The sequence below is a fragment of the Streptomyces sp. NPDC054883 genome, from assembly GCF_053610645.1.
In genome coordinates this window covers 55174-95558 of the sequence record NZ_JBSGYT010000029.1, presented here as the reverse complement: position 1 = coordinate 95558, position 40385 = coordinate 55174, and the positions used below count along the sequence as shown (strand labels likewise).

At 72.0% G+C, this 40385-nt stretch carries 39 protein-coding genes and 1 pseudogene (1 of these 40 running past the window's edge); 23 read left to right on the top strand and 17 right to left on the bottom strand.

The genetic code is table 11. The features are described from left to right. Positions 1-41: 41 nt before the first annotated feature. Genes opcA through tkt form a run of 4 tightly spaced genes read right to left on the bottom strand, consistent with a single transcriptional unit; the run spans position 42 to position 5869 of the window. A complete protein-coding gene (gene opcA / locus ACWGH1_RS21930) occupies positions 42-1100 on the bottom strand; it encodes a glucose-6-phosphate dehydrogenase assembly protein OpcA (RefSeq protein WP_453356743.1) in 1059 nt (352 codons plus the stop codon). Continuing rightward, positions 1097-2626: a glucose-6-phosphate dehydrogenase gene (gene zwf, locus ACWGH1_RS21925; protein ID WP_453356744.1), complete on the bottom strand. Its 1530-nt coding sequence runs from the start codon at positions 2624-2626 to the stop codon at positions 1097-1099. Before zwf ends, opcA begins: the two co-directional genes overlap by 4 nt. A 2-nt stretch (positions 2627-2628) precedes the next feature. Then, positions 2629-3747 (bottom strand): transaldolase, encoded by a 1119-nt coding sequence (gene tal, locus ACWGH1_RS21920; RefSeq protein WP_453408924.1) that lies wholly within the window; start codon positions 3745-3747, stop codon positions 2629-2631. 34 nt (positions 3748-3781) lie between these two features. Continuing rightward, the gene (gene tkt / locus ACWGH1_RS21915) at positions 3782-5869 is read right to left on the bottom strand and encodes a transketolase (RefSeq protein WP_453356111.1); all 2088 of its coding nucleotides are present in this window, start codon (positions 5867-5869) and stop codon (positions 3782-3784) included. Between the two features lie 272 nt (positions 5870-6141). Between tkt and ACWGH1_RS21910 the strand changes: the two genes are divergently transcribed. The 3 genes from ACWGH1_RS21910 (at position 6142) to ACWGH1_RS21900 (ending at position 8728) form a co-directional block, all read left to right on the top strand. Beyond that, positions 6142-7089: a heme o synthase gene (locus ACWGH1_RS21910; RefSeq protein ID WP_453356110.1), complete on the top strand. Its 948-nt coding sequence runs from the start codon at positions 6142-6144 to the stop codon at positions 7087-7089. Positions 7090-7128: 39 nt separating this feature from the next. Then, complete coding sequence (locus ACWGH1_RS21905) at positions 7129-7443, top strand: hypothetical protein (RefSeq protein ID WP_453356109.1); 315 nt, start codon at positions 7129-7131, stop codon at positions 7441-7443. Positions 7444-7606: 163 nt separating this feature from the next. Next, positions 7607-8728 carry an amidohydrolase family protein gene (locus tag ACWGH1_RS21900; RefSeq protein ID WP_453408923.1) on the top strand — a complete coding sequence of 374 codons (1122 nt, stop codon included), beginning with the start codon at positions 7607-7609 and terminating at the stop codon, positions 8726-8728. Between the two features lie 15 nt (positions 8729-8743). Here ACWGH1_RS21900 and ACWGH1_RS21895 read toward each other — a convergent pair whose 3' ends face one another. The 4 genes from ACWGH1_RS21895 to ACWGH1_RS21880 form a co-directional block, all read right to left on the bottom strand. Beyond that, positions 8744-9733 carry a COX15/CtaA family protein gene (locus ACWGH1_RS21895; protein ID WP_453352823.1) on the bottom strand — a complete coding sequence of 330 codons (990 nt, stop codon included), beginning with the start codon at positions 9731-9733 and terminating at the stop codon, positions 8744-8746. 4 nt (positions 9734-9737) lie between these two features. Continuing rightward, the gene (locus tag ACWGH1_RS21890; RefSeq protein WP_453352822.1) at positions 9738-10886 is read right to left on the bottom strand and encodes a hypothetical protein; all 1149 of its coding nucleotides are present in this window, start codon (positions 10884-10886) and stop codon (positions 9738-9740) included. An 84-nt stretch (positions 10887-10970) separates the two neighbouring features. Beyond that, positions 10971-11753, bottom strand: a complete 783-nt coding sequence (locus ACWGH1_RS21885; RefSeq protein WP_453352821.1) for an ABC transporter permease — start codon at positions 11751-11753, stop codon at positions 10971-10973. Continuing rightward, positions 11750-12676 (bottom strand): ABC transporter ATP-binding protein, encoded by a 927-nt coding sequence (locus ACWGH1_RS21880; RefSeq protein WP_453352820.1) that lies wholly within the window; start codon positions 12674-12676, stop codon positions 11750-11752. The genes ACWGH1_RS21885 and ACWGH1_RS21880 overlap by 4 nt, the downstream gene beginning before the upstream one ends. Positions 12677-12880: 204 nt before the next feature. On the opposite strand from ACWGH1_RS21880, the gene ACWGH1_RS21875 reads away from it, so the two are divergent. From ACWGH1_RS21875 to ACWGH1_RS21825, 11 genes are all read left to right on the top strand, one after another. After that, entirely contained in the window at positions 12881-13639 is a 759-nt protein-coding gene (locus ACWGH1_RS21875) for a helix-turn-helix transcriptional regulator (RefSeq protein ID WP_453352819.1), read from the top strand. After that, positions 13636-15051, top strand: a complete 1416-nt coding sequence (sufB, locus tag ACWGH1_RS21870) for a Fe-S cluster assembly protein SufB (RefSeq protein WP_453352818.1) — start codon at positions 13636-13638, stop codon at positions 15049-15051. Before ACWGH1_RS21875 ends, sufB begins: the two co-directional genes overlap by 4 nt. 74 nt (positions 15052-15125) lie before the next feature. After that, positions 15126-16304: a Fe-S cluster assembly protein SufD gene (sufD, locus tag ACWGH1_RS21865; protein WP_453352817.1), complete on the top strand. Its 1179-nt coding sequence runs from the start codon at positions 15126-15128 to the stop codon at positions 16302-16304. Further along, positions 16304-16621, top strand: a complete 318-nt coding sequence (locus ACWGH1_RS21860; protein ID WP_361137937.1) for a bifunctional 3-phenylpropionate/cinnamic acid dioxygenase ferredoxin subunit — start codon at positions 16304-16306, stop codon at positions 16619-16621. Before sufD ends, ACWGH1_RS21860 begins: the two co-directional genes overlap by 1 nt. 7 nt (positions 16622-16628) lie before the next feature. After that, positions 16629-17396, top strand: coding sequence for a Fe-S cluster assembly ATPase SufC (gene sufC, locus ACWGH1_RS21855; RefSeq protein WP_266630406.1), 768 nt, complete (start codon positions 16629-16631; stop codon positions 17394-17396). Next, positions 17393-18664 (top strand): cysteine desulfurase, encoded by a 1272-nt coding sequence (locus ACWGH1_RS21850; RefSeq protein ID WP_453352816.1) that lies wholly within the window; start codon positions 17393-17395, stop codon positions 18662-18664. Before sufC ends, ACWGH1_RS21850 begins: the two co-directional genes overlap by 4 nt. A gap of 23 nt (positions 18665-18687) precedes the next feature. Then, complete coding sequence (sufU, locus tag ACWGH1_RS21845) at positions 18688-19149, top strand: Fe-S cluster assembly sulfur transfer protein SufU (protein ID WP_030027090.1); 462 nt, start codon at positions 18688-18690, stop codon at positions 19147-19149. Continuing rightward, positions 19146-19490: a metal-sulfur cluster assembly factor gene (locus ACWGH1_RS21840; RefSeq protein ID WP_030388904.1), complete on the top strand. Its 345-nt coding sequence runs from the start codon at positions 19146-19148 to the stop codon at positions 19488-19490. The genes sufU and ACWGH1_RS21840 overlap by 4 nt, the downstream gene beginning before the upstream one ends. Positions 19491-19647: 157 nt before the next feature. After that, positions 19648-21012, top strand: coding sequence for a DUF3616 domain-containing protein (locus tag ACWGH1_RS21835; protein ID WP_453352815.1), 1365 nt, complete (start codon positions 19648-19650; stop codon positions 21010-21012). A 50-nt stretch (positions 21013-21062) separates the two neighbouring features. Then, entirely contained in the window at positions 21063-21386 is a 324-nt protein-coding gene (locus ACWGH1_RS21830; protein WP_453352814.1) for a DMT family transporter, read from the top strand. Beyond that, positions 21386-21943, top strand: a complete 558-nt coding sequence (locus ACWGH1_RS21825; protein ID WP_453352813.1) for a TetR/AcrR family transcriptional regulator — start codon at positions 21386-21388, stop codon at positions 21941-21943. The genes ACWGH1_RS21830 and ACWGH1_RS21825 overlap by 1 nt, the downstream gene beginning before the upstream one ends. A 35-nt stretch (positions 21944-21978) precedes the next feature. Here the strand turns inward: ACWGH1_RS21825 and ACWGH1_RS21820 are convergent, their stop codons facing one another. Then, positions 21979-22857: a winged helix-turn-helix transcriptional regulator gene (locus ACWGH1_RS21820; RefSeq protein ID WP_453352812.1), complete on the bottom strand. Its 879-nt coding sequence runs from the start codon at positions 22855-22857 to the stop codon at positions 21979-21981. A 77-nt stretch (positions 22858-22934) separates the two neighbouring features. On the opposite strand from ACWGH1_RS21820, the gene ACWGH1_RS21815 reads away from it, so the two are divergent. Both ACWGH1_RS21815 and dapD read left to right on the top strand, forming a co-directional pair. Then, positions 22935-24209 carry an MFS transporter gene (locus ACWGH1_RS21815; protein ID WP_453408922.1) on the top strand — a complete coding sequence of 425 codons (1275 nt, stop codon included), beginning with the start codon at positions 22935-22937 and terminating at the stop codon, positions 24207-24209. A gap of 9 nt (positions 24210-24218) precedes the next feature. Further along, entirely contained in the window at positions 24219-25199 is a 981-nt protein-coding gene (gene dapD / locus ACWGH1_RS21810) for a 2,3,4,5-tetrahydropyridine-2,6-dicarboxylate N-succinyltransferase (RefSeq protein ID WP_453356927.1), read from the top strand. 79 nt (positions 25200-25278) lie between these two features. On the opposite strand, the gene ACWGH1_RS21805 is transcribed toward dapD, so the two are convergent. From ACWGH1_RS21805 to ACWGH1_RS21790, 4 genes and pseudogenes are all read right to left on the bottom strand, one after another. Then, positions 25279-25533, bottom strand: a complete 255-nt coding sequence (locus ACWGH1_RS21805; protein WP_453356926.1) for a hypothetical protein — start codon at positions 25531-25533, stop codon at positions 25279-25281. A gap of 146 nt (positions 25534-25679) precedes the next feature. Then, positions 25680-25910: pseudogene (locus ACWGH1_RS21800) on the bottom strand (GNAT family N-acetyltransferase); the annotation flags it as partial. Further along, positions 25829-26101: a hypothetical protein gene (locus ACWGH1_RS21795; RefSeq protein ID WP_453356929.1), complete on the bottom strand. Its 273-nt coding sequence runs from the start codon at positions 26099-26101 to the stop codon at positions 25829-25831. The pseudogene ACWGH1_RS21800 and the gene ACWGH1_RS21795, both read right to left, overlap by 82 nt. Positions 26102-26160: 59 nt before the next feature. After that, entirely contained in the window at positions 26161-28002 is a 1842-nt protein-coding gene (locus tag ACWGH1_RS21790; RefSeq protein WP_453408921.1) for an endonuclease/exonuclease/phosphatase family protein, read from the bottom strand. Positions 28003-28275: 273 nt separating this feature from the next. On the opposite strand from ACWGH1_RS21790, the gene ACWGH1_RS21785 reads away from it, so the two are divergent. Together ACWGH1_RS21785 and ACWGH1_RS21780 are read left to right on the top strand one after the other, a co-directional pair. Next, positions 28276-29745, top strand: coding sequence for a hypothetical protein (locus tag ACWGH1_RS21785; RefSeq protein WP_453352609.1), 1470 nt, complete (start codon positions 28276-28278; stop codon positions 29743-29745). A 210-nt stretch (positions 29746-29955) separates the two neighbouring features. Then, entirely contained in the window at positions 29956-31395 is a 1440-nt protein-coding gene (locus tag ACWGH1_RS21780; protein WP_453352610.1) for an alkaline phosphatase PhoX, read from the top strand. A 64-nt stretch (positions 31396-31459) separates the two neighbouring features. On the opposite strand, the gene ACWGH1_RS21775 is transcribed toward ACWGH1_RS21780, so the two are convergent. The 4 genes from ACWGH1_RS21775 to ACWGH1_RS21760 all read right to left on the bottom strand — a co-directional run bounded on the left by ACWGH1_RS21775 (position 31460) and on the right by ACWGH1_RS21760 (position 34863). Continuing rightward, positions 31460-31636, bottom strand: coding sequence for a hypothetical protein (locus ACWGH1_RS21775; protein ID WP_361313450.1), 177 nt, complete (start codon positions 31634-31636; stop codon positions 31460-31462). A 103-nt stretch (positions 31637-31739) separates the two neighbouring features. Further along, entirely contained in the window at positions 31740-32921 is a 1182-nt protein-coding gene (locus ACWGH1_RS21770; RefSeq protein WP_453352620.1) for a TerD family protein, read from the bottom strand. Positions 32922-32983: 62 nt separating this feature from the next. Then, on the bottom strand, positions 32984-33202 hold the full coding sequence (locus ACWGH1_RS21765; RefSeq protein ID WP_453352611.1) for a hypothetical protein: 219 nt from the start codon (positions 33200-33202) through the stop codon (positions 32984-32986). A gap of 134 nt (positions 33203-33336) precedes the next feature. Continuing rightward, positions 33337-34863 (bottom strand): aldehyde dehydrogenase (NADP(+)), encoded by a 1527-nt coding sequence (locus ACWGH1_RS21760; protein ID WP_453352612.1) that lies wholly within the window; start codon positions 34861-34863, stop codon positions 33337-33339. Positions 34864-35017: 154 nt separating this feature from the next. Here ACWGH1_RS21760 and ACWGH1_RS21755 point away from each other — a divergent pair, with 154 nt between their 5' ends. The 5 genes from ACWGH1_RS21755 to ACWGH1_RS21735 all read left to right on the top strand — a co-directional run. After that, positions 35018-35830, top strand: a complete 813-nt coding sequence (locus tag ACWGH1_RS21755) for an IclR family transcriptional regulator (protein WP_453352613.1) — start codon at positions 35018-35020, stop codon at positions 35828-35830. 204 nt (positions 35831-36034) lie between these two features. Next, on the top strand, positions 36035-37051 hold the full coding sequence (locus ACWGH1_RS21750) for a hypothetical protein (protein ID WP_453352614.1): 1017 nt from the start codon (positions 36035-36037) through the stop codon (positions 37049-37051). 96 nt (positions 37052-37147) lie between these two features. Beyond that, entirely contained in the window at positions 37148-38452 is a 1305-nt protein-coding gene (locus ACWGH1_RS21745; protein WP_453352615.1) for a sensor histidine kinase, read from the top strand. Continuing rightward, positions 38449-39114, top strand: coding sequence for a response regulator (locus tag ACWGH1_RS21740; RefSeq protein ID WP_453408920.1), 666 nt, complete (start codon positions 38449-38451; stop codon positions 39112-39114). The genes ACWGH1_RS21745 and ACWGH1_RS21740 overlap by 4 nt, the downstream gene beginning before the upstream one ends. A 62-nt stretch (positions 39115-39176) precedes the next feature. Then, positions 39177-40385: the 5' portion of a peptidoglycan D,D-transpeptidase FtsI family protein gene (locus tag ACWGH1_RS21735; RefSeq protein WP_453352617.1), read on the top strand. It continues 240 nt past the right edge of the window; 1209 of the gene's 1449 nt are visible here — the first part of the coding sequence; its start codon is at positions 39177-39179; the stop codon falls past the right edge of the window.

Sequence of the window (40385 nt, the reverse complement as noted above, 5' to 3'; positions counted from 1 at the left end):
GCCGGACCCCGCACGGGGGTCCGGCCGGCGGCCGTGGAACGTCACTGCTTGGCCGTGGCCTTCTTCGCCGCGGACTTGGCGGCCGGCTTCGCCGCCGGGGCGGGGGCCGCCACGGCGGGGGCCTCCTCGTCGGCCGTCGGAGCCTCGGCCGCCGGGGTCGCGGCCGCCGGGGCGGCAGCCTCCAGCCGGCCCACGCCGAACTTCAGCGAGGACTCGTACGTGTTGTCCGGGTCCAGCCGACGCAGCTCCTCCGCCAGCAGCTCGGCCGTCTCGCGGCGCTTGAGCGCCACGGACCGGTCGGGCTGACCCGGCATGCACAGCGTCGCCAGGGCGCCGTCCGCGCGGTCCAGGACGATCTGGCCGTCCTTGGTCTCCAGCCGGACGGCGGTCAGACCCGGGCCCTGGGACAGCGTGCGCGCCACCGGCACGTCCAGCCGGTCCGCGAGCCACATGGCGAGCAGCTCGCAGCTCGGGTTCTCGTCCTCGCCCTCCACCGTGGCGGAGACGACCGACACCGTCTGCTGGTCCAGCGCGGCGGCCAGCATCGAGCGCCAGGGCGTGATCCGGGTCCAGGACAGGTCCGTGTCACCCGGTGCGTACGCCTCCGCCCGGGCGCCGAGGGCGCCGATGGGATCCTCGGAGGAGTAGGTGTCCGCGATCCGACGCTGAGCGAGCGCACCGAGCGGGTCGCCCGCCAGGTCCGTCGGAGCCCCCTCCGGCCACCAGACGACCACGGGGGCGTCGGGCAGGAGGAGCGGGAGAACCACCGACTGGGCGTGGTGGACCAGTTCACCGTGCAGGCGCAGCACCACCGTTTCGCCGGTGCCCGAGTCCGCCCCGACGCGGAGCTCCGCGTCGAGCCGGGCGTCGCGACGGCTGCGGGGGGAGCGGCTGACCCGCCTGACCACGACGATGATCCGCGAAGGGTGTTCGTGGGACGCGTCGTTCGCCGATTTGAGCGCGTCGTACGCGTTCTCCTCGTCGGTCACGATCACCAGCGTGAGGACCATGCCGATGGCCGGCGTGCCGATGTCCCGGCGCGCCTGCACCAACGCGGCGTTGATCTTGCTGGAGGTGGTCTCCGTTAGGTCGATCTTCATGGCCGGCGCCAGCTCCGTCCGTCTCGTGCGAGCATCTCGTCCGCCTCGACCGGCCCCCAGGTACCCGCCGGGTACTGGGCGGGCTTCCCGTGCTTGTCCCAGTACTCCTCGATCGGGTCGAGGATGTTCCAGGACAGCTCGACCTCCTGGTGGCGCGGGAAGAGGTTCGCGTCACCCAGCAGGACATCGAGGATCAGCCGCTCGTACGCCTCGGGGCTGGACTCGGTGAAGGACTCGCCGTACGCGAAGTCCATCGTCACGTCGCGGACCTCCATGGAGGTGCCCGGAACCTTCGAGCCGAAACGCACGGTCACGCCCTCGTCCGGCTGGACCCGGATGACCAGGGCGTTCTGCCCCAGCTCCTCGGTCGCGCCCGACTCGAACGGCAGGTACGGGGCCCGCTTGAAGACGACCGCGATCTCGGTCACCCGGCGGCCCAGGCGCTTGCCGGTGCGCAGGTAGAACGGGACGCCCGCCCAGCGGCGGTTGTTGATCTCCAGCCGGATCGCCGCGTAGGTGTCGGTCTTCGAGTTGGGGTCGATGCCGTCCTCTTCGAGGTACCCGACGACCTTCTCGCCGCCCTGCCACGCCGCCGAGTACTGGCCGCGCACGGTGTGCTTGCCCAGGTCCTCCGGCAGCTCCACGGCGGTCAGCACCTTGAGCTTCTCGGCCACCAGCGCCTTGGGGTGGAAGGAGCCGGGCTCCTCCATCGCCGTGAGCGCCAGCAGCTGGAGCAGGTGGTTCTGGATGACGTCGCGGGCCGCGCCGATGCCGTCGTAGTAACCGGCCCGGCCGCCGATGCCGATGTCCTCGGCCATCGTGATCTGCACGTGGTCGACGTACGACCGGTTCCAGATCGGCTCGAACATGGTGTTGGCGAAGCGGAGCGCCAGGATGTTCTGGACGGTCTCCTTGCCGAGGTAGTGGTCGATCCGGAAGACCTCGTCACGGGGGAAGACCTCGTGGACGACCTTGTTGAGTTCCTCGGCGCTCTTGAGGTCGTGGCCGAAGGGCTTCTCGATGACGGCGCGCCGCCAGGAACCCTCCTTCTGCGCCAGACCGTGGTCCTTGAGCTGCTGGACCACCTTGGGGAAGAACTTGGGCGGGACCGACAGGTAGAAGGCGAAGTTGCCGCCCGTGCCCTGCGCCTTGTCGAGTTCCTCGATCGTGGCCTTGAGGGTCTCGAAGGCCGCGTCGTCGTCGAACTCGCCCTGGACGAAGCGGCAGCCCTGGACCAGCTGCTGCCAGACCTCTTCGCGGAAGGGCGTGCGCGAGTGCTGCTTGACGGCCTCGTACACCTCGTGGGCGAAGTCCTCGTCCTGCCACTCGCGACGGGCGAACCCGATCAGCGAGAAACCCGGGGGCAGCAGGCCGCGGTTCGCGAGGTCGTAGACGGCGGGCATGAGCTTCTTGCGCGACAGGTCGCCCGTAACGCCGAAAATGACCAGGCCGGACGGCCCCGCGATGCGCGGGAGCCGCCGGTCCTGTGCGTCACGAAGCGGGTTCGCTCCGTTCACCGACAAAATACTCAGTCCTCCGCGGGGGCGAGGCGCTCGAGCTCCGCCTGGGTCGACTTCAGCAGGTCGTTCCACGACGCCTCGAACTTCTCGACGCCTTCCTCCTCGAGCAGCTGCACCACCTCGTCGTAGGAGATGCCCAGCTTCGCGACCGCGTCGAGCTCGGCGCGGGCCTGCTCGTAGGTGCCGCGGATGGTGTCGCCGGTGACCTCACCGTGGTCGGCGGTCGCCTCCAGGGTGGCTTCCGGCATGGTGTTGACGGTGCCGGGAGCGACCAGGTCCACCACGTACATGGTGTCCTTGTACGCCGGGTCCTTCACGCCGGTCGAGGCCCACAGCGGACGCTGCTTGTTGGCGTGCGCCCTGTCCAGGGCGGCCCAGCGCTCGGAGGAGAAGACCTCCTCGTACGCCTGGTAGGCCAGCCGGGCGTTGGCGAGCGCCGCCTTGCCCTTGAGGGCCTTCGCCTCGGCGGTGCCGATGCCGTCCAGCCGCTTGTCGATCTCGGTGTCCACGCGGGACACGAAGAAGGAGGCCACCGAGTGGATCTTGGACAGGTCAAGGCCCGCGGCCTTGGCCTTCTCCAGGCCCGCCAGGTAGGCGTCCATGACCTGGCGGTAGCGCTCCAGCGAGAAGATCAGGGTCACGTTGACGCTGATGCCCCGGCCGATGACCTCGGTGATCGCGGGCAGGCCGCCCATGGTCGCCGGGATCTTGATCAGGGTGTTCGGGCGGTCCACCAGCCAGGCCAGCTGCTTGGCCTCGGCGACGGTCGCCTTCGTGTTGTGGGCGAGCCGCGGGTCGACCTCGATCGAGACCCGGCCGTCCTGGCCCTCGGTCGCGTCGAAGACCGGCCGCAGGATGTCGGCGGCGTCGCGGACGTCCGCCGTGGTGATCATGCGGATGGCTTCCTCGACGGTCACCTTGCGGGCGGCGAGGTCGGAGAGCTGCTGGTCGTAGCCGTCGCCCTGGCTGATCGCCTTCTGGAAGATCGACGGGTTGGTGGTGACACCGACCACGTGCTGCTGGTCGATCAGCTCGGCGAGGTTGCCGGACGTAATGCGCTTGCGGGACAGGTCGTCCAGCCAGATCGCCACGCCCTCGTCGGAGAGGCGCTTGAGTGCGTCTGTCATGGGAATTGCATCTCCTACTGGTCGGATACGGGCGTCAGCGCGCGGCGGCTGCGATGGATTCCCGGGCGGCGGCGGCCACGGCCTCGGGGGTGAAGCCGAACTCACGGAACAGCACCTTCGCGTCGGCCGAGGCACCGAAGTGCTCCAGCGACACGATGCGGCCCGCGTCACCCACGTAGCGGTGCCAGGTCAGGCCGATGCCCGCCTCGACCGCGACACGGGCCCGCACGGACGGCGGCAGGACGCCGTCCTTGTACGCCTGGTCCTGCTCCTCGAACCACTCGACGGACGGCATCGAGACCACGCGGGTCGGGATGCCCTCGGCCTGCAGCGCCTCGCGGGCGCCCACGGCGAGCTGCACCTCGGAGCCGGTGCCGATGAGGACGACCTCGGGCGCACCGCCCTCCGCCTCGAACAGCACGTACCCGCCCTTGGCGGCGTCGTCGTTGAGCTCGTACGTCGGCACGCCCTGCCGGGTCAGCGCCAGGCCGTGCGGGGCGCCCTTGCCGAACACCTTGGTGTGGCGGCGCAGGATCTCGCGCCAGGCGACGACGGTCTCGTTCGCGTCGGCCGGACGGACCACGTTCAGGCCCGGGATGGCGCGCAGCGAGGCGAGGTGCTCGACCGGCTGGTGGGTCGGGCCGTCCTCGCCGAGGCCGATGGAGTCGTGCGTCCACACGTAGGTGACCGGCACGTGCATCAGCGCCGACAGCCGTACGGCGTTGCGCATGTAGTCGGAGAACACCAGGAAGGTGCCGCCGTAGATGCGGGTGTGGCCGTGCAGCGCGATGCCGTTCATGGACGCGGCCATGGCGTGCTCGCGGATGCCGAAGTGGATGGTGCGGCCGTACGGGTCGGCCTCCGGCAGCGGGTTGCCCTCCGGCAGGAACGAGGAGTTCTTGTCGATGGTGGTGTTGTTGGAGCCGGCCAGGTCGGCCGAGCCGCCCCACAGCTCCGGGATGACCGGGCCGAGCGCCTGGAGCACCTTGCCGGAGGCCGCGCGGGTGGCGACGCCCTTGCCGGACTCGAAGACGGGGAGCTTGTCCTCCCAGCCCGCGGGCAGCTCGTTGGCCTCGATGCGGTCGAACTCGGCGGCGCGCTCGGGGTTGGCGGTGCGCCAGGCGGAGAAGTCCTTCTCCCAGGCGGCCTTGGCCTCGCGGCCGCGGTCCAGCGCCTTGCGGGTGTGCGCGATGACCTCGTCGGAGACCTCGAAGGCCTTCTCCGGGTCGAAGCCGAGGACGCGCTTGGTGGCGGCGACCTCGTCGTCACCGAGGGCCGAGCCGTGCGCGGCCTCGGTGCCCTGGGCGTGCGGGGCCGGCCAGGCGATGATCGAGCGCATGGCGATGAAGGACGGACGCAGGGTCTCGGCCTTCGCCGCCTTGAGGGCCTCGAACAGCGCCTTCGGGTCGAGGTCGCCGTTCTCCTTGGGGGCAACGCGCTGGACGTGCCAGCCGTACGCCTCGTAGCGCTTCAGGGTGTCCTCGGAGACGGCCGTCTCCGTGTCGCCCTCGATGGAGATGTGGTTGTCGTCCCACAGCAGCACCAGGTTGCCGAGCTTCTGGTGGCCGGCCAGCGAGGACGCCTCGGCGGAGATGCCCTCCTGGAGGCAGCCGTCACCGGCGATCGCGTAGACCATGTGGTCGAACGGGGAGGTGCCCGGGGCGGCCTCCGGGTCGAAGAGACCGCGCTCGTAGCGGGCGGCCATGGCCATGCCCACCGCGTTGGCGACGCCCTGGCCGAGCGGGCCGGTCGTGGTCTCGACGCCGGGCGTGTGGCCGTACTCCGGGTGACCGGGGGTCTTGGAACCCCAGGTGCGGAACGCCTTGAGGTCGTCCAGCTCCAGGCCGAAGCCGCCGAAGTAGAGCTGGGTGTAAAGGGTGAGGGACGAGTGGCCCGCGGAGAGCACGAAACGGTCGCGGCCGACCCACTGGGGGTCCGCCGGGTCGTGCCGCATGACCTTCTGGAACAAGGTGTACGCGGCGGGGGCCAGGCTCATCGCCGTTCCGGGGTGGCCGTTCCCGACCTTCTGGACCGCGTCCGCGGCCAGGATGCGGGCGGTGTCGACGGCCCGCTGGTCCAGTTCGGTCCACTCGAGCTCTGTGGTGGTCGGCTTGGTGCTCACCGTGAGTCAGGGCTCCTCTCCACATGTTGTTTCCCGGTGACGAACGGTGCACCGGCGCGATTCCGAGCCTACCCCCGAGACGGCGTGCCACTATTCGAGTGCCGGTAGTGCGTCGCCGGGTCGCCGACTGGTGTTCACCTGCGCTCGGGCCGATCGGCCCAACACGAGGCGACCCCGGGGCCGGGCCGGGTGAGGGCAACGTCTAGAGTGGCGTGGTACGTGCGAGCCTTGCCGGGCCCCTTGTCCGCGGCTCGCTGAATTCTCTGTCAGGGGTGTGCGTGACGGCCGTCGAATCCCGTCCAGCGGGGGTGCTCGGGACCCCTCCCGGTCACCGGCCGTTCGGGGCCAGGGTCATGGCTTTCGTGGCTTTGACCAAGCCGCGGATCATCGAACTTCTGCTGATCACCACAGTGCCGGTGATGTTCCTCGCCGAACAGGGCGTGCCGTCCTTGTGGCTGGTCCTCGCGACCTGCTTCGGCGGCTACCTGTCGGCCGGCGGTGCCAACGCGCTGAACATGTACATCGACCGCGACATCGACGCGCTGATGGACCGTACGTCGCAGCGCCCGTTGGTGACCGGCATGGTGAGCCCGCGCGAGTGCCTGGTCTTCGGCATCACCCTCGGCGTCCTGTCGACGCTGTTCTTCGGGCTGCTGATCAACTGGCTGTCGGCCGCGCTCTCGCTCGGCGCCCTCCTCTTCTACGTCGTCGTCTACACGATGCTGCTGAAGCGGCGCACCGCCCAGAACATCGTCTGGGGCGGCATCGCGGGCTGCATGCCGGTGCTCATCGGCTGGTCGGCGGTGAAGAACGAGGTCTCCTGGGCCGCGGTCATCCTCTTCCTCGTCATCTTCTTCTGGACGCCGCCGCACTACTGGCCGCTGTCGATGAAGGTCAAGGACGACTACGCGCGGGTCGGCGTGCCGATGCTGCCGGTCGTCGCGGGCAACCAGGTCGTCGCCCGTCAGATCGTCCTCTACAGCTGGGTGATGGTCGCCGTCTCGCTGCTGCTGACGCCGCTGGGCTACACGGGCTGGTTCTACACCTCGGTCGCGCTGCTGGCGGGCGGCTGGTGGCTGTGGGAGGCGCACGCGCTGAACGCGCGGGCCAAGGCCGGGGTGACGGGCGCGAAGCTCAAGGAGATGCGGCTGTTCCACTGGTCGATCACCTACGTGTCGCTGCTCTTCGTCGCCGTGGCCGTGGATCCCTTCCTCCGCTGACACTTCCTCCCTCCATTACCCGCCGGTAGCATGCCGTCCATGGCAGACACCACCGCAGACACCAAGAAGCAGGACCGCAAGGCCGCGAAGCTGGCCAAGCAGATCGGCGCCTTCGCCGGGCGGCACGGCGGCGCCGAGGGACAGCTCTCGCACATCGGCCAGGCCGGCACCCGGATCGTGCTCGTCGGCGCGGACGGCGGCTGGGGCGACCTGGTGGCCCCGACCTACGCGGTGGCCGAGCAGGCTGCCGAGAAGGCGGGCCTGACCCTCCACGAGGAGTTCGACGGCGAGTTCGCCGCCCGGGTGAAGACCGGCCCGTACGAATGGTCGCGGATGGCCGGGATCCAGCTCTGATCGGGGCTCGGTTCGGCTCCGCCGGCTTCGGTCGGGCAAGGGGCTGCCCCCCGCGGACCGCGAGGGGGGCGGCTCGGTCAAGCGCGCGAGCAACACCTGGTGCGCCGCTCACCCGTTAGGACGTGTGGAAGCCGCTTCCTCACGTCCGCAACGGGATGCCCGGATGATCGAAACGCCGCCCCTGGTGGACCAGTACTGCCAGGGAGTGCTCCGCACGGAGCTCGGCCTCGGCACCTTCGAGGCCCAGCTGGTCCGCTCGGCCGGCCCGCCCGCCGCGGGCACCACCTTCTTCGACACGCAGACCGGCTTCGCCGTGCGCCGCTGGTGCCCGCCGCTGTTGGGGCTCGAACCGCACTGCACGCCCGCCCGCTACCTCGCCCGGCGGCGCGAGCTCGGCGTCGCCGAGGCCGGGCGGCGGCTGCTGCGGGGCGCGGGGGTCGGCGCCTACCTCGTCGACACGGGAGCGGCCGGCGACCTCACCGCCCCCAAGGAGCTGGCCCGCGCCGGTGACGCCGAGGCCTTCGAGGTCGTCCGGCTGGAGCCGCTGGCCGAGCAGGTCGCCGATACCTCCGGGACCGTCGCCGCCTTCCTCGCCAACCTCGCCGGAGCCGTCCACCACGCGGCCGCCGGGGCCGTCGCCTTCAGCTGCGGGGACGACGCCCGCTACCCCGCCGTGCTGGCCCAAGCACCCGGGCCGCCCGGCCCGGACGAGGTGCGCGGGGCCGCCGGGCGATGGCTGGCCGGCCGCGCCAAGGGCGGGAGCGTACGCGACCCCGTCCTCCTGCGGCACCTGCTGTGGAGCGCCGTGGCGACCGGGCTGCCGATCCAGCTGCACACCGGCGCGGGGGAGCCGGGGCAGCGGCCCGAGCACGCCGACCCCGCGCTGCTGACCGGCTTCGTACGGGCCACCTCGGGCCTCGGCGCCCCGCTGGTGCTGCTCGGCGGCTACCCGCACCACCGCGGCGCCGCCCGGCTGGCCGAGGCGTTCCCGCACGTACACGCCGATCTGGGGCCGCTGCTGGCGCGGACCGGCGCGGGGGCGGCCTCCGTACTGGCCGAGCTGCTGGAGCTCGCACCGTTCGGGAAGCTGCTGTACTCCAGCGGCGGCCGGCGGCTGCCCGAGCTGCACGCGGTGGGCGCCCTGGTGTTCCGCGAGGCGCTGGGCCGGGTGCTGCTCGGCTGGGTCGGCGACGGCGCCTGGTCCTGGCGGGACGCGAACCGGGTCGCGGCGATGATCGCGGCGGGCAACGCCCGCCGCGTCTACCGGCTGGACGAGCGGGCCTGACCCCGCTCGCGCGGCTCAGACGGCGGAGAGCTGGCTGTCGCCCTGGGCGGGGATGCCCGCCCGCTCCACCGGCCGCTCGCGCAGGCTCAGCACCACGCGCAGGACCGCGATCCACACCAGGCAGGAGCCGAGCATGTGCACGGCGACCAGCACCTCGGGCACATGGGTGAAGAACTGGACGTAGCCGACGGCGCCCTGGGCGAGCAGTACGACCAGCAGGTCCCGGGCGCGCGCCCGGGTGTCGAGCGGGGCGTCCGCCACCCGCAGCACCAGCCACACCGCGAGCGCGAGCGCGCACACCACCCAGGCGGCGACGGCGTGGACGTGCGCGGTGGCCGCCCAGTCGAACGGCATCCGCTTGATCTCGCTGCTGTCACCCGCGTGCGGGCCGGAACCGGTGACCACCGTGCCCGCGGCGATCAGCACCAGGGTCGCCGCGACCAGCGCCCAGGCGAGCCTGCGCACCGGAACGGGTACCCGGGGCCGGGGGGCGCGGTCGCCCTCGCCGGTGCGCTGCCAGGTGACGGTGGTGACCGTGAGCAGCGAGGTGGCGAGCAGGAAGTGCCCGGCCACGCTGTACGGGTTCAGCCCGGTCAGCACGGTGATGCCGCCGAGGACCGCGTTGCCCATCACGAGGGCGAACTGCAGCCAGCCGAGCCTGGTCAGCGAACGGCGCCACGGCGTGGCGGAGCGGGCGGCCAGGATGCACCAGCCGACCGCCGCGCAGAGCACGTACGTCAGCATGCGGTTGCCGAACTCGACCGCCCCGTGGAATCCCTGTTCCTGGGTGACGATCAGGCTGTCGCCGGTGCACTTGGGCCAGGTGTCGCAGCCGAGACCGGATCCGGTCAGCCGCACCGCGCCGCCGGTGACGACGATGGCCACGCTCATGAGGAGCGCGGCGAACGCGGCCCGCCGGACGGTCCGGGGTGACGGAGTCCAGCGGCTGGCGAGGAAGGCGAGGGGGTTCAACACGGCCCCTATCGTAGGCCGCGCCTTGTGCAAAGTTTCACGAGGGGGTGCCCATGGGTGCGTCGGGGCCGATGACCAGGCGGTACTTTGCCGCCGCCGGGTCGCCCTCCTCGTGCCACCACACCCGGACGCGCCAGAAGCCCTCGTCGCCCGGGTACTGCGGCGATGCCAGGAAGCCGCGGATCAGCTCGGCAGCCACCTCCTCCGCCGTCCGGTCGCGGACCTCGGACGCGCCGTGCCAGGGGCGGTCCGGTACGGTCCACAGCCCGTCGGGCCCGCGCACCTCGATGCGCCACACCGCGAGCCAGGGGGTGACCTCCAGCATCGTGGCCACCTGCTCGGGCTCCAGCCCCAGCCGGGCCGCGATCCCGGGTTCCGGGGCGCCCTGGATCCGGGCGGCCACCACGGCCTGGGGCAGCAGGCGCTCGGGCAGCAGGCCGCCGGCGCGCAGACCGGCCAGGGAGTCGAAGGACAGGTGGCGCAGCCGCAGCTCCAGCTGGCGGCCGATGTGGTCGAGGGCGGCCTCGGCCTCCTCCGCCGCCTCCTGCGCCTCCTCCGAGCCCGGCGCGGAGAGCAGGATCCGGCGGAACCCGGCCTCCGCGTCCACCGCCCAGGCCACCGCGTCCTCGGCGGAGCCCAGCTCGGCGAGGCGGTCCCCGAGGAAAACCTTGGCCTGCGCCAGACCGCGCCGGTTGACGGGCTCGCGCTGGTCGAGGCCCGCCCAGACCTCCACGGCGGCCCGGGTCACGTCACGGGCGCGCTCACCGGCCGCTCGTTCCATGGGACTCGGGCCGTTCTCCGCGGCCGCGCCGAGCGGGTAGCGGGGCAGCCGGTCCCCGTCGCTCAGCGGCCAGGCCAGCCAGACGCCCTGATTGATCAGCGCCCGGGCGTACCAGCGGGCGTACTCGGGGTCGTGCCCGGCCGCGTCCCGCGCGTGCCGCAGCGCTTCCTCGACGGCGGACAGGGCCCCCGCCCGGTCCCCGGCGGCGAACCGGCGGGCCGCCAGGTCACCCAGGCGCAGGCCCAGCCGCGCGGCGCATTCGGCATCGGTCCGGGCGGGCTCGCGCAGCGCGCCGATCAGCTCGGCGAGCAGCCGGTCGCTCTCGCCGGGCCCGGCCTGCGCGGCCCCCGAGCGGATCCTGGCCCACTGCCGGTCCAGCCGCAGAACGGCTTCGCGCTGTCCCATGCCCCGCTCCCGATGTCCTGGTGTGCGTCGCCGATGTGCGGCGGCGCCCATCCTCCCGCCGGGACAACGAACGGGAGCGGGTATTCACTCCCAGCGGAAGAAGCGGGCCGCGGCGCCCAGGCCCAGTACCGCCCAGCAGGCCAGCACGGCCGCGTCGCCCCACGGCATCGCCGCCCCGTGCTGGAGCACCTCGCGCAACCCGTCGGACAGCGCCGAGATGGGCAGCAGTTCCAGTACGGAGCGCACCGCGCCCGGGAACTTGTCCAGCGGCACGATCACCCCGCCGCCGACCAGCAGCAGCAGGAACACCAGGTTCGCGGCGGCCAGGGTCGCCTCGGCCTTGAGCGTGCCCGCCATCAGCAGCCCGAGCCCGGAGAAGGCGGCGGTGCCCAGCAGCAGCAGCGCGGCGACCGCGAGCGGGTTGCCGTGCGGCGACCAGCCCAGTGCCAGGGCGATCGCCGTGAGCAGGGCCACCTGGAGCACCTCGGTGACCAGCACCGACAGGGTCTTGGCGGCCATCAGCGCGCGGCGCGGCAGCGGGGAGGCGCCGAGCCGCTTGAGCACCCCGTAGCGCCGGTCGAAGCCGGTGGCGATGGCCTGGCCGGTGAAGGCGGTGGACAGCACGGCGAGTGCGAGGACACCGGGCGCGAGGAAGTCGACGGACTTGCCGGTTCCCCCCTCGGAAACCGGCACGTCGACGATGTCCACGGCCGAGAACAGCACCAGCAGCAGCGCCGGGATGATCACTGTCAGCAGCAGCTGCTCGCCGTTGCGCAGCAGCATCCGCGTCTCCAGCGCGGTCTGCGACCGGATCATCCGGGAGAGTGGCGCGGCCCCCGGCCGGGGGGTGAACGTACCGGCGCTCATGCGCGCAGCTCCTTGCCCGTGAGTTCCAAGAAGACGTCTTCGAGGGTGTGCCGCTCCACGGTGAGGCTGTCCGGCAGCACCCCGTTCTGCGCGCACCAGGAGGCGACGGTCGCCAGCAGCTGCGGGTCGACCTCGCCGGTGACCCGGTAGACGCCCGGGCCGAGCTCGGCGGCCTGGGTGCCGTCGGGCAGTGCTTTCAGCAGCGAGGCCAGGTCGAGGGCGGGGCGGCCGGTGAAGCGCAGGGTGTTCTCGGCGCCGCCGCGGCACAGCAGCTCGGGGCTGCCGTGGGCGATGACCTTGCCCGCGTCGACGATGGCGACCTCGTCGGCCAGCTGTTCGGCCTCGTCCATGTGGTGGGTGGTGAGTACGACGCTGACGCCGTCGGCGCGCAGTTCCCGCACGAGGTCCCAGGTGGCGCGGCGGGCCTGCGGGTCGAGGCCGGCGGTGGGCTCGTCCAGGAAGACCAGCTCGGGGCGGCCCACGACGGCCATGGCCAGGGCCAGCCGCTGCTGCTGGCCGCCGGAGAGCCGGCGGTAGGGGGTGCGCCCGCAGCCGCCGAGGCCGAGGCGTTCCACCAGGGTGGCGACGTCGAGCGGATCGGCGTAGAGCCCGGCCATGTGGCGCAGCATCTCCACGGCGCGGGCGCCGGAGTAGACGCCGCCGGACTGGAGCATCACACCTATCCGCGGGCGCAGGGCCGGGGCCTGCGCGACCGGGTCGAGGCCGAGGACGCGTACGGTGCCGGCATCGGGACGGAGGTAGCCCTCGCAGGTCTCCACGGTGGTGGTCTTCCCCGCGCCGTTGGGGCCGAGGACGGCGGTGACCGAGGCCCTGCGGACGGTGAGGTCGAGGCCGTCCACCGCGGTCTTCGGGCCGTACCGCTTCACCAGTCCGCGGATCTCCACGGCGGGGTCGTTACTCATGCGGGTGAGTCTACGGAGGGCCGGACGGCCCCCCGGGCCGTGGGGTGTAGGGGGCCGGAACTCGCTCTCACGTGCGGCTTTCGGTGATCTTTTAAGTAAATAAGGTAACCCTTAGTGATGGAGGACACCAGGAGTGGCGTCCGTCACGGCTTGTCTGGTCTCGGCTAATTACGCAACAATGGCGTTGTGAAATACGGCGAACGGATGATCGAGACCCCTCAGGGGGAGCTCGCAACCGGGGAGCGGTCAACCCGCGACCGGGTCGCGCGCTCCATCCTGGACCACGGTCCGTCCACCGTCGCCGACCTCGCACAGCGCCTCGGCCTCACCCAGGCCGCCGTGCGCCGTCACCTCGACGCACTCGTCGCGGACGACGTGGTCGCACCCCGCGCGCAGCGCGTCTACGGGGCGCGCACCCGGGGCCGGCCCGCCAAGGTCTTCGCGCTCACCGACTGCGGCCGCGACGCCTTCGACCAGTCCTACGACTCGCTCGCGGTGGACGCCATGCGCTGGATCGCGCAGGCCGCCGGCGGGGGCGAGCAGGGAGAGGCGGCCGTCGCCGCCTTCGCGAGGGCGCGCATGGCCGCACAGGCGGAGACCTACCGGGAGTCCCTCGACGCGGCGGCCCCCGAGGACCGCGCCGGGGCCCTGGCCAAGGCGTTGACCGCGGACGGGTACGCTGCTACGGCGAAGAGCGCTCCCGGTCCGCACAGCGGTGAACAGCTCTGCCAGCACCACTGCCCGGTGGCCCACGTAGCCGAGCAGTTCCCGCAGCTCTGCGAGGCGGAGACCGAGGTCTTCTCCCGCCTGCTCGGGACACATGTGCAGCGACTCGCCACCATCGCCCACGGCGACGGGGTGTGCACGACGTTCATTCCGCGAAGCGGAAGCGCCGGCGCCACGGGCGCCGCACAGACCGACACATCAGTATCTGCAAGCACGGCCGGGAGGAACCCCGCATGACCACGGAGACTGCTCACCCTGAGCTCGATGGCCTGGGCACCTACGAATACGGCTGGGCCGACTCCGACGCGGCCGGTGCGGCTGCCAAGCGGGGTCTGTCCGAAGAAGTCGTCCGCGACATCTCCGCCAAGAAGTCCGAGCCGGAGTGGATGCTGAACCTCCGCCTCAAGGGCCTCAAGCTGTTCGGCAAGAAGCCCATGCCGAACTGGGGCTCCGACCTCTCCGGCATCGACTTCGACAACATCAAGTACTTCGTGCGCTCCACCGAGAAGCAGGCCGCTTCCTGGGAGGACCTGCCGCAGGACATCAAGAACACGTACGACAAGCTCGGCATCCCCGAGGCGGAGAAGCAGCGCCTCGTCGCCGGTGTCGCGGCCCAGTACGAGTCCGAGGTCGTCTACCACCAGATCCGCGAGGACCTGGAGGAGCAGGGCGTCATCTTCCTCGACACGGACACCGCGCTCAAGGAGCACCCGGAGCTCTTCCAGGAGTACTTCGGCACGGTCATCCCGGTCGGCGACAACAAGTTCGCGTCCCTGAACACCGCCGTGTGGTCGGGCGGCTCGTTCATCTACGTCCCCAAGGGCGTCAAGGTCGACATCCCGCTCCAGGCCTACTTCCGCATCAACACGGAGAACATGGGCCAGTTCGAGCGGACGCTGATCATCGTGGACGAGGACGCGTACGTCCACTACGTCGAGGGCTGCACCGCCCCGATCTACTCCTCGGACTCGCTGCACAGCGCCGTGGTCGAGATCATCGTCAAGAAGGGCGGCCGCTGCCGCTACACGACCATCCAGAACTGGTCGAACAACGTCTACAACCTGGTCACCAAGCGCGCCGTGGCGTACGAGGGCGCGACCATGGAGTGGGTCGACGGCAACATCGGCTCCAAGGTCACCATGAAGTACCCGGCCGTCTACCTGATGGGCGAGCACGCCAAGGGCGAGACCCTGTCCATCGCCTTCGCGGGCGAGGGCCAGCACCAGGACGCCGGCTCCAAGATGGTCCACATGGCGCCGCACACCTCCTCCAACATCGTCTCCAAGTCGGTGGCGCGAGGCGGCGGCCGCACCTCCTACCGCGGCCTGGTCGAGATCGGCGAGGGCGCGTACGGCTCCAAGTCCAACGTGCTGTGCGACGCGCTGCTGGTCGACACGATCTCCCGCTCGGACACGTACCCCTACGTGGACGTGCGCGAGGACGACGTCTCCATGGGCCACGAGGCCACCGTCTCCAAGGTCTCCGACGACCAGCTCTTCTACCTGATGAGCCGCGGTCTGACGGAGTTCGAGGCCATGGCCATGATCGTGCGCGGCTTCGTCGAGCCCATCGCGCGTGAGCTGCCCATGGAGTACGCGCTGGAGCTGAACCGGCTGATCGAGCTGCAGATGGAGGGTTCGGTCGGCTGATCCCGGCCACCCGGATCCGTAGCAATTCTTCGACGCAGGCAGCGCTTTAAAAGAGAGTGAGCAACACGACAGCCATGGCTGAGGCTCAGAACATCCCGGCGGGCTCGACCACCGCCGGCGCGATCGCGGTGGCCGCAGAGTCCACCGTCGCCACCCGGATGAGTGCACCCCCGTCCTTCGACGTGGCGGACTTCCCCGTCCCCCACGGCCGCGAGGAGGAGTGGCGCTTCACCCCGCTGGCGCGCCTGCGTGGTCTCCACGACGGCACCGCGGTCGCCAACGGCACCATGAAGGCCCAGATCGACGCGCCCGACGTCGTCACGATCGAGTCGGTCGGGCGCGATGACGCCCGCATCGGCAAGGCCGGCGCCCCCGTCGACCGCGTCGCCGCCCAGGCGTTCTCCTCCTTCACCAAGGCCACGGTCGTCACCGTGCCCAAGGAGGCCGTCCTGGACGAGCCCGTGCGCGTCTCGCTGCACGGCGAGGGCGGCACCACCTTCGGTCACACCGTCTTCGACGTGCAGGCCTTCGCCGAGGCCGTCATCGTCATCGACCACACCGGTGACGGCGTCCGCGCCGCCAACGTCGAGTTCCTCGTCGGCGACGGCGCGAAGCTCACCGTCGTGTCGGTGCAGGACTGGGACGACACCGCCGTGCACTGCTCCCAGCACAACGCGCTGGTCGGCCGGGACGCGAGCTACAAGTCGATCGTCGTCACCTTCGGCGGCGACGTCGTACGCCTGCACCCGCGCATCAGCTACGCGGGCCCCGGCGGCGAGGCCGAGCTGTTCGGCCTGTACTTCACGGACGCCGGCCAGCACCAGGAGCACCGCCTCCTGGTCACGCACGACGCCCCGCACTGCAAGTCCCACGTGGTCTACAAGGGTGCGCTGCAGGGCCAGGACGCCCACGCCGTCTGGATCGGTGACGTGCTCATCCAGAAGAGCGCCGAGGGCACCGACACCTACGAGATGAACCGCAACCTCGTCCTCACGGACGGCGCGCGGGTCGACTCGGTGCCGAACCTGGAGATCGAGACCGGCGAGATCGTCGGCGCCGGCCACGCCTCCGCCACCGGCCGGTTCGACGACGAGCAGCTCTTCTACCTCCAGGCCCGGGGCATCCCGGCCGACGAGGCGCGGCGCCTGGTCGTGCGCGGCTTCTTCGCCGAGCTCGTCCAGCAGATCGGTGTCCCCGACATCGAGGAGCGCCTGCTCGCCAAGATCGAGGCCGAGCTCCAGGGTTCCGTCTGATGAATTACGTCAAGGCCTGCGCACTGAGCGAGCTGGAGGACAACACCCCGAAGCGGGTGGAGCTCGACGGCACGCCGGTGTCCATCGTCCGCGCCGAGGGCGAGGTGTTCGCGATCAACGACATCTGCTCGCACGCGAACGTCTCCCTCTCGGAGGGCGAGGTCGAGGACTGCATGATCGAGTGCTGGCTGCACGGATCGTCCTTCGACCTGCGCACCGGAAAGCCGTCCGGCCTGCCCGCGACGCGCCCCGTCCCCGTATACCCCGTAAAGATCGAAGGGGACGACGTGCTCGTCTCCCTCACCCAGGAGTCCTGAGGTATCCATGGCAACGCTTGAAATCCACGACCTGCACGTCTCCGTCGAGGCCGAGAATGGCGCCCGCGAGATCCTCAAGGGCGTCGACCTCACCGTCAAGCAGGGTGAGACGCACGCCATCATGGGTCCCAACGGCTCCGGCAAGTCCACGCTGGCGTACTCGCTGGCCGGTCACCCGAAGTACACCATTACCGGTGGCACCGTGACCCTCGACGGCGAAGACGTCCTGGAGATGTCCGTCGACGAGCGCGCCCGCGCCGGCGTCTTCCTCGCCATGCAGTACCCGGTCGAGGTCCCCGGCGTCTCGGTCTCCAACTTCCTGCGCACCTCGGCCACCGCCATCCGCGGCGAGGCGCCGAAGCTGCGCACCTGGGTGAAGGAGGTCAAGTCCGCCATGGAGCAGCTCCAGATGGACCCGGCCTTCGCCGAGCGCAACGTCAACGAGGGCTTCTCCGGCGGTGAGAAGAAGCGCCACGAGATCCTCCAGCTGGAGCTCCTCAAGCCGAAGATCGCGATCCTCGACGAGACCGACTCGGGCCTCGACGTCGACGCGCTGCGCCAGGTCTCCGAGGGCGTCAACCGCGTCCGCGCGACGGGCGAGGTCGGCACGCTGCTGATCACGCACTACACGCGGATCCTCCGCTACATCAAGCCCGACTTCGTCCACGTCTTCTCGGAAGGCCGCATCGTCGAGTCCGGTGGTGCCGAGCTCGCCGACAAGCTGGAGGCGGAAGGCTACGAGGCGTACAGCACGAAGGGTGGCGCGACCGCGTGACACAGCTGCCTGGCCTCCTCACTGGCTCTCATCTGCTTGACGAGGCGATCCGCAAGGACTTCCCCCTGCTGGATCGTGTGGTCCACGACGGGAAGAAGATCGTCTACCTGGACAACGCGGCGACCTCGCAGAAGCCGCGCCAGGTCCTCGACGCGCTGAACGAGTACTACGAGCAGCACAACGCCAACGTCCACCGCGGCGTGCACGTGCTCGCGGAGGAGGCCACGGCGCTGTACGAGGGCGCCCGCGACAAGGTCGCCGCCTTCATCAACGCGCCGAGCCGCGACGAGGTGATCTTCACCAAGAACGCCTCGGAGTCGCTCAACCTGGTCGCGAACATGCTCGGCTGGGCGGACGAGCCCTACCGGGTCGACCGCGAGACCGAGATCGCCATCACGGAGATGGAGCACCACTCCAACATCGTGCCGTGGCAGCTGCTCTCGCAGCGCACGGGCGCGAAGCTGAAGTGGTTCGGCCTGACCGATGACGGCCGGCTCGACCTGTCCAACATCGAAGAGGTCATCACGGAGAAGACGAAGATCGTCTCCTTCACGCTGGTCTCCAACATCATGGGCACGGTCAACCCGGTCGACGCGATCGTCCGGCGTGCGCAGGAGGTCGGCGCGCTCGTGCTGATCGATGCCTCGCAGGCCGCTCCGCACATGCCGCTGGACGTACAGGCGCTCGGCGCCGACTTCGTGGCCTTCACCGGCCACAAGATGTGCGGCCCGACCGGCATCGGCGTCCTCTGGGGCCGCCAGGAGCTCCTGGAGGACCTGCCCCCGTTCCTCGGCGGTGGCGAGATGATCGAGACCGTGTCGATGCACGCCTCGACGTACGCCCCGGCGCCCCACAAGTTCGAGGCGGGTACGCCCCCGATCGCCCAGGCCGTCGGCCTCGGCGCGGCCGTGGACTACCTGACCGCGATCGGCATGGACAAGATCGCCGCGCACGAGCACGCGATCACCGAATACGCGGTCAAGCGCCTCCTGGAGGTTCCCGACCTGCGGATCATCGGCCCCACCACTGCCGAGGACCGCGGCGCCGCGATCTCCTTCGTCCTCGGAGACATCCACCCGCACGATGTCGGGCAGGTGCTGGACGAGCAGGGCATCGCCGTCCGCGTCGGACACCACTGCGCGCGCCCGGTCTGCCTGCGCTACGGAATTCCCGCGACGACGCGAGCGTCTTTCTACCTGTACTCCACTCCCGCCGACGTCGACGCGCTGATCGACGGGCTGGAGCACGTACGGAACTTCTTCGGCTGACGAGGGCGACGAGGACAGACGCTGTGAAGCTGGATTCGATGTACCAGGAACTGATCCTGGACCACTACAAGCACCCGCACGGGCGAGGCCTGCGCGACGGCGACGCCGAGGTGCACCACGTCAACCCCACCTGTGGCGACGAGATCACGCTGCGTGTGAAGTACGACGGCGAGACGCTCACCGACGTCTCGTACGAGGGCCAGGGCTGTTCGATCAGCCAGGCCAGCGCGTCCGTACTGAACGAGCTGCTCGTCGGCAAGGAGCTGGCCGAGGCGCAGAAGATCCAGGCCGTGTTCCTGGAGATGATGCAGTCCAAGGGCAAGATCGAGCCCGACGAGGCCATGGAGGAGGTGCTGGAGGACGCGGTCGCGTTCGTCGGCGTCTCCAAGTATCCGGCGCGGGTGAAGTGTGCTCTGCTGAGTTGGATGGCGTGGAAGGACGCGACCGCCCAGGCACTGGGCGACGCCGAGAGGAAGACGGCATGACCGAGAACGCGACGCCCGAGGCGTCGATCAAGCCCGCCACCGAGGAAGAGGTCCGCGAGGCCCTCTACGACGTGGTCGACCCCGAGCTGGGCATCGACGTCGTCAACCTGGGCCTGATCTACGGCATCCACATCGACGACGCGAACATCGCCACCCTCGACATGACGCTGACGTCGGCGGCCTGCCCGCTGACCGACGTCATCGAGGACCAGGCGAAGTCGGCGACGGACGGCATCGTCAACGAGCTCCGCATCAACTGGGTCTGGATGCCGCCGTGGGGCCCGGACAAGATCACGGACGACGGCCGCGAGCAGCTGCGCGCGCTCGGCTTCAACGTCTGACCGCTCCACGCGCGTGAGGGCCCCCGGCACGGTCGTGCCGGGGGCCCTGCGTGTTCTTGCGGTGGTCGGTCCGCGTGCACCGGAAGTTGGCCCGGGTGGCCGAATCTTCTCGACGGCCGTCACGAGGTGGCGGACACAGAACGAGAGGACCCTCCGGATGAAGAAGCAGCTGGGCATCGCAGCCGTCGCGGCGCTGGTCGTCGCCGGCGCGGCCCTGCCGGCGCACGCGGTGACGTACGGTACGCCGACCATCACCCTGTCCTCGTCCTACCTGTCCGGCGCCGTCGGCGGTGTCGGCGACCAGACGGTCGCGGTGACCGTCGGGCAGAGCGGCGCCGACGTGTCCGCGCTGACCGTCAGCGCCTCCGCCTCCAGCAAGGCCTCGGTCGCCGGGACCGGCGACGTCACGGTCACCGGGGCCGGCGCGGTACGGCAGCTGGCCGTCACCGCACGGGGTCGCGGCTACACCGGCCTGACCGTCAAGGTGACCGGGCTCGGCGGCAAGACGGCCAGCAAGACCCTGTCCTACGCGGCCTCCGCGGCGGTGCGGAACCCGGCTGACGCCCGCTACTTCGGCGGCGCCTCCGACTCCTCGGCCGCCGTGGACGTCGGCGGCGGCTACACCGTCGTCGCCGACGACGAGAACAACGTGCTGCGCCTGTACGACCGCGCGCGTTCCGACGCTCCCCTCAGGACCTGGGACTTCAGCTCCCAGCTCGGTGTCACCAAGGAGGTGGACATCGAGGGGGCGACCCGGATCGGCAACACCGTCTACTGGACCGGTTCGCTCGGCAACAACAAGGACGGCGAGTACAAGGCGCCCCGGAACACGGTGTTCACCACCACCGTCAGCGGCTCCGGCCCGGGCACGCAGCTCACGTACGGGCGTTCGTACAAGCAGCTCCGCGACGACCTGGTGGCCTGGGACGAGGCGAACGGCAACCGGTACGGCTTCGCCGCCGGGACCGCGGCCGGCGAGGCGCCCAAGCAGATCGACGGGTTCAACGTCGAGGGGCTGGAGTTCGCCCCCGGCTCCACGACCACCGCCTACCTGGGCTTCCGGGCCCCGCTGGCGCCCGCCGTACCGGGCGGCAAGGCGTTGCTCGTGCCGGTGACCAACTTCGACAAGGTGCTCTCGAGCGGTTCGAAGGCCGTGTTCGGGGCGGGCATCGAGCTCGACCTGGGCGGCCTCGCCGTCCGTGACATCCGCAAGAACGCGGCGGACCAGTACCTGATCCTCGCCGGCTCGTGGGCCGCCGACGACAACTCCGACCCGTACGCCCTCTACCAGTGGGACGGGATCGCCGGCCACGCCCCGGTCAAGCGGGCCGACCTGCCGACGACCGACCCCGGCGGCTGGGAGGCGATCGTGGAGGTGCCGGACCTGACGGCCGCGGGCCCGCGGGTGCAGCTGATCACCGACAGCGGGTCGGCGGACCTGTACGGCGACGGCGTCGAGGCCAAGGACCTCACCCACCCGGAGTGGAAGAAGGCGCGCGCGGCCTGGTTCACGCTGAACTGACCGGCCCGTTCGCGTACGGCCGTACGCAAGGCGTGTGTACCGTTGTACACATGCCTTACGTGTTGCTCGCGGCGGCCATCGCCTCCGAGGTGGCAGGGACGACCGCCATGAAGTACAGCGACGGCTTCACCCGGCTCTGGCCGTCGCTGGGCACGCTGTTGGGGTACCTGATCGCCTTCACCCTGCTCGCGCAGACGCTGAAGTCGATGTCGGTGGGGACGGCCTACGCGATATGGGCCGGGGTCGGCACGGCCGCCATCGCCGCCATCGGGATGGTGTTCATGGGGGAGGCGGCCACCGCGGCGAAGATCGCCGGGATCGCCCTGATCATCGGCGGCGTGGTCCTGCTGAACCTCGGCGGGGCGGCGCACTGATGGGCCGCCGGTACGACCCCGACCGCAGGCAGCGGATCATCGACGCGGCGACCCGGGTGGTGGCCGCCGGGGGCATCGCGGGGCTGAGCCACCGGAGCGTGGCGGCGGAGGCGGGCGTACCGCTGGGCTCGACGACGTACCACTTCGCGACGCTCGACGAGCTGCTGGTGGCGGCGCTGCGACAGGCGAACGAGGGCTTCGCGGTGGCACTGGCCGAGCTCGGTGACGGCGAAGGTGACGGCGAAGGTGATGGCTACGGCGACCTGGCGGCGGCACTGGCCCGCCGGCTGGGGGAGTTCCTGACGGCGGACCGGGCGAGCGCGGAACTGGAGTACGAGCTGTACCTGTCCGCCCTGCGCAAGCCGGCGCTGCGGCCGGTGGCGGCCGAGTGGTGCGAGGCGGTGGTGGTGGCGCTGGCCGAGCGGGTGGATCCGGCGACGGCCCGGGCGGTGTCGGCGGTGATGGACGGCATCAGCCTCCAGGTCCTGCTGACCGAGGCCGAGTACGACGAGCGGTCCGCGCGCGAGCTGCTGTCGCGGGTGCTGGGGCGGCCGTAGGGGTCCGACGGGTCATGGCCGGGCCGGCCCGCGGCTCAGGGGCCGGCCGCGCGGACCGCGGCGAGGGCGGCCCGGACGCTCGCCTCGATGTCCCCGATCGGGTAGAACACCTCGCGCACGGTCCGCTCCCGGTCCACCACCAGCGTCAGTCGCTTGATCCTGGTCACTCCCGCCGCCCGCAAGGTCGGCAGCCGCAGGGCCGCCACCAGTTCGAGGCCCGCGTCCGAGAGCAGCGGGAAGCGCAGCTGCTGCGCCTCCGCGAACTCCCGCTGTTCGTCGGGGCGTTGGGTGGAGACCCCGTGCACCGTCGCGCCCGCCGCCGTGAACTGCGCCAGCTGGTCCCGGTAGGTGCACGACTCCAGCGTGCAGCCCTTCGCCCCCGGGATCCCGGCCCAGCCGGGCGGGTAGGACTCGGCCCGGGCGTACGCGCCCGGGAAGCAGTACAGGACGGTGAACGGGGTGTCGGCCACCGGGTCGCGCAGCTCGCCGAACCGGTCCGGCAGCAGCAGTTCCGGCAGGCGGGTGCCGCGCAGCGCGTGCACGCGTACCGCCTCGCACGAGGATTCCGCGGTCGTCGCCGTCATCTCTCCCTCTCCGAGGATCCAGGTGTCGCCCCAGTCCTGGAGGGCGACCAGTACCGGCAGCAGGGCCCGCCCGCGCGGGGTCAGCCGGTATTCGTGCCGCACCGGGCGTTCCTGGTACGGCACGCGCATCAGCACCCCGGCTTCGACGAGCAGTTTCAGCCGCTCGGCGAGGACCTTTCGGGACATGCCCAGCTCGCGCTGGAACTCGTCGAAGCGGTGCACGCCGCGCGCGGCGTCGCGCACGATCAGCAGCGTCCACCAGTCCCCGACGACGTCGAGGGCCTGGGCGATGGAGCAGTCCGCGTCACCGAGGGTGGTGCGCTGGGCCATGGGAACTCCTCTGTCCGTTGACCCGAGGCTGCCATGTTGACATAGTCCGTTCCCAAAGGGAACTAACTCGGGGGTGGGTGGCCGTGCCGCAGGTGTTCAAGGACGTGCCGAGGGTCGTGTGGCTGCTGGCCGCGGGTGTGTTCGTCAACGCCGTCGTCAGCTTCACGTTCGTTTTCGTCTTCCTCTACCTTTCCGGCCCGCGCGGTCTGGGCGCCGCCCAGGCGGGCGTCGCCGTCGGCGTCGGAGGCATCGGCATGGTCGCCGGGAACTTCACCGGCGGCTGGTACGGCGACCGCTTCGGCCACCGCCGGGTCCTCCTCGTCGCCGCCTGTCTCGGTGGACTCACCCTGGTGAGCCTTCCGCTGCTGGCCACGCCGCTGCTGTACGCCGCCCTGCCGGTGGCCCAGTACGCCTCCGGGGTGATCCGCGCCGCGAATTCCGCACTGGTCGCCGTCACCGTGCCGGAAGGGGCCCGCCGGCAGGCCTTCGCCGTGGTGCGCTGCGTCTCCAACGGCGGCTTCACCCTCGGGCCGCCCCTCGGGGCCCTCGTCGCGACCGCCGCCTCCTACGACTGGCTCTTCGTCGCCGACGGCCTCGGCACGCTGCTCTTCGCCGGCTGGACCGCCCGCGTCGTCCCGGCCCGGGGCGCCTCCAGGAAGCCCGCCGCGGCCCCGGACGGGGGCGGCGGCATATGGGGCGAGCTGCGGGCCAGGCCGGCCGTACTCGTCCTGCTCGGCGCCATCCTCGTCACCGACCTCGTCTACCGCCAGCAGTACGGCACCTTCCCGGTCTTCCTCGCCGACCACGGCCTGGACGTCAGCGCCTTCGGACTGGTCATCGCCCTCAACGGGGGCGTGATCCTGTTGCTGGAGCTGCCCGCCGCCGTCGCCCTGCGGGGCCGGCCCCCGCTGCCCGTCATCGCCACCGGGCTCGTGCTCGTCGGTGCCGGGTACGCGGCGCTGGTCGGCGGGGCGGGCGCGGTGAGCGCCGTCGCCATGATGGTGCTGCTGAGCCTCGGGGAGATCCTCTACAAGACCACCGCCACCGCCTACGTGGCCGACCAGGCGCCGGACCACGCGGCCGGGCGGTTCCAGAGCCTGTACGCCGGGGTGTCGGTCAGCGGGGTCGTGCTCGGCGCGCCGCTGGGCGGAGCGCTGTACGCCGCCGCGCCCGGGCTGCTCTGGCCACTGTGCGCGGCGCTCGCGGCGGCCGCCGGCGGGGCGGTGTTCTGGGCGTCGGCGCGGCAGGCCCGGCGGGAGGAAGCCCGAGGGGAGGATGCCCGCCCGGACGGGGACGGGGCAGCGCGCCCGGCACATGAGACCGGTTCGCAACCGCAGGCCCTGGCCGGTTAGGTTTCGGATATGACTGCTACGCGTACCACCGGCGCCGTCGCCGCCGGACTTGCCACCCTCGCCGCCGACGGCACCGTCCTCGACACCTGGTTCCCCGCCCCCGAGCTGCTCGCCGAGCCCGGCCCGGCCGGCACCGAGCGCCTCACCGCGGAGCGGGCCGTGGAGCTCCTGGGCGAGGCCGCGCCCAAGGCCCTCGGGCCGGACGCGCGGCGCGGCGTCGAGGTCGTAGCCGTCCGCACCGTGATCGCCTCGCTCGACGACAAGCCGCTGGACGCGCACGACGCGTACCTGCGCCTGCACCTGCTCAGCCACCGCCTGGTCAAGCCGCACGGCCAGAACCTGGACGGCCTCTTCGGCCTGCTGGCCAACGTCGCCTGGACCTCGCTCGGCCCGGTCGCCGTCGACCAGGTGGAGACCGTACGGCTGACCGCCCGCGCCGAGGGGCTGCACCTCCAGGTCACCTCGATCGACAAGTTCCCCCGGATGACGGACTACGTCGCCCCCAAGGGCGTCCGCATCGCCGACGCCGACCGGGTCCGCCTCGGCGCGCACCTGGCCGAGGGCACCACCGTCATGCACGAGGGCTTCGTCAACTTCAACGCCGGCACCCTCGGCACCTCCATGGTCGAGGGCCGCATCTCGGCCGGCGTCGTGGTCGGCGACGGCTCCGACATCGGCGGCGGCGCCTCCACCATGGGCACCCTCTCGGGCGGCGGCAAGCAGATCATCTCGATCGGCGAGCGCTGCCTGGTCGGCGCCGAGGCGGGCGTCGGCATCGCGCTGGGCGACGAGTGCATCGTCGAGGCCGGCCTCTACGTGACCGCGGGCACCCGCGTCACCCTGCCGGACGGCCAGATCGTCAAGGCCCTGGAGCTCTCGGGTGCCAGCAACATCCTCTTCCGCCGCAACTCGGTCACCGGCGCCGTCGAGGCCCGCCCGAACAACGCGGTCTGGGGCGGCCTGAACGAGGTCCTGCACAGCCACAACTGAACCGGCCCGCCCGATTCCGCGCGAACGCCCTCCCACACCCCCGAGCGGGGTGGGAGGGCGTTCGCGCGGAACGTGGTGGTCAGTGCGGGGCGATGGTGCGGATCAGGCCCGCGAAGGCCCGTTCCTCCTCCTCGGTCAGCTCGACCGTCTCCATCGGGTGGCCGGCCGGGCCGCGCTGGGCCGGGATGGCCGCGAGGCCCTCGCGGGCGCCCGGCTCCGGGTGGTGGAACCGGCTGTCCCACAGCATGTGGCCGAGACCGATGACCCAGGTCAGCGCCGCCAAGAGCAGCACGGCCAGCCCGATTTCCCGGGCGAGGGAGACGGAGGGGAACACGCGGTCCTCCAGGAGTGCGGGGGGACGGATCGGGCGTGGGCCTGGCGTGGGGATACTCAACACCACAACCCGGGTTGAACGGGTACGGATGTGGCCAGCGTCACGCCAGGGGCGAAAGTCCCCATCTCGCCCCCGCCGGTGCCCGTTCAGTCCGTCAGCAGCAGCTTGAAGCCGTCGTGGCTGCGCGCGAAACCCAGCCGTTCGCAGAAGCGGTGCGCCTGCACCCGCCGCTTGCTGCTGGTCAGCTGCACCAGACCGCAGCCCCGCTCGCGGGCCCGCGCCACCGCCCGCCCCATCAGCTCGGTGCCCAGTCCGTCGCCCCGCCGGTCCGGGCGCACGCGTACCGCCTCGACCAGCGCCCGTTCCCGGCCCCCTGGCCGAGGCCGGGAACGTACGTCAGCTGGAGGCACCCCAGCACCTGGTCCCCGTCCGCCAGGACGAGCACCTCGTTGCGCGGGTCCGCCTCGATGGCGGCGAAAGCCCGCTCGTGCGCCTCGGTGACCGCGGCGTCGCCGTCGCCGGCCAGGAGGACGGGCAGATCGGCACGGGTCGCGGCGCGGAAGATCATGCCGGCAGTGTGGCAGGCGGCCCGGGCGGGAGGGCGCCCGGGCCGGCCGCGGTCCGCGGTTACGGGCGGAAGCGCAGCACCTGCGGGTCGTGGTCGCTGTTCTGGGCGGCGAACTCCGCGTTGATGTGCACGCTGTCGTAGGAGAAGTTCTTGACGGCCGGGCTCGTCAGGATCTGGTCCAGTACCTGGGCGTTGCCCTGGTAGACATAGGAGTAACGTTCCGCCTTCGGCAGCGACTTGATCGCCGAGTACAGCACGCCGCCGTCCTCCAGCGCCTGCGCCGTCCCCGAGAACTCGAAGTCGTTGATGTCGCCGACCGCGAGGACGTCGGCGTTCTTCTCCGTCGCCAGGATCTCCTTGACGAAGCCGTTCACGGCCTGCGCCTGGAGCCGCCGCTTGGCCTCCGAGGAACGAACCGGCGGCTGGTGCGCGGAGGCCAGGCCCTCGTCGCCGCCCTTCGAGGTGAAGTGGTTGGCGATCACGAAGACCGTCCGGCCGCGGAAGACGAACTCGCCCGCCAGCGGCTTGCGGCTGTCGGCCCAGGCCGGGTTCGCCGGGTCGATCCGGCCGGGGGAGTGGGTCAGGGCCGCGTGGCCCTTCTCCGTCGTCACACCGGTCGCGGTCGTGGAATCGCCCGCCGCCCGGTCGGTGAAGGAGACCCGGGCGGGGTTGAACAGGAACACCTGGCGGATGTTGCCGCCGGGCTCGCCGCCGTCCTTGTTGTTCTCCGGGTTGATGGTCCGCCACTGGTAGGCCGGGCCGCCCGCCGCCGCGATGGCGGCGGTGAACTTGGTGAGCGTCTGCTCCGCCGAGACGGTGCCGTCGTTCTTGGCGCCGTTGTCGTCCTGGATCTCCTCCAGGGCCACGATGTCGGGGGAGGCGAGGTTCTCGACGACCGCCTTCGCCAGGTTGTCGAACTTCGACTGCGGGTCGGTCGGGTCGAGGTTCTCGACGTTGTACGTGGCCACCGCGAGCTCGCCCGGGGCCTGCGCCTTGGTCTTCTCGGGGGCGAGCGTGCCCGCCTGGACCTGGCCGAGGGTGCGCGCGACCAGGGTGTAGCCGCCGAACTGGTTGAAGTCGAGCGGGCCTTCCGTGGTGCCGGTCAGCTTGTCGCCGACGTTGGCCACCGGGAACGGCTGCTGCGCGAGGGGCGCCAGCTGCTGGATCTGCAGGCGGCCCGTGTTCTGGGACTCGTACGAGCCGTAGAGCGTACCGCCGCGCTTGGCGGTGTTCTCCCAGCCCTTCACCGTGACCCACAGCTCCGCGTACGGGTCGGTGGCGCCGACGACGCGCGAGGTGCCGATGCGGACGTTCATGCCCTCAAGGGACTCGTAGTAGTCCAGGGCGTACCGCGAGGGTTCCAGCGGCAGGCCGTTGATGCTGCCGGCGGCGGCCGCGTCGCCGGCCGGCGCGTACTCGGCGGGGACGCTGTACTCGTTGACCGCGACGGCTTCGGGCAGCGCGTTGCCGGAGGACACCACGGTGACGGCCGGCTTGCTGATCTGGGTGACCGACTGGTTGCCGGAGGAGACGCCGCCCGGGACGTACTCGCCGACCGTGCCGGTCACCTTGACGGCGTCGCCGACCGCGACGGTCGGGACCGAGCTCGTGAAGACGAAGACGCCCTCGCTGGTGGCGGCGTCGTCGTCGGCGTCCGGGTCCTGCATCCAGAAGCCGCGCGAGCCGTACGTGCGCACGCCGGTGACGATGCCCTCGACGCCGGTGACCTGCTTGCCGTTGAGCGGGGATATCCGGGTGGTGCCCTGGATGTCGTGGATGCGTACCGGATCGGCGGACGCGGCGCCCTCGGCAGCGTCGGCGGAGCCCGCGAGCAGACCGGTGGCCAGGGCCGTGGCGACGAGGGCCGCAATGGCGGCGGAACGGGGGTGCGTGGAGCGCATGGTCAAGAACTCCGGTGTGTGGAGGGTGGCACCCGGGGATCGCTGGGTGCCCGGAAACGTCGGCAGGGAGCGGGGTTCGGCTCTTCGCTACATCTACGCGCGTCAATTTCCTGTGTAGGGCGTGAAGTTGTCAAGGTCTCCAGGGAATACGGCAGCTGACTGTGGGATGAACCAAAGGCGTTGGGCCCGTGGCAGTGCCCGAAATGCGTCTACGCTGGGCGTCGCCGTCCGGCCCGACGGTCCCACCACCGCGTCCACGAGGAGAACCGCCCCATGTCCGCAGAGCCGCACCCCACGCTGCCGCCGGTACGGCTGCACTCCGATGCGGAGCTGGCCCGCGACGCCCTGGTCGCACCCCTGTTCGCCCGGGCCGTGCGCCTCGCCCGCTGGGCCGGCCCCGGCACGCGCGTCGAGGTCGGCGGCGAACTGGCCGCCGACCAGCTGCCGCAGGCTGCGGCCGCGCTCGGGCTCGACGCGACGGACCCGGACGGCCCGGTGTACACGAGCCAGGCCTGGCGGGTGGCCGTCGACACCGGCCTGGTCGACGTGACCGAACCCGAGGAGGACGCCGACGAGGCGGAACACGGGACGGCCGAACCCGGCGAGGACCTCGCCCTGATCACCGGGGGCGCGCCCGGTGACGTACTCGACCTGTGGCTGGCCGCCCTGGACACCGTCCTCGCGGACGCGGCCGTACCCGATCTGGACGACCTCGTCGACGCGCTGGAGGACGGCGGGGCGATCGACTTCGACTGCCTCGACTGGAACCCGGCCCGCGAGGCGGACTTCCTCGACGGGGTCCTCGCCAACCTCTACCTGCTCACCGTCGCAGCGGGCGGCGCGGGGGAGAGCCCGGTGCCGCTGCCCGTCCTCGCCGCCTCGATGGTCGTCCCCGACGACATGGGGGAGCCGACCGACGCGGTGCTGGAGCAGGTCTCCGACGCGATGATGCGCCTGGACGACCAGTTCCGGCAGCTGGAGCCCATCGGGCTGGTCGAGTACCGGCCCGTCGACGAGGAGCTGATGGCCGAGGCCGACGACGAGGAACTGCTCCCGGGGCCGGCCGACGCGGACGAGGAGGACATCGCCCGGTACGGCATGGTACGGCTGACCGCCCTCGGCCTGTACGGGGTCCGCGCCCGCATGCTCGAAGCCGGGGTCGAGGCGCCCGCCATCGGCGAACTGGCCGACAAGGGCGCGGACGCCCTGCTGGACACGGTCTCCCGCTACCCCGAGGACGCGGCGCAGGCGGAGGTCGAGCAGTGGCTGGCCGGCCGCGAACTGCCCGCTGCGGTGGCCGAACTGCTCGAGGCGGCCCGCGGCGACGACGAAGGGGCCCCACTGCGCCGGCTGCGCTGCCAGCAGGCCCTCGCCCCGGCCGGACCCGAAGCGGAACCCGCGGTCCGGGCGGTGCTGGACGATCCGCAGCTGGGCGGGCTCGCCCGGGTGTGGCTGGCCGAGCGCGGGGCGGCGGACGTACCGGCTCCGGACGGGGCGATGGTCTTCTGGCTGACGGTCGACACGATCGCGGCGCAGCTGGCGGCGGACGCGGAAGCGGAGGAACTGCCGCTGCTGATGCAGACGCTGACGGGACACCACACCGGTTTCTTCGACGAGGTCTGGCGGGTGGCGCACCCGGCGACGGCGGAGGTCCTGGAGGCGATGGGCCGGCTGCACCCCGACAAGAAGGCGGCGAAGGAAGCCCGGAAGGCCGCATTCAAGGCCCGTTCCCGCCGCAACTGACCCCGCGGCCCCGGACCCCTTCCGCGGCTACGGGCACCACGGCCCGGGGTGGACAACGCGCCGATCACCGGCCGGAGTCGGCCATTGCGGCCGGCCGTCAAGGGTCAGCCGGTTTTCCGGGGTAGTTCAGCCGCCGTTCACGTGCGGGCGGGAGCGTGTGCGCCGACGACCGCACGACAGGCGCACCACCGCCCACCCCCTGGAGCCACGATGCCCCTCAGCCGTAGAGACTTCACCGCCCGCACCGTCATCGCCGGCGCGGGCGTCGCGCTCACCGGAACCGTCGGCGCGCTCGCCACCGCACCCGGAGCGCTGGCGGCCGACGACAGCCCCCGGCACGACGAGCACGGTCGCCGGCACGAGCCCGGCTACGGCCCGCTCGTCTCCGACCCGGCCGGAATCCTGGCCCTCCCGGCCGGCTTCACCTACCGCGTCATCACCCACAGCGGCGTGACGAAGCTCGACTCCGGCGAGAGCACCCCCTCCAACCACGACGGCACGGCCGCCTTCGAGGGCCACCGGGGGGTCACCCTCCTCGTCAACAACCACGAGCTGAAGGGTCCCCGCTCGGGCTGGGCCCACCCGGTCCCCCTCACCGAGGGCCTCGTCTACGACCCGGCGGCCTCCGGCGGCTGCACGGTCGTCGAGGTCCGCCGCGGCGGCGAGGTCGCCGAATGGGTCGGCATCGCCGGTACGTCCACCAACTGCGCGGGCGGCGCCACCCCCTGGGGGACCTGGCTGACCTGCGAGGAGACCGAGGACCTGGCCGGCAAGAACGGGATGACCAAGGACCACGGCTACGTCTTCGAGGTCGACCCGCACGACCGCCGCGCCAACCGCGGCCCGCAGCCCGTCAAGGCGTTCGGGCGGTACGCGCACGAGGCGGTCGTCATCGACCCGCGCCAGGGCCACGCCTACCTGACGGAGGACGCCTCCGGCCCCAACGGCCTGCTCTACCGCTGGACCCCGCCGAAGGGCTTCCACCACGGGCGCGGCAAGCTGCGTACGCTCGCCCCCGACGCGGGCGTGCTCGCGGCGGCCAAGTGCTTCGACAGCTCCGGGCGGTTCGTGGACGACCTCTCGCGCGCTACGCAGACCGGCACCGTGTACGGGGTCGACTGGGCCGAGGTCCCGGACCGCGACGGGCGCACGACGTCGGTGCGCAAGCAGTTCGGGGCGGACGCCGTGACCCGGGCGCGCAAGCTGGAGGGCATGTGGTGGGCCGACGGGGGCGCGTACTTCGTCTCCTCCTACGCCCGCTCCGAGAGCCCGGGCGCGGCGCACGACGGCCAGGTCTGGTTCTACGACCCGAAGCGGCGCACGATCCGGCTGATGGTCCTGCTCGGGGTGAACGCCGACCCGTCCAAGGACGGCGCCTTCGACGGGCCGGACAACATCACGGTGTCCCCGTACGGCGGCCTGGTCATCGCGGAGGACGGCGAAGGCGTCCAGCACCTGCTCGGCGCGACGGAGTCGGGCCGCACCTATCCGCTCGCCCGCAACGAGATGAACACGGGGACGGCCGAGAACCCCGAGTACTCGGAGTTCACGGGCGTCTGCTTCTCCCCTGACGGGCGCACCCTGTACGCCAACATCCAGGAGCCGGGGATCATGCTGGCCATCACCGGCCCTTGGCGGCGCGCCCACTGAGGACGCCGACGGACGGCGGCAGGGCCGCTGCTGCCCGGCGGGCCGGGGTGGCTCCGCCCCGGCCCTACTGGGCCGGTGCGGCCTCCGCACGGGAGGCCGCGGCCCACTCCTCAAGCAGGAATTCGTACGCCTCGGAGGGCCACTCGTCGTCCACCCTGGTCTCGACGAGGTGCCGGATCGCCGCGTTCGCCTCTGCGGCGGACGGGCGGGCCGGACCCGCGGGCTGGAGTGTCTTCTGCATGAGTCCAAGGCTACGGGCGGCCACTGACAGTCACCTCCGATTTCGGGGTGGCATCGCTCACCCGGCGTTGGCCGCCGGTCGCACGATGTGGCCGCTCACCTGCTCAGAGTGCCTCCGCGGCGGGCTTGACCATGCCCCGCACTGTGCGGGACTTCACAAAGTCGCCCATGGCCGTCATCTCCCACTCGCCGCTGAACTGTCTGATCAGCTTGGCCATCATGACGCCGGTCTGCGGCTCCGCGCCGGTGAGGTCGAAGCGGACCAGCTCCTCGTCGCTCGCCGCGTCGATCAGGCGGCAGTAGGCCTTCGCCACCTCGGTGAACTTCTGGCCGGAGAAGGAGTTGACCGTGAAGACCAGGCCCGTGGCCTCGGCGGGCAGCCGGCCGAGGTCCACGACGATGACCTCGTCGTCCCCGGCGCCCTCGCCGGTCAGATTGTCACCCGAGTGCTTGACGGCTCCGCCGAGGATCGACAGCTTGCCGAAGTAGCAGCTGTCGATGTGGTTGCGCTGCGGGCCGTAGGCGATGACGGACGCGTCGAGGTCGATGGCCCGGCCGCCGAACGCGGGTTCCCAGCCGAGGCCCATCTTGACCTGGGAGAGCAGCGGGCGGCCGCCCTTGACGAGGGAGACGGTCTGGTTCTTGCGGAGGCTGACCCGCCCCTTGTCGAGGTTGATCTTCCCGGTGGCGGCAGCGGCGGGGGCCGGGGCGGGCGCCGAGGGCATGGGCGGGGCGGCCGGGACGGCCGCGGGCATCGGCGGCGCGGCGACGGCGGGCGCGGGGGCGGCCGGCTCCTCCTCGACCGTGACCCCGAAGTCCGTGGCGATGCCGGCGAGGCCGTTGGCGTACCCCTGGCCCACGGCGCGCACCTTCCACGCACCGCCGCGCTGGTACACCTCCACCACCACGAGGGCGGTCTCCGCGCCGAGCTGCGGCGGGGTGAACGTGGCGATCACCGCACCGCTCGCCGCGTCCCGCACCGTGGCGGTGGGTTCGATGCCCTGGAAGGTCTGCCCGGCGGCGTCCGGACTCGCGGTCACCACGATCCGCTCGATGCCCGGCGGCAGGGCGGCGGTGTCGACGGTGATCGAGTCGGGCGCCGAACCGCCGCCGGACCGGTAGCTCACACCGGGCCCGGTCGGCTGGTTGTAGAAGATGAAGTCGGCGTCCGAACGCACCTTGCCGTCCGCCGTGAGGAGGAGCCCGGAAACGTCGAGCCGCACCGGGGCAGCCACATCCACCGTCACGCGGACGGTGTTGAGCGGCAGATTGGAACCAGGGGTCATAGCGGTCATGCCCGGAGAACGACCGACACCGCTTTGCCGTTCCCTTACCCTCGCAGGACTTCTCAACCGCGGTTGCGCGGGTGGTTCCGGGCCGTGCGCTCGTTGCCGAACTTGTAGGCGCCGGTCCAGCGGGCCATGACCAGCTGGGCGTCGCCCGACTCCACCTCGGCGAGGAACCTCGCGGCCCGGGCCCCGCGCAGGGTGCCCGCGGCCCGGCCCCGGCGCGTGATGACGACGCGGTCGCCCTGTCCTTCGTACGTGAACCCGTGCGGCTTCGGCATGAGCGGCAACCTGCCCTGCCCGGGGCGGAGGCGGCAACGGACTTGGCCCGCCCCACCAGCGGGCCGGAGCCCCCCGCGGGTGCCCGGCCCGGCCCGCCGCCCGGCGGCCTCCGCCCGGGGCCCGGCCCCCGGCGTCAGCCCCCGGTGACCCGGCGCGGCAGCCCCAGCGGGTTGCCCTCGCGCAGCTCCGCGGGCAGCAGCGCGTCCGGCACCGACTGGTACGCCACCGGCCGCAGCCAGCGCTCGATGGCGGCGCCGCCGACCGAGGTGAAGTGCGAGGTGGCCGCCGGGTACGGGCCGCCGTGGTGCTGGGCCGGCGCCACCGCGACCCCGGTCGGCCAGCCGTTCACCACGATCCGGCCCGCCAACCCGGTGACCTGCGCGATCAGTTCGGCGGCCGGCCCGGGCGCGCCCTCGGTCTCGGCCGCCGAGAGCTGGAGGGTGGCGCTCAGGTTCCCGCCGAGCCGGCCCAGCACCTCGGCCGCCTCGGCCCCGTCCGCGTACCGGACGACGACCCCGACCGGGCCGAAGCACTCCTCCAGGAGCACCTCGTAGGACGGCCCGCCGTCGAGGAGGGTCCGGGCCGGCAGGGTCAGGTACCCGGCGGTGACGGAGTGCTCCCCGCCCGGGCCCGGGGCGACGGGCGCATCCACTCCGGGCAGCGCCGACCGCTCGCGGACCCCGGCGACGAAGGCGTCCCGCATCCGGTGGTCCAGCAGCACCCCCGGCCCGGTCTCGCCGAGCGCCTTGCCGAGCGCGGCGGTGAGCCGGTCACCGTCCGGGCCCGCGGGGACGAGGGCGAGGCCGGGCTTGACGCAGAACTGGCCGACGCCGAGCGTGAGCGAGCCCGCGAGCCCCGCGCCGATCTCATCGGCGCGCTCGGCGACCGCCGCCGGGGTGACCACGACGGGGTTCAGGGAGCCCAGTTCGCCGTGGAAGGGGATCGGCACGGGCCGGGCGGCGGCCGCGTCGAACAGGGCCCGTCCGCCCCGGACGGAACCGGTGAACCCGGCCGCCGCGACGAGCGGGTGGCGGATCAGTTCCAGGCCGGCCCCGAAGCCGTGGACGACGGCGACGGCCGCGGCCGGCAGCCCGGCCCGTACCGCCGCCCGGCGCAGCAGCGAGGCACACAGTTCGGAGGTCGCCGGGTGGTCGGGGTGCGCCTTGACCACCACGGGGCAGCCGGCGGCGAGGGCGCTCGCGGTGTCCCCGCCGGGCACGGAGAAGGCGAGCGGGAAGTTGGAGGCGGCGTAGACGGCGGTCACGCCCAGCGGCACCTTGTAGCGGCGCAGTCCGGGGCGCGGCGGGCTCAGCGAGGGGTCGGCGCGGTCGATGCGGATGTCGAGGTAGCCGCCCTCGTCCACGGCGTCGGCGAAGGCCCGCAGCTGGCCGGTGGTGCGGGCCAGCTCGCCGGTGAGCCGGCCGGGCCCGAGCGCGGTCTCGGCGTCGGCGGTTTCGACGACCTGGTCCGCGGCCGCGTCCAGCAGCTCGGCGGCCCCGCGCAGGAAGGCGGTGCGGGCGGCGCGGTCGGCGAGCGCGGCCCGGGCGGCGTGCGCCGCGCGTACGGCTGCGTCCACCTCCTGGGCTGTGGCCTCCACCGCAACCTGCCCGTGCTGCTTCCCGGTGCGGGGGTCCACACTCCAGACTGGTGTAGCTGCCATGGCGCACTGCCTCCTGGATCCACGCCGACCCAGAGGGCGGCGTTCAGTATTCTGAACGCCGTTCCGATGGGTGAATGATCACATCCAGTGTGGACTCTATTTCCGCGTCTTCCCGGTTGACAAGGGATAACGAGACGAGAGGGGCACGAGGCCGATGACCAGAGGTGGTTCCGGGACGCCGGGGGACGAAGTCACGGAGGGGGGCGGTCCGGGAGCCCCGGCGGCCGTCAAGTCGGCCGTGCGCACGGTCATGCTGCTGGAGCACTTCGCGGCCCGGCCGGGACTGCACAGCCTGGCCGACATCCAGCACGACCTCGCGCTGCCCAAGTCCAGCCTGTACATGCTGCTGCGCACGCTGGTGAACCTGGGCTGGGTGGAGACCGACGCCACGGGCACGCGGTACGGCATCGGCGTGCGCGCCCTGCTCGTCGGCAGTTCCTACATCGACGGCGACGAGGTGGTCGCGGCGGCCAGGCCCACTCTGGACCGGCTCTCCGACGACACGACGGAGACGATCCACCTGGCCCGGATGGACGGGACGAGCGTGGTCTACCTCGCGACCCGCCAGTCCCAGCACTACCTGCGGCCGTTCACCCGGGTCGGGCGGCGGCTGCCCGTGCACTCCACGGCCCTCGGCAAGGCCCTGCTGGCCACGCACACCGACGACGAGGTGCGCGGGCTGCTGCCGCGCCGGCTGGAGGCGGTCACCGAGCACACCATCACCGACCGGGAGCGGCTGGTGGACGAGCTGGCGCTGGTGCGGGAACAGGGGTACGCGGTCGACCGGGAGGAGAACACCCTGGGGCTGCGCTGCTTCGGGGTGGCGGTGCCGTACCGCACCCCGGCGCGGGACGCGGTGAGCTGCTCGGTGCCGGTCGCCCGGCTGACGCCGCGGCACGAGCAGGGCATCAAGGCCGCGCTGTTCGAGGCGCGCGACCGGCTGTCGGTGGCGACGCGCCGGATGTGAGAGACCGGATGTGAGGCGGCGGGTGTGAGATGCCGGGTGTGAGATGCCGGGTGTGAGATGCCGGGTGTGAGGCGCCGGGTGTGAGGCGCCGGATGTGACGCGGTGGTGTGACGCGCCGGAGGTGGGGATTCCTCCCCCGGGCGGGGGAGGCGGTTCACCTTCGTGGGGGAGGCGGTGGGGCGGCGCGCACGCGACCGTTGGGTCATGACCACACGACCGGTACACACCATCGGGACGACGTACGCGGCGACGTACGCGGGGCAGCCGCCGTCCACCGGTCCGGGGACCTCCCGGCCCGGGGTCGTCGGGCGGATCCTGCGGGCGGCAGCCCTGGCCACCACCGTGCCCTACCTGTGCCTCAAAGGCGCCTGGCTGGCGGGGAGCCGCATCGGGATACCGGACGGCAGCGTGCTGCTGGAGCCCGGCATGTTCTTCAAGGTGGCGAACGCCGTCACCCTGGCCATGGACTCGGCCGTCATCGTGCTCGTGCTGGTGCTCACCCGGTCATGGGGCCTGCGGGTGCCGTCCTGGCTGCTGACCGTCCCGGTGTTCATCGCCACCGGACTGCTCGTTCCGGTCGTCGTGGCCTTCCCCGCCCAATGCCTCCTGGGCGCCGTGGGCCTGGGGCCGGACGCCGCCGCGGAGGCGGCCAAGGAGCCCTTCCTCGACCCCTGGGTGTTCAACGTCGTCTACGGCGGCTTCATCCTGCAGGCCATAGCCCTGGCCGGGCTGTTCGTCCCCTATGCGCGGGAGCGCTGGGGCCGGCGGTGGCAGGGCGTCCTGGGGGAGCGGCTCCCGTCACCCACGGGGGTGGTGGCGGGAGCCGCGGCGGTGATGGCCGTGGCCGTGGCGGCCGTGCAGCTCCACTGGGCCTTCGGCGGCGAGGCCGGGCTGAGCGCGTCGCAGATCGCCCAGTTCAATCCGCAGACGGGCGCGGTGTCCGCCACCCACGCGATGTGCGCCCTGGCCGCGGGCGCGGGTGCCGTGAACCTGGCGCGGGGCGGGGCCCGACAGGCCCGGTGGGCGCTGGCCCTGGCATGGACCGGGGCGGCGGCTGCGGCGTGCTGGGGCCTGTGGCTGCTGATCGCCTTGACGGCTACCACCGATCCCGCCACGGAGGTCACCACCGCGATGGTCCTGACCTACGCTGGCCAGATGATCACCGGCCTGCTCGCCGCAGCGGTCCTGGCCCGGTTCCTCGCCTCACGCCGCACCGCGTGAGACGGACCGGCGCGGACGGGAGAACGGCCGACGGGGGCAGCCGGATGCCGGGGTTCAGCGGGACGTAGGGGCCAACGGGACGCAGGGGGCAGCGGGATGCGGGCGGAGGTACGGGCCGGCGTGGGCCGGCTGCTGGGGGCGCGGGCCCGGCGGCGGTGGGTACACCTGATCCTCGGCGGGGCCCTGCTGATGCCGTACTTCCTCCTCGCCGAGGTGGCGGTCAGCGTCGTGGCGGGCGTGGGCAACGTCCTCGGCTCCACCCCGCTGACCTTCGCCGCCTACGGGGTGTCCCTGCCGCTGGCCGCGGTGACCGCCGTGTTCGCGCTCGTCCGGCCGATGTCGGCGGGGGCCGTTCGGGCCCTGTGCGGGGTGCCGGGCACGCGACTGGCGGAGGGGCCGGCCCGGTCCTGGCCGGCCCGGGGGCGGACTTCGGCCTGGTGGACGCTGCACCTGGGGGTCGGGGCCGTCATCAGCGGGATGAGCCTCGCGGTGCCGCCCATGGCGGCGGTGCTGATCGTGCTGCCGTTCGTGCGCCGTCTGCGGGACACGCCGGTGGGGGCCGGCTGGTTCAGTACCGCCGCCGCCCCGTACACCGCCCCGCTGCTCGGGATCGGTCTGCTGTGCGGGCTCGTCCTGTGCGCCGCCGCGGCCGGGGCACTTCTGGCCCGGGCGGCGCCGGTCCTCCTCGGGCCGACCGCGGCCGACCGGCTGGCGGCGGCGGAGGAGCGGGCGGCCGACCTCGCGGTGCGCAACCGGCTCGCGAGGGAACTGCACGACGCCGTCGGGCACGCGCTGAGCGCGGTCACCCTCCAGGCGAGCGCCGCCCGTCGGGTGCTGGACAGCGACCCGGACTTCGTGCGCGAGGCGCTGGCCGCGATCGAGGACACCACGCGGCGGACGGTGGGCGAGCTGGACGCCGTGCTGGGCCTGCTGCGGGAGGGCGACGGGACCGACGGGGCGGGCCGGCCGCAGCCCGCGCCGACGCTCGCCGCCGACCTCGACGGCCTGCTCGCCCGTTCCCGGGCCGCCGGCACCCCGATCACCGCCCACCAGGACCCCGGGGCCGCCCGGGACTGGTCCCGGCTCCCCGCGATCGCCTCCCGCGAGGCGTACCGGATCGTCCAAGAGGGCCTGAGCAACGCCCTGCGCCACGGCGCGGGCCCCGTCGAGCTGTGGATCGCAGTAGAGGGCGACGAAGACGGAACCCACCGTGAACTGGAGATCACCATGACCAACCCGCAGGGCACCGCGGACGGGCCGGAGCCCCGCGACAGGGGCGGCCGCGGACTGCTCGGCGCGGCCGAGCGGGCCGCCCTCCTCGGCGGCAGCGTCGAAGCCGGCCCGGATGACGGCCGGTGGCGGCTGCGCGCCGTCCTTCCACTGGGCGGGGAAGAGCGATGAGCCGGCCGCCACTGCGCATCGTGCTCGCCGACGACGAGCGGATGGTCCGCACCGCCCTGCGGGTGATCCTGGAGGCCGAGCCCGACCTGGAGGTCGTCGGCGAGGCCGTCGGCGGCGCCGAAGCGGTTTCCCTCGTCCGCGCGCTGGCCCCCGACGTGGTCCTGATGGACGTTCGGATGCCGGAGATCGACGGCATCCGTGCCACGGAACAGATCCTGGCCACCATGGCCGAGCCGCCCCGGATCGTGGTCGTCACCACCTTCGAGAACGACTCCTACGTCTACGGGGCGCTGCGCGCGGGCGCCGCCGGCTTCCTCCTCAAGCGCGCCGACCCGGACGAGCTGATCGGCGCGGTACGGCTCGTCGCCCGCGGTGATTCCCTCCTGTTCCCCTCCGCCGTCCGGGCCCTCGCCGCCACCCATGCGGCCGGCGCCCCCCGCGCCACCGCCTCCTGGGTGGCCCGGCTTACCGACCGGGAGGCCGACGTACTGCGCCTGATCGCCACCGGCCTGTCCAACCACGAGGTGAGCGAGCGCCTCGGCGTCGGTCCCCAGACGGTCAAGACGCACGTCGCCGCCGTCCTCGCCAAGACCGGCTCCCGCGACCGCACCCAGGCGGTGATCGCGGCCTACGAGGGGGGCTTCCTCATGAGGAAAAGCTGAGAACCCGGCCACAATCGGGGCAGAGCGGAACGTCCGGCGCCGCTCGCGCGTCTTTCCGGGGGATGAACAAGACGATCAGGCGCGCGTCGGTCTTCTGTCTGCTTCTGGTGGCGGCCCTCTTGGTACGGGTCACCTGGGTGCAGGCGTACCAAGGCCAGGCGCTCGCAGACGACAAGAACAACCGGCGCAACCTCATCGGGCAGTACGAGAACCCGCTGGGGAACATCATCGTGGGCGGCGAGGCGATCACCGGCTCGGTGAAGACCGGCGGCAAGGACTTCCAGTACAAGCGCACCTACGTCGACGGCCCCCTGTACGCGCCGATCACCGGCTACAGCTCCCAGGCCTACGGCGTGAGCATGCTGGAGGGCGTCTACAAGAACATCCTCAACGGCTCCGACAGCCGGCTCAAGACACCGATGGACATCCTCACCAACAAGCGGGCCGCCCCCGGCAACGTGCTGACCACCATCGACAAGGGCGTCCAGAAGGCCGCGTACGACGCGCTGCAGGGCAAGCAGGGTTCCGCCGTGGCCATCGACCCGGCGACCGGGCAGATCCTCGCGATGGTGAACAACCCCTCCTTCGACCCGGGCCGGATCACCGGGGCCACCGACGAGGAGGCCTGGAAGGAGCTCTCGGCCGACCAGGGCAAGGCCATGGAGAACGTGGCGCTGCGCAAGCCGCAGGCCCCCGGATCCACCTTCAAGCTTGTCACCATGGCCGCCGCCATCGAGAACGGCCTGGTCTCGGACATCGACGCGCCCACCGGCATCCCCGGCGCGTACACCATCCCGGGCACCCGCACCGCCCTGCCCAGCGAGGCGGGCAACGAGGCGTGCAACAACGTGTCCGTGCGCACCGCGCTGCGGCTGTCCTGCAACAACGTCTTCGCCGAACTGGCATCCAAGCTCGGCCAGGACAAGATGCGGGCGATGGCGGAGAAGCTCGGCTTCAACACGGAGACCGCCACTCCCGTCACCGCCCGGCCGGCGAGCAAGTACCCGTCGCAGAAGATGTCGGTCGACCAGGTCGCACAGACGGGTATCGGCCAGTTCGACGTGCAGGCCACGCCGCTCCAGATGGCGATGGTGACGGCGGCGATCGAGAACGGCGGCAAGCTCGTCGCCCCGCACATGGTCTCCGAGGTCACCGATTCCGGCGGCAACGTGCTGGAGAGCTTCAAGGATCCCAAGTCGGACGAGGTCATGAGCGCCAAGACCGCCTCGATGCTGCAGGACGCCATGCGCACCGTCGCCACGCAGGGCGGC

Excerpts from the sequence above, each read along its gene's own strand:
- ACWGH1_RS21905 (WP_453356109.1), top strand. The coding sequence starts at position 7,129 with ATGGCAGACACCACCGCAGACACCAAGAAGCAGGACCGCAAGGCCGCG.
- ACWGH1_RS21770 (WP_453352620.1), bottom strand. The coding sequence starts at position 32,921 with ATGACCCCTGGTTCCAATCTGCCGCTCAACACCGTCCGCGTGACGGTG.
- ACWGH1_RS21760 (WP_453352612.1), bottom strand. The coding sequence starts at position 34,863 with ATGGCAGCTACACCAGTCTGGAGTGTGGACCCCCGCACCGGGAAGCAG.
- ACWGH1_RS21775 (WP_361313450.1), bottom strand. The coding sequence starts at position 31,636 with ATGCAGAAGACACTCCAGCCCGCGGGTCCGGCCCGCCCGTCCGCCGCA.
- ACWGH1_RS21835 (WP_453352815.1), top strand. The coding sequence starts at position 19,648 with ATGAAGAAGCAGCTGGGCATCGCAGCCGTCGCGGCGCTGGTCGTCGCC.
- ACWGH1_RS21890 (WP_453352822.1), bottom strand. The coding sequence starts at position 10,886 with ATGGGACAGCGCGAAGCCGTTCTGCGGCTGGACCGGCAGTGGGCCAGG.
- ACWGH1_RS21830 (WP_453352814.1), top strand. The coding sequence starts at position 21,063 with ATGCCTTACGTGTTGCTCGCGGCGGCCATCGCCTCCGAGGTGGCAGGG.
- ACWGH1_RS21885 (WP_453352821.1), bottom strand. The coding sequence starts at position 11,753 with ATGAGCGCCGGTACGTTCACCCCCCGGCCGGGGGCCGCGCCACTCTCC.
- ACWGH1_RS21840 (WP_030388904.1), top strand. The coding sequence starts at position 19,146 with ATGACCGAGAACGCGACGCCCGAGGCGTCGATCAAGCCCGCCACCGAG.
- ACWGH1_RS21875 (WP_453352819.1), top strand. The coding sequence starts at position 12,881 with ATGATCGAGACCCCTCAGGGGGAGCTCGCAACCGGGGAGCGGTCAACC.
- sufD (WP_453352817.1), top strand. The coding sequence starts at position 15,126 with ATGGCTGAGGCTCAGAACATCCCGGCGGGCTCGACCACCGCCGGCGCG.
- sufC (WP_266630406.1), top strand. The coding sequence starts at position 16,629 with ATGGCAACGCTTGAAATCCACGACCTGCACGTCTCCGTCGAGGCCGAG.
- ACWGH1_RS21795 (WP_453356929.1), bottom strand. The coding sequence starts at position 26,101 with ATGATCTTCCGCGCCGCGACCCGTGCCGATCTGCCCGTCCTCCTGGCC.
- ACWGH1_RS21860 (WP_361137937.1), top strand. The coding sequence starts at position 16,304 with ATGAATTACGTCAAGGCCTGCGCACTGAGCGAGCTGGAGGACAACACC.
- ACWGH1_RS21880 (WP_453352820.1), bottom strand. The coding sequence starts at position 12,676 with ATGAGTAACGACCCCGCCGTGGAGATCCGCGGACTGGTGAAGCGGTAC.
- tal (WP_453408924.1), bottom strand. The coding sequence starts at position 3,747 with ATGACAGACGCACTCAAGCGCCTCTCCGACGAGGGCGTGGCGATCTGG.
- sufB (WP_453352818.1), top strand. The coding sequence starts at position 13,636 with ATGACCACGGAGACTGCTCACCCTGAGCTCGATGGCCTGGGCACCTAC.
- ACWGH1_RS21785 (WP_453352609.1), top strand. The coding sequence starts at position 28,276 with ATGTCCGCAGAGCCGCACCCCACGCTGCCGCCGGTACGGCTGCACTCC.
- dapD (WP_453356927.1), top strand. The coding sequence starts at position 24,219 with ATGACTGCTACGCGTACCACCGGCGCCGTCGCCGCCGGACTTGCCACC.
- ACWGH1_RS21750 (WP_453352614.1), top strand. The coding sequence starts at position 36,035 with ATGACCACACGACCGGTACACACCATCGGGACGACGTACGCGGCGACG.
- ACWGH1_RS21765 (WP_453352611.1), bottom strand. The coding sequence starts at position 33,202 with ATGCCGAAGCCGCACGGGTTCACGTACGAAGGACAGGGCGACCGCGTC.
- ACWGH1_RS21780 (WP_453352610.1), top strand. The coding sequence starts at position 29,956 with ATGCCCCTCAGCCGTAGAGACTTCACCGCCCGCACCGTCATCGCCGGC.
- ACWGH1_RS21825 (WP_453352813.1), top strand. The coding sequence starts at position 21,386 with ATGGGCCGCCGGTACGACCCCGACCGCAGGCAGCGGATCATCGACGCG.
- ACWGH1_RS21755 (WP_453352613.1), top strand. The coding sequence starts at position 35,018 with ATGACCAGAGGTGGTTCCGGGACGCCGGGGGACGAAGTCACGGAGGGG.
- ACWGH1_RS21745 (WP_453352615.1), top strand. The coding sequence starts at position 37,148 with ATGCGGGCGGAGGTACGGGCCGGCGTGGGCCGGCTGCTGGGGGCGCGG.
- ACWGH1_RS21740 (WP_453408920.1), top strand. The coding sequence starts at position 38,449 with ATGAGCCGGCCGCCACTGCGCATCGTGCTCGCCGACGACGAGCGGATG.
- ACWGH1_RS21790 (WP_453408921.1), bottom strand. The coding sequence starts at position 28,002 with ATGCGCTCCACGCACCCCCGTTCCGCCGCCATTGCGGCCCTCGTCGCC.
- opcA (WP_453356743.1), bottom strand. The coding sequence starts at position 1,100 with ATGAAGATCGACCTAACGGAGACCACCTCCAGCAAGATCAACGCCGCG.
- ACWGH1_RS21900 (WP_453408923.1), top strand. The coding sequence starts at position 7,607 with ATGATCGAAACGCCGCCCCTGGTGGACCAGTACTGCCAGGGAGTGCTC.
- ACWGH1_RS21820 (WP_453352812.1), bottom strand. The coding sequence starts at position 22,857 with ATGGCCCAGCGCACCACCCTCGGTGACGCGGACTGCTCCATCGCCCAG.